This is a genomic window from Pontitalea aquivivens (genome assembly GCF_046507575.1).
Classification (GTDB): domain Bacteria; phylum Pseudomonadota; class Alphaproteobacteria; order Rhodobacterales; family Rhodobacteraceae; genus Pontitalea; species Pontitalea aquivivens.
Genome location: NZ_JBKFEY010000016.1, coordinates 1 through 56,348, shown reverse-complemented (window position 1 = coordinate 56,348; position 56,348 = coordinate 1). Strand labels below are relative to the sequence as shown.

The window sequence follows — 56,348 nt, the reverse complement described above, 5'->3', positions numbered from 1 at the left end:
AACGCAGCTATGCACCCGCGGCATTGGCGGTTCGGCAAGGGTTCGCGCGCTACGGGCAGCGATAGGCGTCGGCGCGCACCAGATAGACATCCTGGCCCGGCTCGACCCGTTCAAAGACGACATGGCTGGCGCCATCCTGACGGGCCTGATCCATGATCTTGTTGCGCGCATAGCGCAGCCCCTGGCCGGCCAGAAGCGGGCCATAGACCCCGGGCTCCATCGACAGGCGCGTGACCAGCGTGCAGCCGGCCACCTCGGCCGGATCCGCCGCGCGCACGCCGGCCGCCCCCGTGAAACCGGGATCGTTGCAGGCGGCAAGGACGAACAGGGACAGGATCAGGGCGGGAACGGGGCGCATGGCAACCTCTGGCAGGATGTGTGGCGCGATGCTGCCGCGCCCGCCCGCCGCCCGCAAGGCCCAAGGCGCGCACCGGGCCGGATTGCGCGCGATTCCGCCTCTGGATTCGCATCCGCGCCCGGTGTAGGGCAAGGACATGACCCAGATCACGCTTCGCCGCCCCGACGACTGGCACCTGCACCTGCGCGATGGCGCCATGCTGCAGGCTGTCCTGCCCGAAACCACGCGCCATTTCGCGCGCGCGATCATCATGCCCAATCTTGTGCCGCCGGTGGTGACCGGGGCGCAGGCGGCCGCCTATCGCGACCGGATCCTGACCGCCCTGCCCCAAGGCGCCGCGTTTGAACCGCTGATGACGCTTTACCTGACCGAGGATACCGACCCGGCCGATGTCGCGGCCGCCGCCACCTCGGGGCTGGTCAAGGCGGTCAAGCTCTATCCGGCAGGCGCCACGACCAATTCCCATTCCGGCGTGCGCGATTTCGACAAGGTGCGCGGCGTCCTGGACAAGATGGCCGAGATCGGCCTGCCGCTTTGCGTGCATGGCGAGGTGACCACCCCCGAGGTCGACATCTTCGACCGCGAGGCGGTCTTCATCGATACCGTGCTGGACCCGCTGCGCCGCGCCACGCCGGGGCTGCGCGTGGTGATGGAACATGTCACCACCCGCGACGGCGTGGACTATGCCCGCAGCCAGGGCGACGATCTGGGCGCGACGATCACCACGCATCACCTGATCATCAACCGCAACCACATCCTGGTGGGCGGGATCAAGCCGCATTATTACTGCCTGCCCGTCGCCAAGCGCGAGGAACACCGCCTTGCGCTGCGTGCCGCCGCCACCTCGGGCGAGGCGCGCTTTTTCCTGGGCACCGATTCCGCGCCCCACCCCGACCACCTGAAGGAACACCCCTGCGGCTGCGCCGGTTGCTTCACCGCGACCAACACGATGCAGCTTCTGGCGCATGTGTTCGAAGAGGAAGACGCGCTCGACCGGCTTGAGGCCTTCACCAGCCTGAACGGCCCCGCCTTCTACCGCATGCCCGTGAATGAAACCCGCCTGACGCTGGAAAAGACCGACCAGGCCGCGCACTGGCCCGAAAGGATCGACACCGGGGCGGGCCCCGTCACCGTCTTCAACCCGGGCTTCCCGGTCCACTGGCATGTGAAAGGATGAGGCTTCTTCTTGGCTGAAATACTCCCCGCGGAGCGGCCAACGGTTGGGCCGGGAGCCTCCGGCGGGAGTATTTGGACCAAGAAGAAGCGCAGTTCCGGCAAAGATAAAGGTATGACCATGATCCCCTCCGCCTACCCCGCCAAGGAAGAAATCGCCCGGCTGACCGCGCGCGCGCTGCTGGAAATCAAGGCGGTGCATTTCAACGCGGCCGAGCCCTTCACACTGGCATCCGGCCTGCCCTCGCCGACCTATATCGACTGCCGCAAGCTGATCAGCTATCCGCGCATCCGGTCCACCCTGATGGATTTCCTGGCCGTGACCGTGATGCGTGAGGCGGGGTTCGAAGCCTTCGACAACATCGCGGGCGGCGAAACCGCAGGCATTCCCTTCGCCGCGATGGTGGCCGAACGGCTGGCGCTGCCGATGACCTATGTGCGCAAGAAGCCGAAAGGCTATGGCCGCAACGCCCGCATCGAAGGCGCCATGACCGAGGGGCAGAGGGTGCTTCTGGTCGAGGATCTGACCACCGACGGCGGATCGAAACTGTCCTTCGTCGATGCGATCCGCGCGACCGGCGCCAGCTGCGGGCATACGGCGGTGATCTTCTACTACGGCATTTTCCCCGAAACCATCCCGACGCTGGAAAACCACGGGGTCAAGCTGCATCACCTGTGCACCTGGTGGGACGTGCTGGCCGAAGCCCGCGCGCAAGGCGCCTTCGATGCGGCCACGCTGGATGAGGTCGAGGCTTTCCTGACCGCCCCGCGCCCCTGGCAAGAGGCGCGCCGCGGGGCCTGAACCGCAGGCATTCGCCCCCGCCCGGCGCCGCTGGTCCGGGGGTGATTTTCCCGGGGACAGGTCTGTGGACAAACTGGGGATCGTTGCGCGCCCGAATCACGCGCGCCCCCCCGGATCGACAGGGCACCACGACATGTGGTAGGTTACGCGCAACAAACAGCTAAACGCCGGTCAACCGGGGGCGGCCTTGTGGCTTTGTCCCCCAAGTTATCCCGATAGGCAGCATCCACCGATTGGGCTATGGGATCGGCCAGGCGAGACAAGAGGCAGAGCATGAACGACATCGGCACGATCGGCACCGCCCCCACGCTTCCGGCCAATGCCGACACGCTTCCCCACAACATCGAGGCCGAACAGCAACTGCTGGGCGCGATCCTGACCAACAACGACATCTATGACCGCATCGCCGCGATCGTACGGGCGGAACATTTCTTCGAGCCCGTGCACCAGCGCATCTTCGAGGTGGCGGTGGCGCGTATCCAGAAGAACGCGCTGGCCTCGCCGGTGACGCTCAAGGCCTTTCTTGAGGATGATCCGGGGCTGAAGGAACTGGGCGGCCCGGCCTATCTGGCGCGTCTGGCGGGGGCGGCGATCGCGGCCTATGCGGCGCGCGATTATGCGCAGATGATCTATGAACTGGCCGTGCGGCGCGAACTGATCCGGCTGGGCGCCGACATTTCCGCACGCGCGGCACAGGTGGTGGTACAGGACGATCCGAAGGAACAGATCGTCGCCGCGGAACAGGCGCTCTACAAACTGGCTGAACAGGGGCAAAGCGAAAAGGGTTTTGTCAGCTTTCTCAAGGCCGTGACCGAGGCCGTGCAATCGGCCAATGCCGCCTATCAGCGCGAAGGCGGGTTGTCTGGCGTGTCCACCGGCCTGCGCGATCTGGACAAGAAGCTGGGCGGGCTGCACCCGTCGGACCTGCTGATCCTGGCCGGGCGCCCTTCGATGGGCAAGACCTCGCTGGCCACCAACATCGCCTTCAACATCGCCAAGGCCTACAAGCGCGGCCAACGCCATGACGGCGCCGAAGGCGCGGTCGAGGGCGGGGTCGTGGGCTTCTTCAGCCTGGAGATGAGCGCCGAACAGCTGGCCGCGCGGATCCTGTCCGAAGCATCCGAGGTGCCCTCTGAACAGATCCGCCGCGGCGACATGACCGAGGCGGAATTCCGCCGTTTCGTCGAGGCGGCCAAGGCGCTGGAAACCTGCCCGCTTTATATCGACGACACCCCCGCCCTGCCGATCAGCCAGGTCGCGGCGCGCTGCCGGCGGCTGAAGCGGACGCATGGGCTGGATGTGGTCTTCGTCGACTACCTGCAGCTCTTGCGCGGCACCGGCAAGGGCGAGAACCGGGTGCAGGAAATCGCGGAAATCTCGATGGGGCTCAAGGCGCTTGCCAAGGAACTCGGCATCCCGGTGGTGGCGCTGTCACAGCTGAGCCGGACCGTGGAAAGCCGCGAGGACAAGCGCCCACAGCTGTCGGACCTGCGCGAATCCGGCTCGATCGAACAGGATGCGGACGTGGTGATGTTCGTCTATCGCGACGAATATTATCACGAACGGATGAAACCATCCGAAGACGATCCGAAATTCGCCGAATGGATGCAAAAGGCCGAACGCGTGCATGGCAAGGCCGAAATCATCCTGGGCAAGCAACGCCACGGCCCGATCGGCACGGTCGAAGTGGCCTTCGAAAGCCGCTTCACCCGGTTCTCGGATCTTGCCAAGGCCTGGCAAGGCGACGGTGCGGACGGATTCTGAACGAAAGGGGGCTCTGCCCCCGCCCTTCGGGCCCCCCCGAGGTATTTTCGGCAAGATGAAGGCATCGTTTCATCTTGCCCGAAATACCTCGGGGGTGAATGGCCGCAGGCCAGAGGGGGCAGCGCCCCCTGCGCCACAATTGCCGCGCCGCGCGGCGGCCACGGATAATTACGCTTGACCTTGGCGGGCGGGCGCACAAGAAAGCGCCATGGCTACTGCATCGCTTCGCATCGATCTGGACGCAATCCTTGCCAACTGGCGGGCGCTGGATGCATTGTCCGCAGCCACGACCGAAACGGCGGCCGTGGTGAAGGCCGACAGCTATGGTCTGGGCGCGGCACGGGTGGCGCGGGTACTGGCACAGGCCGGGGTGCGCAAATTCTTTGTGGCTGCCGCCGAGGAGGGCGCGGCCCTGCGTCAGTCGCTGGGCGAGGGCCCCGAGATCCTTGTCTTTTCCGGGCACATGGCTGGCGATACAGAGATGATCGGCGCGCTTGGCCTGACCCCGATGCTGAATTCGCTGACACAGGTCACCCGCCATTTCGAAACCCTGCCCGGCGCGCCCTTTGGCATTCAGCTTGATACCGGGATGAACCGGCTTGGGATGGAGGCCGCGGAATGGGCGGCGGTGGCAGGCATTGTCACCGGCGCGGGTCCGTGCCTGATCATGAGCCATCTTGCCTGCGCCGATGAGCCCGACCACCCGATGAACGCCCGTCAGCTGGCGGAATTCCGCCGCATGACCGATGGCTTGTCGGTTCCGCGCTCACTCTCGGCGACGGGGGGGATCTTGCTGGGGCGCGACTATCACTTTGACGTCACCCGTCCCGGAATCGGCCTGTATGGCGGCCTGCCCCTTGCGGCCGCGCGCCCGGTCGTGCGGCTGTCGCTGCCCGTGGTGCAGGTGCGTGAGGTCGCGGCGGGCGAGACCGTGGGCTATTCCAACACCTGGCAGGCCGAAACCGATGCCCGGATCGCGACCGTTGCCGCCGGCTACGCCGATGGGCTGCTGCGCAGCCTGTCGGGCCGCGCGACGCTTTGGGCCGAGGGCACGCCCTGCCCCGTTGTCGGACGCGTGTCGATGGACCTGATCACCGTCGATGTCAGCCACCTGCCACAAGAGCCGCGCAGCCTGGACATCCTGTGCCCCGAACAGGGTGTGGATGATCTGGCCGACGTGGCGGGCACGATCGGCTATGAAATCCTGACCTCGCTGGGCAACCGCTATCGGCGCGATTACGCCGGGGGCGTGGCGTGATCGTCACCGCCCCGCTGGCGGCGCTGGGTCGGTTCGTACTGGGCGCGCTGGCCCTTGCCGGACGCATCGCGCTTTTCGCCGCCGAGTCGGTGTCGCATCTGTTGCGCCCCCCTTTCTACGCGCGGGAATTCCTGCATGCCTGCCTGCAGATCGGCTGGCTGTCGCTGCCGGTGGTGGGCCTGACCGCGGTCTTCACGGGCGGCGCGCTTGCGCTGCAGATCTATTCGGGAGGCGCACGCTTTTCGGCGGAATCGGTGGTGCCCTCAATCGTTGCCATCGGCATGACGCGCGAACTGGGTCCGGTTCTGGGCGGGCTGATGGTAGCGGCGCGCGTCGCCTCGTCCATCGCGGCGGAAATCGGCACGATGAAGGTGACCGAACAGATCGACGCGCTGGTGACCCTGTCCACCAACCCGATGAAATATCTGACCGTTCCGCGCGTCCTGGCAGCCACGCTGACGGTGCCGCTGCTGGTGGGCGTGGGCGATGTGATCGGTATCATGGGCGGCTGGATCGTCGGCGTCAGCCGGCTGGATTTCAACTCGGCCACCTATCTCAAGAACACCTGGGACTTCCTGGAATTCTGGGATGTGGGCTCGGGTCTGGTCAAGGGCGCGGCCTTTGGCTTCATCGTGGCGGTCATGGGCTGCTATCACGGCATGCAATCAGGCCGCGGCGCACAGGGCGTGGGGCGGGCCACGAAATCGGCGGTCGTGGGCGCCTCGATCCTGATCCTCGGGGCGAATTACCTGCTGACAGAGGCGTTCTTTTCGGCATGATTGACCTGCGCGATGTTCACAAGGCCTTTGGCGCCAACCAGGTGCTGCGCGGGATCGACCTGACCATCCCGACCGGCGAAAGCATGGTCATCATCGGCGGATCCGGCACCGGAAAATCCGTTCTTCTCAAATGCATCCTGGGTCTTGTTCATCCTGATCGCGGCACCATCACACTGGATGGCGAAGATGTGGCCACGGCCGCGCGCGATGCCTTTCTGGCGCGCTTCGGGATGCTGTTTCAGGGCGGCGCGCTGTTCGACAGCCTGCCCGTCTGGCAAAATGTGGCCTTCCGCCTGCTGCGCGGCGCGCGCAAGCTGCCCAAAGCCCAGGCGCGCGACATCGCCATCGAGAAATTGCGCCGCGTGGGCCTCAAGCCCGAGGTGGCCGACCTGTTCCCGGCGGAACTGTCGGGTGGCATGCAGAAACGCGTGGGCCTTGCCCGCGCCATCGCCGCCGAACCCGAGGTGATCTTTTTCGACGAACCGACCACCGGGCTTGATCCGATCATGTCCGGCGTCATCAACGAACTGATCCGTGAAATCGTGGTGGAAATGGGCGCCACCGCGATGACCATCACCCATGACATGACCTCGGTCCGCGCGATTGCCGACAAGGTGGCGATGATCCATGGCGGCAAGATCCGCTGGACCGGCCCGATTGCAGAAATGGACACGACGTCGGACCCTTACGTCCAGCAATTCATCCACGGCCGGGCCGAAGGGCCGATCGAATCGGTGCGCTGAATGCCGCTGCGCCTGGCCAATCTGGCGCTGCTGGTGCTGTTCCCCGTCGCCTGGGCTGCACCGCTGCTGCATGCGGGGCTGCTGCCGTTTTTCGACCTCGGTTCGATCTCGGTGTTCTCCGGCCTTCGGGCGCTGTGGGACAAGGACATCCCGCTTGCCCTTCTGGTGGCACTTCTGGCGCTGGTCGCACCGCTGGCCAAGACGCTTGGCCTTGCGCTGGTGCAATTCGGCCTGGCCCCGCCGCGCCTGCTGCCCGCGCTGCAGGCCCTGGGCCGGCTGGCCATGGCCGACATCTTCCTGATCGCGCTCTACATCGTTCTGGCCAAGGGCGTGGGCGTCGGCCGGATCGAAACCGGCTGGGGCCTCTACCTGCTGACCTTCTGCACCGGCACCAGCCTGATCCTGTCCCACCTGCCGGCCCCGCCGCACCGCTGACCCTTTCATCTTGCCGGAAATACCTCGGGGGTCCGGGGGCGGCGCCCCCGGCCTTGAACCGGGGCGATGGATCGGGCAGGAAGGGCCATGGCCAAGACGACCTCTTCCTTCACCTGCACCGCCTGCGGCGCCGCCCACAAGAAATGGGGCGGCAAATGCGACGCCTGCGGCGCCTGGAACACCATCCAGGAAGAGGCGCCCCTGTCCACCGGCCCCGCCAGCAAGACGTTGGGCGCCGCCAAGGGCCGGGTGATCCCGCTGACAACACTTGCCACCGCCGAGGCACCGCCGCCGCGCACAAGATCGGGGATGGATGAGCTGGACCGCGTCCTGGGCGGCGGCCTGGTACCGGCCTCGGCCATCCTTGTGGGCGGCGATCCGGGCATCGGCAAATCCACGCTGCTGTTGCAAGGCGCCGCAAGTTTCGCCCGCAACGGCCTGAAATGCCTTTACATTTCCGGCGAAGAGGCATCGGCCCAGGTGCGCATGCGCGCACAACGCCTGGGCCTGGCCGATGCGCCGGTGCAGCTGGGCGCGGAAACCAACCTGCGTGACATCCTGACCACGCTGGATGCCGAACGCCCCGACCTTGCGATCATCGATTCGATCCAGACCATGTGGGCCGACATGGTCGACAGCGCGCCGGGATCCGTCGCCCAGGTCCGCGCCGCCAGCCACGAACTGGTGACCTTCGCCAAGACGCGCGGCTGCGCGATCATCCTGGTAGGCCATGTCACCAAGGAAGGCCAGATCGCCGGCCCGCGCGTCGTGGAACACATGGTCGACACGGTTCTGTATTTCGAAGGGGAACGCGGCCATCAGTTCCGCATCCTGCGCGCGGTGAAAAACCGTTTCGGCCCCGCCGATGAAATCGGCGTGTTCGAGATGACCGGCGGGGGCCTGTCCGAGGTCGCCAACCCCTCGGCGCTGTTTCTGTCCGAACGCGGCCTGGCCGCCCCCGGCTCGGCCGTCTTCGCCGGGATCGAGGGCACGCGGCCCGTGCTGACCGAAATCCAGGCCCTTGTCGCGCCCTCGTCGCTGGCCTCGCCCCGGCGCACGGTGGTGGGGCTCGACTCGGGGCGGGTCTCGACGATCCTGGCGGTGCTGGAAAGCCGTTGCGGCATCCCGTTTGCGGGGCTGGATGTGTTCCTGAATGTCGCGGGCGGGATGAAGGTCCTGGAACCCGCCGCCGATCTGGCGCTGGCCGCGGCGCTTCTGTCCGCGCGTGAAGATGTGGCCCTGCCCCCCGACATGGTGATTTTCGGTGAAATCAGCCTGTCGGGCGCGCTGCGCCCCGTGGGTCAGGCGGAAAACAGGTTGAAAGAGGCCGAGAAACTTGGTTTCTCACAGGCCATTGCCCCGGAACGGACCAAGGCCGGGGGCGGCGGCGGGATGGCGCTTCGCAAGCTGCCCGATCTTGTGACATTCGTGGGTGAGATGTTCGGCGCGGGCTGACGCGCAGGCACGAAAGGGAACGCATGGAAGGCTTTACCATCATCGACGCCATCGTGGCGGCCATCATCGTCCTGTCGGCGATCCTCGCCTACAGTCGCGGCTTCGTGCGCGAGGGGCTGTCGATCGCGGGCTGGATCGCGGCCGCCGTCCTGGCCTATCTTTTCGCCAATATGGCCCGCCCGCTGGTGGCGCAGATCCCGGTGCTGGACAAGTTCCTGGGCGACAGCTGCGAACTGGGCATGATCGCGGGTTTCGCCACGGTCTTCGCGCTGGCGCTGGTGGTGTTTTCCATCGTCACGCCGCTGTTCGCATCGGTCGTGCAGCGATCGGCGCTGGGGGGTATCGATCAGGGGCTGGGCTTCCTGTTCGGCGTGCTGCGCGGCGTGGTTCTGGTGGCGGTGGCCTTCGTGGTCTATGACCGTGTCATGGTCAACGAGGCGCTTCCCGTGGTGGACAATTCGCGCTCGGCCTCGGTGTTCGAACGGGTGACCGGCTCGCTGGACGACTCGGTGCCCGATGATGCCCCCGGCTGGATCGTCGCGCGCTATGAACAGCTGGTCAGCGCCTGCACGGCGCCCGCGGGCAACTGACCGGCGCCCCACATGACGGCGAAGTGACGGTTTTGATGGCGGGGGGGCGTGACAGCCCCCCCGTTTCGCATTACATCACCCGCAAACACCCCCACACGTCGGAGCCCCCCATGACCCGCCCCGCCCGCACGTTCCTGTCTCACCCGTTCGATGACGACAAGCTGAAGGAGGAATGCGGCGTCTTTGGCGTGATCGGCGTGTCGGATGCGGCCAATTTCGTGGCGCTTGGCCTGCACGCGCTGCAGCACCGCGGGCAGGAAGCCGGCGGCATCGTCGCCCACGATCCCGACAAGGGCTTCAACTCGGCCCACAGGTTCGGCTATGTGCGCGACAATTTCACCAAGGCCTCGCTGATGGAAACCCTGCCCGGGGCGCTGGCCATCGGCCATGTGCGCTATTCCACCGCCGGGTCCAAGGCGGCCGTGATCCGCGATGTGCAACCCTTCTTCGGCGAATTCTCCATGGGCGGCTGCGCGATCGCGCATAACGGCAACCTGACCAATGCCGATGCCCTGCGCCGCGAACTGATCGAACGGGGCGCGATCTTCCAGTCCAGTTCGGACAGCGAATGCATCATCCACCTGATGGCGCGCTCGATCCAGAAATACCATGCCGACCGCATCGCCGATGCGCTGCGCCGCGTGGAAGGGGCGTTTTCGGTGGTGGGAATGACACGCACCAAGCTGATCGGCGTGCGCGATCCGCTGGGCGTGCGCCCGCTGGTGCTGGGCCGGCTGGGCGACAACGGCTATGTGCTCAGCTCGGAAACCTGCGCGCTGGATATCATCGGCGCGGATTTCGTGCGCGAAATCGACCCCGGCGAAATGGTGGTGATCCAGAACGGGCGGATCGAAAGCTCACGCCCCTTCGGCGCCTCGAAGGGACGGTTCTGCATCTTCGAACATGTCTATTTCTCGCGCCCCGACAGCATCATCGGCGGCCGGTCGGTCTATGAAACCCGCTTCCAGATCGGGGTGGAACTGGCCCGCGAAGCCCCGGTCGAGGCCGACCTGGTCTGCCCCGTCCCCGACAGCGGCACCCCCGCCGCGATCGGCTACAGCCATGAAAGCGGCATCCCCTTCGCGCTTGGCATCACGCGCAACCAGTACATGGGCCGCACCTTCATCGAGCCGACCGAACAGATCCGCAACATGGGCGTGCGACTGAAGCTGAACGTGAACAAGGGCCTGATCAAGGGCAAGCGCGTGGTGCTGGTCGACGATTCGGTCGTGCGCGGCACCACCAGCCGCAAGATCAAGGAAATGATCCTGGATGCCGGCGCCGCCGAGGTGCATTTCCGCATCGCCAGCCCGCCGACCGCCTGGCCCTGCTTTTACGGCGTCGACACGCCCGACCGCACGAAACTGCTGGCCGCGCGCATGACAGAAGATGAGATGCGCGACTGGATCGGGGTGAACAGCCTCAGGTTCATCTCGCTCGACGGGCTCTACCGCGCCGCGGGCGAGGCGCAGGGCCGCGATGCCGCCTGCCCGCAATATTGCGATGCCTGCTTCTCGGGCGAATATCCGGTCGCGCCCTCGGATCAGCTGGAAAAAGGTTTTCAGATGAAGGCGGCGGAATAGCCCGCCGCCTTCCGCCTGCCCGAAACCGCGGCTGCTTCTTCTTGGCAAAAATACTCACGATCCCACACGCCCACAGGCGCGGGCGCCGGTCAGGGCCGCGCCGCCAGACACGCCCCCCACACACGGCCCCCCCCGGTCATTGGCCCCCATTGGCCCCCTGATCTTTGCCTGCGCCTTACAGCACCTCTTCCGGCTTACAGCACCTCTTCGACGCGATCGGCCAGCGCCTCGGCGCGGGCTGCGATTTCGGCCAGCGACTCGGTGACTTCGGCGGGGATCACGGGCACCTCGGCGCGGATCGGGTTGGCGCGCGCTTCGGCCAGGGCGGCTTCGGCGGCGGCCAGGCGGGCTTCGGCCTCGCGCAGCTGGTCTTCCATCCCGGCGGTCTTGTCGGCCAGCATCAGGCCCGCCATCAGCAGCATCCGCGCCTCGGGCATGCGACCGATCTGGCCGATCAGCACCGAGGCTTCGGCATCCAGCATTCCGGCTGCGGTGCGCAGGAAATGTTCCTCGCCGTCCTGACAGGCAACCTCGAACTCGCGCCCGCCGATGGTGATCTTCAGTTCAGCCATGATCGGCACCTTCTTGTGCTGTTGCAGCCCCGGCTTCGGCGCTTGCCAGGATCGGCTCCAGCGTGCCCAGGATGTCGTTCAGTTCGGCCAGTTCCGCCGCGCGCGCGGCGCGCAGGCCTTCCAGTTCGGCCTGCAGCGCGCGGTTGACCAGATGCGGTTCAACCCGTTCCGCCGCGTCCAGAAGCGCGCGATTGGCCGCCGCCAGATCGGCATTGGCCTGTTTCAGCCGCGCCGCTTCGGCCTCGGCCACCTCCAGCGCGCGGCTGGCCTGCGCCAGCCGCCGTTCCAGCGCCGAAAGCGTGGTTTCCTGCTTGTCGCGGATCGCGCGGACGCGGTCGGACAGCCGGGCATTGGCGCTGCGTTCGGCCTCCAGCGCCGCGTGCAGGCGGACCAGTTCGGCGGCGCTGTCGGCATCGGGCTGCGGCAGGGCTGCGGGCCCGGTGACAGCTTCCGCGACAACCTCCGCGACGGGTTCGGCGACGGGTTCGGGCGCGGTCAGGGGACGCGCGGCCAGCGCATCCACCCCGCGCCCGATGCGTTCCAGCGCAAAGCTGATGCGGCGTTCGTATTCGGCGATATCGCTCATTCTGCCTGCCTCCGGTTTCTGGTGCGGGCCAAATGCGCGGCCCGGATCACGCGGGACGGGCGCGAATCGCGCCCCGTCCGTTCAACCGCGATCTTACCCAATCTGCGCCACCTAAGCCCACCCTTTTGCATCAAGTACTTGGGGGGTGCGCTTGATCTTGCGCGGCAGGCTGCTATCAGGGGACAACCCTGAATGATCAGCCGAAAGGTCACCGTCTTGGATATCGCCCAGCTTCGTGCCGCCCATCCCGACCACTGGACGCTTGCCGCCGCCATCCGCGCGCTGGCGATGGATGCGGTGCAGGCCGCCAATTCCGGCCATCCCGGCATGCCGATGGGCATGGCCGATGTGGCGACCGTTCTGTTTCGCAACCACCTGAAGTTCGACGCAAGCGCCCCGAACTGGGCCGACCGCGACCGCTTTGTGCTGTCTGCGGGGCATGGCTCGATGCTGCTTTATGCGCTCTTGCACCTGACCGGCTATCGCCAGACCACGCTGGATGAGGTCAGGAACTTCCGCCAATGGGGGGCGCGCACCGCGGGCCACCCGGAATATGGCCATCTTGAGGGGGTCGAAACCACCACCGGCCCGCTGGGTCAGGGCATTGCCACCGCCGTCGGCATGGCGATCGCGGAACAGTCGCTGCAGGCGCGCTTTGGCAAGAAGATCGTCGACCACCGCACCTGGGTGATCGCGGGCGACGGCTGCCTGATGGAGGGTATCAGCCAGGAGGCCATCGGCCTGGCCGGCATGCAGCAGCTGTCGAACCTGATCGTGCTGTGGGACAACAACGACATCACCATCGACGGGCGCGTGTCGATCGCCGACCGCACCGACCAGCGCGCGCGCTTTGCCGCCTCGGGCTGGACGGTGCTGTCCTGCGACGGCCATGACCCCGCCGACATCGACCGCGCCCTGACCGCGGCCAGGGCCGCCAGGGGCCCGGTTCTGGTCGATTGCAAGACGATCATCGGTTTCGGCGCGCCGACCAAGGCCGACAGCTATTCGGTCCACGGCTCACCGCTCGGCGATAGCGAACTGGCCGCGACCAAGGAAATCTACGGCTGGTCGCATGGCCCCTTCGTGATCCCGGCTGACATCAAGGCCGAATGGGAAAAGATCGGCGCCCGCGGTGCCGCCGCCCGCGCGGAATGGGAAACGCGCCTGGCCGCCCTGCCCGCCGGAAAACGCGCCGAGTTCGAACGCCAGATGGCCGGCGAGGCGCCGAAGAAGCTCGCCGGCGCGATCCGCGCCTTCAAGAAGGCCCAGTCCGAGGCCGCCCCCAAGGTCGCCACCCGCAAGGCCAGCGAAATGGTGCTGGCCGCGATCAACCCGGTGGTGCCGGAAACCGTGGGCGGGTCCGCCGACCTGACCGGGTCGAACCTGACCAAGACCGCCGATCTGGGCGTCTTTGGCCCCGACAACCGCAAGGGGCGCTACATTCATTACGGCATCCGCGAACACGGCATGGCGGCGGCGATGAACGGGCTTTGGCTGCATGGCGGCGCGCGGCCCTATGGCGGCACCTTCTTCTGCTTTACCGATTATGCGCGCGGCGCGATGCGGCTGTCGGCGCTGATGGGGGTGCCGGCGGTCTATGTGATGACGCATGACAGCATCGGCCTGGGCGAGGATGGCCCGACCCACCAGCCGGTGGAACATCTGGCGATCTGTCGCGCCACGCCCAACACCTGGACCTTCCGCCCCGCCGATGTGGTGGAAACCGCCGAGGCGTGGGAACTGGCGCTGACCACCGGGTCCACCCCTTCGGTGCTGGCGCTGTCGCGGCAAAACCTGCCGACCCTGCGCAAGACCCATTCCAACGCCAACCTGACCGCGCGCGGCGCCTATGTCATCGAGGAAGCGGCGGGCAAGCGCCAGGCGATCCTGATGGCCTCGGGCTCCGAGGTGGAAATCGCGCTGAAGGCGCGCGACATCCTGCAGGCGCAGGCCATTGGCACGCGCGTCGTCTCGGTCCCCTGCATGGAACTGTTCGCGGCGCAGGACGAAGCCTACCGGCGCAAGATCCTGCCCGCAGGTCCGGTGCGTGTGGCCGTTGAGGCCGCCGTGCGCCAGCCCTGGGACCGCTGGTTGCTGGGCGAACGGGGGCGTGAATCGAAGGCCGGCTTCGTCGGTATGGACAGCTTTGGCGCCTCGGCCCCGGCAGACCGGCTTTACGCGGAATTCGGCATCACGCCCGAGGCCATTGCCGAAAAGGTCAAGGCGCTGTTGTGAGACCGCGAAAACCGCCGCATGACAGGGGGGGGCTGGAACCAGCCCCCCCTTTCATGCAAGGCCGCCTGTCGGCGGTGGCGGCGGGCATCCTGTTCTGCCTTGCGGCGGTGCTGACCTTCACGCTGATGGATGCGCTGGCCAAGCATCTGTCGGCCAGCTATGCGCCGCTGCAGGTGGTCTGGGCACGCTATGCGGGCCAGGCCCTGCTGGTGTTCCTGATCCTGTTGCCCAAGGGCACGGCGCTGCTGCGCACGCGCTTCCCGCTGCTGCAGGCGGCACGGTCGGTGCTGCAATTCGGCGCGACCGCCTGTTTCTTCCTGTCGCTGCCCTTCATCGGCCTGGCCGAGGCGACCGCGATCACCGACATCAACCCGGTGCTGATCACACTGGGCGCGGCGCTGTTTCTGGGCGAACGGATCGGGCCCCGGCGGGCCTTTGGCGTGGCCGCCGCACTGATCGGCGCGCTGATCGTGATCCGCCCGGGGCTGGGGGTGTTTCAGCCCGCCGCCCTGCTGCCGCTGGCCACCGCCTTTTGCTATGCGGGCTTTGCGCTGCTGACGCGTGTGGTGGGCGACCGGGAAAGCCTGTGGACCTCGTTGTTCTATACCGCACTGTTCGGCACGGTAATCGGCACGGCGCTGCTGCCGTCGCTGTGGCGGCCGATCGCGATGGGCGATCTGTGGGGATTTGTGGCGGTGGGGCTGCTGGGCACCCTGGCGCAATTGTGCCTGATCCGGGCCTTTTCGTTGGCGCCCGCCTCGGTCATCGCGCCGTTCGGCTATGTCGGGCTGATCTTTGCAAGCCTTTGGGGCTGGATGTTCTTCGACCAGTTTCCCGATCGCTGGACGGTGCTGGGCGCCACGATCATCGTGGCCGCCGGGCTGTATGTCTGGGCGCGCGAAACCGCCGAAGCCCGGGCGCGGACCCGCGCGAATGGCGGGTCAGCCTGATCCTGGTTCCCGCGGGCGCTAGTTCAGGCGCCCGGCCGACAGGATGTGCCCCGGCACCGGGCCGGTCTTGCCCGGCCGCGCCGATTGCACGATCACGACGGCAGGTTCCTCACCCTCGATCGTCGCGGTCAGCTTCAGCGGCATCCGCCCGTCCCATTCGGCCACCGCATGCCAGGCGGTGACGACATTGGCGTAATCGACGATCTTGCCCGCGTTTTCGCCGCGCAGGATTTCAACCCGGGCCTGCGGCGCATAGCGCACGATCTGCACCACCGCGCCGGTGTCCAGCGGCGGATCGGCCCGCAGTTCGAGAATGTGGCGCCCGGATTCCAGGCGGTGGCGCATCTGCACACGCGGGGCGACGGCGCGATGCGCCTCGATCAGGGCCGTCAGTTCGGCGGGGCGCGCGCCCACCACCCGTTCGGCCCCGCCCACGATCATCTGCGGGGTATAGATCGACCGCTCGCCCGCGGCCCGGGCATAGGCCTTCTGGCGCGCGGTAAAGGCGGGCTGGGCAAAGGGGTCTTCCCAGCCCAGGTAATCCCAGTAATCGACATGCAGTGCCAGCGCGATCACATCGTCACGCGAGGCGATCTGGGCCAGCAGCGCATCGGCGGGCGGACAGGCCGAACAGCCCTGCGAGGTGAACAGTTCGATCACCACCGGCGCCAGGGCAAGCGGCGCGCTGTCGGCGGGCGCAACAGCCACCGGGGCGGCCACCTCGGGTTCCATCGCCCGCGCGGCGCCGGAAAGACCCGGATTGCCAGGGGGATCCGCTGCGGTCCCGCCCGTTGCTGCGGCGCCATCATCAACCGCGCGGGCGGCACTGTCCAGCGGCGCGGCTGGCGCCTGTTGTTCAAGCGGGGCCAGGCTTTCCAGCGTCACATCGGGGGCGACCTGCGCCCGGGCAGCCCCCCCTGCCACCGACAGGCCCGGGCCGAACGCCCCCCCCACCATGCCGGGCCCCATGCCGGGCCCCAGTCCGAGCCCTATCCAAACCCCGATCGCGGCGCTGATGATCGCGCGTTTCATGTCGCCTCTTTCTTCTGGTCGCCTTACTTCCTAAGCCGCGCCCCGGGGCTTTGCCAATCAAGGTTTTGCGATTTTATCCGCCCCGTGGCAGCCCTGCCGCCGGGACGGCCGCAGCAGTTCGGGGGCAGTTCAGCCGTGGTTCGGGGGCGGGGGCGGTTCGGGGCGGCAAAAACTGTGCACAATGGTATACAAAATCGCACCGCCCCCCTTGATCGACTCTGCCCGATCGGGCAAAAGCCCCGCAGCGAGACCCTATTTGCCCAAGGGAGGCCATCCTATGACCGTCGTCACCGGAAAAGACACCGCCAAGACGCGCCGCACGCTCAGCGCGGGCGGCAAGACCATCGCCTATTACTCGATCCCCGCCGCGCAGGCCGCGGGCCTGGGCGATTTCTCGAAACTGCCCGCCTCGCTGAAGGTGGTGCTGGAAAACCTGCTGCGCTTCGAGGATGACGGCTTCACGGTGTCGGTCGATGACATCAAGGCCTTTGGCGACTGGGCCAGCCAGGGCGGCAAGAACCCGCGTGAAATCGCCTATCGCCCGGCGCGCGTGCTGATGCAGGACTTCACCGGCGTTCCCGCCGTGGTCGACCTGGCCGCGATGCGCGACGGCATCAAGGCCCTTGGCGGCGACCCCAGGAAGATCAACCCGCTGGTGCCGGTCGATCTGGTCATCGACCATTCGGTCATGATCGACGAATTCGGCAACCCGCGCGCCTTCCAGAAGAACGTCGATCTGGAATATGAACGCAACATGGAACGCTACACCTTCCTGAAATGGGGGCAAAGCGCGTTCGACAATTTCCGCGTGGTGCCGCCGGGCACCGGCATCTGCCACCAGGTGAACCTGGAATACCTGGCCCAGACCGTCTGGACCGACAAGGACCAGAACGGCGAGGAAGTGGCCTACCCCGACACGCTGGTGGGCACCGACAGCCACACCACCATGGTCAACGGCATGGCCGTTCTGGGCTGGGGCGTGGGCGGTATCGAGGCCGAGGCCGCGATGCTGGGCCAGCCGGTGTCGATGCTGATCCCCGAGGTCGTGGGCTTCAAGCTGACCGGCCGCATGGTCGAGGGCACCACCGCCACCGACCTGGTGCTGAAGGTCGTGGAAATGCTGCGCAAGCATGGCGTGGTCAACAAGTTCGTCGAATTCTACGGCGAAGGCCTGGACCATCTGCCGCTGGCCGACCGCGCCACGATCGCCAACATGGCCCCCGAGTATGGCGCGACCTGCGGCTTCTTCCCGATCGACAACGAAACCCTGCGCTATCTGCGCAACACCGGCCGCGATGAAGACCGCATCGCCCTGGTCGAGGCCTATGCCAAGGAAAACGGCATGTGGCGCGGTGCGGATTACGCGCCGGTCTACACCTCGACGCTGGAACTGGACATGGGCACGATCGTCCCGGCCGTGTCGGGCCCCAAGCGCCCGCAGGACTATACCCCGCTGACCCAGTCGGCCCAGTCCTTTGCCAGGGTCGTGGCCGATTACCGCGGCATCGATGTCTCGGCGGCGGCCAAGGACATGGCCGACGAAGGCCCCGTGGCGACCAAGGCCGTCAATACCCACAAGACCGCCAAGGTCGAGGGTGAAAGCTATACGCTGAACGACGGTTCGGTGGTGATCGCGGCGATCACGTCGTGCACCAACACCTCGAACCCCTATGTGCTGATCGGCGCGGGTCTGGTGGCGCGCAAGGCGCGGGCGCTGGGTCTGAAGGCCAAGCCCTGGGTCAAGACCTCGCTGGCGCCCGGATCGCAGGTCGTGCAGGAATATCTGGCGGCTGCCAACCTGCAGGAAGACCTGGACGCGCTGGGTTTCAACATCGTGGGCTTTGGCTGCACCACCTGCATCGGCAACTCGGGTCCGCTGCAGCCCGAAATCTCGAAGGCGATCAACGAAAACGACCTGATCGCCACCGCCGTCCTGTCGGGCAACCGCAACTTTGAAGGCCGGATCAGCCCCGACGTGCGCGCCAACTACCTGGCCTCGCCGCCGCTGGTGGTGGCCTATGCGATCGCGGGCGACATGAACATCGACCTGACCACCGATCCGATCGGTCAGGACAAGGATGGCAACGACGTCTATCTGAAGGACATCTGGCCGACCAACCAGGAAATCGCCGAACTGGTCGAAAAGACCGTGACGCGCGAAGCCTTCCAGACGAAATATGCCGACGTGTTCAAGGGCGATGCCAAGTGGCAGAGCGTCGAGACGACGGACAGCGAAACCTATGACTGGCCGCCGACCTCGACCTATATCCAGAACCCGCCCTATTTCCGCGGCATGTCCAGGGATGCGGGCTCGATTTCCAACATCCGCGACGCGCGGGTGCTGGCGGTGCTGGGCGACATGATCACCACCGACCACATCAGCCCGGCCGGTTCGTTCAAGCCAGCCACCCCTGCCGGCAAATACCTGACCGAACGTCAGGTCGCGCCCAAGGACTTCAACAGCTACGGTTCGCGCCGCGGCAACCACGAGATCATGATGCGCGGCACCTTCGCCAACATCCGCATCAAGAACGAGATCCTCGATGGCGTTGAAGGCGGATACAGCAAAGGTCCGGACGGGCAGCAGACCTCGATCTTCGACGCCTCGATGGCCTATCAGGACGCCGGCACGCCGCTGGTGATCTTTGCCGGGGTCGAATATGGCGCGGGTTCCAGCCGTGACTGGGCGGCCAAGGGCACGGCGCTGCTGGGCGTCAAGGGGGTGATCGCGGAAAGCTTCGAACGCATCCACCGGTCCAACCTGATCGGCATGGGCGTGGTGCCGTTCGAATTCACCGAAGGCCAGACCCGCAAGTCGCTGGGCATCACCGGCGATGAGGTGGTCACCATCGAAGGCCTGGAAGGCGAAATCAAGCCGCTCAGCCTGGTGCCCTGCCACATCACCTACAAGGACGGCACGACCAGGACGATCCAGCTGAAGGCGCGGATCGATACCGAGGTCGAGATCGAGTACCTCGAAAACGGCGGCGTTCTGCACTATGTGCTGCGCAACCTCGCCAAGGCCTGACCGGCCCGCACGAACCGAAAGGCCCCGCCACGGCGGGGCCTTTTCTTGTCATGCCGGGCGGCAAGACAGCCGGTTGCGCGTGACCCCGAAACGACATTCCGTCGCTGCGGGACAGGGCCACCTGACCGGATAGGCCGCATGCCCGCGCGGGTGCCCGGCCTGGTCCTCGGTCAGCTGCGGCAACTTGGTCTTTTGGCTGCGGGTGAGTTCCAGCACGTCGTCTTCGCGCGCTGCGACCAGATCGTCCGGTGCGACGCTCGCCACAGCTGTCCTTGCCCGCCTCCTGGCGGGTGTCCTGGGCGCGGTCCGCGTATTAGCGAGATCGCGTCGTCGAGCCATTCCGCGACCGACCTCGCCTGCGTCAGCGGCTCGTCCGCCGCGCCTTTCAGCAGCGCGAGCTGATCAGCGGGCAGCGCCGCGATCTGGCCCACCGGCATACGGTGAATATCAGCCAGGGTGATGTGGTTGGAAATCGTCATGTTCCGCCCCCTCACGCCGACATCGGACGATGGGGTTCGTGAAGATCGGCAATCGGACCCTGCGGCTGCGGCATGCAGGTCCAAGTGTGATGGCATGGGCGGGTAAAACCTCTGCGCCCGTCGCGCAGCCACTGCGGTGGCTTGGACCAATAGCAGCGTTGGACACACGGGTTGCGACCACGCGGAAGCGCAAGCTGCCAGATGCCGTGAAAAAGGATCTCGTTCGTAACAGCGGCAGCCTGCCGATCTGGGCAGCGCCCATCGTGCAAAGCATTACGGAGCCGCATTAGACGAAGACTGTCGTTTTCGCGGCAGATCTAGAATAGCGCAACGTTTTCAGTGCGCGCTGTTCCAGAGCGCCGTGCACTATCCCGCGTGGCACCGCTGTTCGACCAGGTCACGGAACATGCGCCGTTTCACCGACAGCGCAATCAACCGGCGTTAGGACTTTCGGCCTCCAGAAGCTCCCTGATGCGAAGCCGACAGGATCCCCCCGTCGTCTCGATCAGATCGCGCCAATCGGGGTGGCCCTTGAATATGTCCCGCATGCGGCTAGAGACATCGTATTCGAGATCGGCAAACATGACTTCGGTGCTGACGCTCTTCTCGCCACCGTCCCATGCGTTGAAGAGGTACTCGACAATTTGCCGCCTCTTGTCGCCACCAAACTTGAACTCCCGTGCGCCCACCCACAGATGACGGAACCCGGCGGCGTGGCGCACGGGATCGCCTGCATGGGTCGCCGTGCCGGCCTTCAGCTGGGCGGCCAGATAGGTTGGCTCGATGACCAGTGCCGCACCGCCAGCTTCCAGATCCCCCAGCGCGATGAACTGATACCGGGACAGGTCCGCCTCAGCGAGATCACGGGTCGCCGAGGTGGTCACCACCACCCTGAAATCTGCGGGCGGACGCCCCCCGAGGTAGTTGGCGACCTGCTGCCAGGTATCGCGATCCGTCAGCCGTCTCGCATACCAGATTGGGACACGGGCACCGCGCCCGGGCAGTCTGACGTCGCCCAAATCCGATAGAAGGCCCGGAATACGTTCTGCCGGGCGGGCGAAGCGCGGCAGGTCAAGGCGAGATGTCAGCCGACCGAGGAACGCGTTGGCATCGAAGCGGAAAACCTGCAGGCGTTCGTTGTCGACGGTTACCCATCCCGCTGCCGGGCTGAAATATCCGCAGGCGCGCTGCTCTGGCGACCATTCCGGATTTACCGGCTCGTCCTCATGGCCAACCAGAGAGGTGGCAACCGGGACCGGCGCGTCCGGCACCAGACCAGCGCCGATCAAAGGGGTGGCGCTGGCCACGTGATAGTCGTGAAGGACGGCCCCGGCGATACGCGCGCCTTTCGTCTCGACGATGCTGACGAAAAGCCGGGCAGACCGCCCATCAATCGTCGATGAGGATCGGGTCATCGACCACAACTCCCCACCGGCGCAGATACTTCTCGCCGATCAGCTGCTTTTCTTCCGTCTGCTCCTTCAGATTGCAGCCATGTGGCATGGTGATGGTCAGGGGCAGCGTGCGACCACGCCGAGCCCTGGCAGAAAGGCACGGTGGAAAACACCAACCGGCGCGTCAGCAGATGGCTGCCCCGCAAGCGCGACATCAACAAGATGACGGATCACGAACGCAAGAAGCTCTGCGATCAGCTCAACAATACGCCCCGGAAGTGTCTGGGCTGGAAGACCCCAACAGAGGTCTTCCAAGAGAAAATGATGGAGGAGATCGGCCGCCGCCCTACCCTCGCAGGCAATAGGAGCCGCAGTTCAGGTATCGCTCACACCCAGGCCCCTGCGGCAGCCGCCCGGCGCACTGCGAAGGCCTTGGCAATCCCTGCCCCGCCGCGTGGTCCCCGGCCCCCGCCGCGCGCGGATCCCGGACCTGCCCCTTGCACCGGGGGGGATGAAATGATTGACAGGGGGCTGGAAAGTCGGGGACGGGAACCATGGCCGGGGATGGCGCAAACAGACACAGCCTGCTGGACGACGCCCAGGGCATTGCCTACGGCGCCGCAATGGCCGCCTTCGGCATCGTGATCCTGACGCATCTGGGGCTGGTGACCGGCCAGACGGCGGGGCTGGCGGTGCTGATTTCCTACACCACCGGCTGGAGCTTTGGCGCGGTTTTCTTCGTGATCAACCTGCCCTTCTACTGGCTTGGCTACCGGCGCATGGGCGGGGCCTTCGTGGCCAAGACCTTTGCGGCGGTGGCGCTGATGTCGGCGGGCACGATGATCCTGCCGCGCCTTGTCAGCTTTGATCTGCTGCATCCGGGCGCGGGCGCGGTGCTGTTCGGGTTTGTCTCGGGGGCGGCGCTGCTGGCGCTGTTTCGCCACGGGGCAAGCCTGGGCGGTGTGGGGATCGTGGCGCTGTACCTGCAGGACAAAACCGGCTTTCGCGCCGGCTGGACCCAGCTGCTGTTCGATGTGGCGGTGTTTTTGCTGGCCCTTGGCCTGCGCGACGTGCAGACCGTGGCCTGGTCCTTTCTGGGGGCGCTGGTGCTGAACATGGTGATCGCCATCAATCACCGGCGCGACCGCTACATCGCGACGTGACATGGCCAAGACCTATCTGTTTTTGCTGATCGCCGTCCTGTTCGAGACCTTCGGCTCGACCTGCCTGCAGGCCAGTCAGCAATTCACACGGTTCTGGCCCTCGGTCGGGGTATTCGTGGGGTTCGGCGCGGCCTTCTGGTTCTTCGCGCTGGTGTTGCGCGATCTGCCGCTGGGCGTTACCTATGCGCTGTGGTCGGGGATCGGGATCATCCTGATCGCGGGCGCGGGGCGGCTGTTCTTTGGCCAGGTTCTGGATGGCGCCGCACTGCTGGGCATCACGCTGATCATCGCCGGCATCGTCGTCATCAACGTCTTTTCCGGTTCGGCCACGCATTAGTCTGGTCTTTGCGACCGTTTTCGACTATGCGCGGCGGCGCAGCATAAAACGGCGGATACGAATGGACCTTCGCAACATTGCGATCATCGCACACGTTGACCACGGCAAGACCACGCTGGTCGACCAGCTTCTGAAACAATCCGGGGCCTTCCGGGAAAACCAGGCCGTCGCCGAACGCGTGATGGACAGCAACGACATCGAACGCGAACGCGGCATCACCATCCTGGCCAAGGCGACCTCGGTGGAATGGAAGGGCACGCGGATCAACATCGTCGACACCCCCGGCCACGCCGATTTCGGCGGCGAGGTGGAACGCATCCTGTCCATGGTGGACGGCGTCTGCCTGCTGGTGGATGCAGCCGAAGGGCCGATGCCGCAGACGAAATTCGTCACCTCGAAGGCGCTGGCGCTGGGGCTGCGGCCCATCGTCGTGCTGAACAAGGTCGACAAGCCCGCGGCCGAGCCTGACCGCGCGCTGAACGAGGTCTTCGACCTCTTCGCCAACCTTGGCGCCAGCGATGAACAGCTGGACTTCCCGCATGTCTATGCCAGCGGCATCGGCGGCTGGGCGGATGAGGCGCTGGATGGCCCGCGCAAGGATTTCACCGCGCTGTTCGACCTGATCGTGCGCCATGTGCAGCCCCCCAGACAGATCGCGCGCGAGGCCGAGCCCTTCTCGATGCTGGCCACGACGCTGGGCGCGGACCCCTTCATCGGCCGCATCCTGACGGGGCGCGTGGAATCGGGCCGGCTCAAGGTGGGCGACACGCTCAAGGCGCTGTCGCGCACCGGCGAGCGGATCGAACAGTTCCGCTGCACCAAGATCCTGGCCTTCCGCGGCCTGTCGCAGCAACCGATCGACGAGGCCGTGGCCGGCGACATCGTGTCGATCGCGGGGATGAGCAAGGCCACCGTGGCCGATACCCTTTGCGCGCTGGATGTCGAGACCGCCATCCCTTCGCAGCCCATCGATCCGCCGACGATCTCGGTCACCTTCGGCATCAATGACAGCCCGCTGGCAGGGCGGGACGGCAACAAGGTGCAGTCGCGCGTGATCCGGGAACGCCTGCTGAAAGAGGCCGAATCGAACGTGGCGATCCGGGTCGAGGATACACCCTCGGGCGATGCCTTCGTGGTCTCGGGACGCGGCGAATTGCAAATGGGCGTCCTGATCGAGAACATGCGCCGCGAGGGGTTCGAGCTGTCGATCTCGCGCCCGCGCGTGATCTTCCGCGAGGAAGGCGGCGAGCGTCTGGAGCCGATCGAGGAAGTCATCGTCGATGTGGATGACGAATATTCCGGCGCCGTGATCGAGAAACTGACCGGCCCGCGCAAGGGCGACCTGGTGGAAATGCGCCCCGCAGGCCACGGCAAGACCCGGATCGTGGCCCATGTGCCGTCACGCGGGCTGATCGGCTATCAGGGCGAATTCATGACCGACACGCGCGGCAATGGCGTTCTGAACCGCATCTTCCACGACTGGGCGCCCTACAAGGGACCGATCCAGGGCCGCCGTCAGGGCGTGCTGATCTCGATGGAAAATGGCGTCTCGGTGGCCTATGCGCTGTGGAACCTGGAAGAGCGCGGCAAACTGTTCATCGGCGCGCAGGAACAGGTCTATACCGGCATGATCATCGGCGAGCATTCGCGCGACAACGACCTTGAGGTGAACCCGCTGAAGGGCAAGAAGCTGACCAACGTCCGCGCTTCGGGCACGGATGAGGCCGTGCGCCTGACCCCCCCGGTCCGGATGAGCCTGGAAGAAGCCATCGCCTATATCGACGATGACGAACTGGTCGAGGTCACGCCCAAGATCGTCCGGCTGCGCAAACGCTACCTGGACCCGCACGAACGCAAGCGCATGTCCAAGGCCGAGTGAGCGCGGCCATGCCGGGGGGCGCTGCCCCCCGGTCCCCCCGGAGTATTTTTGCCAAGAAGAAGGAAAAGTCGTTCTGCTTCTTCTTGGTCGAAATACTCCGGGGGGTGAGAGCCGGAGGCTCGAGGGGGGCAGAGCCCCCCTTTTACTTTACCGGAACAGCACCAGCGCGCCGGGGGACCAGGCAACGCGGGTGCGGGTGCCGACGTCCAGCACCGGGCGGCCGAACACATTGCGCATCGAAATCCGCACCGGCCGGTCGACGCCGTCCAGTTTCACGTCGTAATAGGTCATGTCGCCGTAATAGACGACCTCGTCGATCGTGCCGGGGGTTTCGCGGTCGGTCGCGGTCTGGCCTTCATACAGGAGCGTCAGCGTTTCCGGGCGGAAGCCCACCGAGGCCTCGCCCCCCGCCGGCGCGGCCGAGGCCTGGGCCGCCTCGATCTGCACCTGGCCGAGGCCGGGCACCTCGACCTGCAAATGGCTGCCCGTTTCGCCCAGCACGCGGGCGGGCAGGAAGTTCATCACGCCGATGAAATCGGCCACCTGGCGGGAATTCGGGCGGCGGTAGAGCGTTTCGGGATCGGCCAGCTGGGCGATCTGGCCCTCGAACATCACGGCGATGCGGTCGGACATGACCAGCGCCTCTTCCTGGTCGTGGGTGACCAGGACGAAGGTGATGCCCACCTCGCGCTGCAGCTTGATCAGCTCGACCTGCATCTGCTCGCGGATTTTCTTGTCGAGCGCGGACAGCGGCTCATCCAGCAACAGCACCTTGGGCTTCAGGATCAGCGCGCGGGCCAGCGCCACCCGCTGGCGTTGCCCGCCCGACAGCGCATGGGCCGCGCGATTGCCGTAGCCTTTCAGCCCCACCATTTCCAGCGCATGGGCCACGGCGCGGTCTTTCTCGGCCTGGCTGCGCGGGTCGCGGCGCAGGCCGAAGCCCACGTTCTGTTCCACCGACAGATGCGGGAAGATCGCGTAGGACTGAAACACCATGTTGGTGGGCCGCTTGTTCGCCGCCACCCCGGCCATGTCCTTGCCGTCGATCAGCACCACGCCCGAGGAGATATCCTCAAACCCCGCGATGGTGCGCAACAGCGTGGTCTTGCCGCAGCCCGAGGGCCCCAGCAGCGAAAAGAACTCGCCCGCGCGGATGGTGGCATTGATGCCGCGCAGCGCGTGGTAATCGCCGTAATATTTATGGACGTCGCGAAACTCGATCATGGGGGCGCGGTCGTTCACAGGAAGCCTCCGGTATCCTTGCCGCCGGTGCGCGCGATGCCGCGGCGGCGGAAATATTCTGCAATGGCGAGAAGCACGATCGAGGCCAGCACCAGCACGGTGCCCAGCGCCATGATCATCGGGATCTGCTTGGGGAAGCGCAGCTGCGAGAAGATATAGGTGGGCAGCGTCGGTTCATTCCCCGCAAGGAAGAAGGCGATGATGAATTCATCAAGGCTGATCGTGAAGGAAATCAGGAAGGACGAGATGATCCCCGGCATCACCAGCGGCAGGGTGATCAGCCGGAAGGTGGCCCATTTCGTCTCGCCCAGGTCATAGGCGGCCTCTTCCAGGCTGCGGTCGAGCGAGGAAAACGCCGTGTTCAGGATCGCGATCGCATAAGGCGTGGCGATCAGCACATGGCCCAGCATCACCGTAAAGACCGACAGCGGCACGCCCAGCCCCAGAAAAACCACCAGAAGCGACACCGCCACGATGATTTCGGGCAGCACCAGCGGCAGCATGATCAGCCCCATGATCCCGCCCTTGCCCGGAAAGGCAAACCGCGTGCCCGCGCGCGCGGCGAAAATGCCCAGCGTGGTCGACAGCACCGCCGTGCCCAGCGCGATGATCAGCGAATTCTTCAGCGCATTGCCCAGCGTGGGGTTGGCGAACATCTGCGCGAACCATTCGGTCGTGAAGCCCTTGAGCGGAAAGGCGATGATCGTGCCGTCGTTGAAGGCAAAGATCGGCAACAACAGGATCGGCGCATACAGGAACAGCAGATAGGCCAGCGCATAAAGGCGCAGGGGCGGAAGCTTCATTTCTGCACCCTCAGGAAGCGACGGTTGAGGAACAGGAACAGGACCGAGATCACCGCCACCACAGACATGGCCGACACCGCGATGGCCGATCCCATCGGCTTGTTGTCCAGCGGCAGCATCTGCGCCTGGATCATGTTGGCCACCATCGGCAGCTTGCCCCCGCCGATCAGTTCCGGGGTCACATAGTCGCCGATCGTCGGGATGAAGACGATAAGCACCGCCGCCACCACGCCCGGCATCGCCAAGGGCAGCGTCACCCGCCAGAAGGTCATCAGCTTGCTTTCGCCCAGATCCTGCCCCGCTTCCAGCAGCGAGCGGTCAATCTTTTCCAGGCTGACAAAGATCGGCAGGATCGCGAAGGGCGCATAGGCATGGGCCAGCGTCACCGCGATCGCACCCACGGTGTTCAGCATCTGCAGCGGCTGATCGATGATCCCCAGCAGGTCCAGCCCCGAATTGACCACGCCGTTATAGCCCAGGATCACCTTCCACAGGAACACCCGGATCAGATAGCTGGTCCAGAACGGGATCGTGATCAGAAACAGCCAGCGCGCCTTGTTCGAGGCGCGGACATGGAAGGACACATAATAGGCGATCGGGAAGGCCAGAACCACCGTGACCAGCGTCACCAGCCCCGACACCAGAAGCGAACGCAACAGGATCGCGCGAAAGATCGGGTCGGTCCAGGTGGCGATGTAGTTTTCAAAGGTGACTTCGCGGATGATCGTCAGATAGCCGTCTTTGAAGAAGGAAAACGCCAGGATCGTCGCCAGCGGCGCAGCCAGCATCAGCACCGCATAAAGTGCGGTGGGCGCGACCAGCGCATAGCCGTTGAAGGCTTCGGACCGGGTGAACCGGCTCAATCGCGAACCCGTTGCCATTGGATCACATACTCCCTCGGGCGCGCTCGTTTTCCCCGGCGCGTTGGGGTCACGTTCGCACAAGCCACGGCCAAGGGAAAGGGGGCGCGTTGCGGCAAGCGGGGCGCAGCGACCGGGGCGCGATCAGGGCCGGGCGTTCAGCCCCCCGTCGCAAGCCTTGCCCCCAGCGCCGCCGCCACTGCGGATGCATCGGTTGCGGCCAGCAGGGCAAAGACACCCGAAGGCGGCGCGCGATCATGCAACCCGGCCTCATGCAGGGCCTGGGCCAGGCGATAGGCCGGCATCGGATTGTCAGGCGCGGGCAGCACAACGGCCAGATCGCCCGCGACCAGCAACCGGACCAGCGCCAGCACGGTGAAGGTATCATCCCAGGGCAGCAGCCACAGCTGCCCCCCCTTCGATCCGGCCGATCCCGCCCCGGCCAGATCGGCCCAGTCGCCAGGCAGGACCGCGCGGCGCGCCGCGGGCCCAAGCCCCGCCCAGATCGGCGCAGCGGCCTGCGCCGCCGCCCGCACCCGCGCGAAATCGTCCGGCCCGGCCGCCACCAGCGGATGGAAGGGATCGGCGCTTTCGATCAGAACCGTGCCAAAGGGCGCGCGCCAGACCCCGCCCACATAATGCGTCAGGAAAAGTTCCGATCCGTCCTCGGCCATCCGCCCCGCCCCCTTTACCGTCCCGTCAGACCGGCAGATCGCCGGGCGGATTGTCCAGCAGCCGCGCCAGCCGCGCCATCGCACCGGCAAAGACCTGTTCCTGCACCCCACCCGCCATGGCGATCCGCACCGCATTGGGCGCATGCCCATCCACCAGGACATATTCGTCCGAGGACCGCAACAGGACGCCTTCCGCCTCGGCCATGCGCGCGAAGGTTGACGCGCGCCAGCCCAGCGGCAGGCGCAGCCACAGGAACGACAGCCCCGGCAACCAGGACACATCATGCCCCGAAAGCGCCGCCAGCGCGATATCCAGCCGCCGCGCCATCACCTCTTGCGCGGTCTGGCGCAGCGCCATCGCCTCGCCCGAGGTCAGCAGCCGGGTGATGATGTCGGTCACCGGACGCGCCAGGCCGAAATAGCTGTGCTGCGCGGCCAGCCGCCCGGCCTCGCCCATGCCCGCGGGACAGACGACGACGCCAAAGCGCATCCCGGCCGAAATCGTCTTGGACAGGCTGGACACATGCCAGACCCGTTCGGGTGCCAGTTCGCGCAGCAGCGGCAAACCGGAACTGGGCGCGGTGTAGCAGTCATCTTCAAGGATCTGCAAGTCGTGGATGCGCGCCAGATCGACGATGGCGCGCCGGCGTGCCTCACCCATGCGCACGGCGGTGGGGTTCTGCGCCTCGGTCGTGACGCAGACCAGCTGCGCGGGGTGGCGCCGGCAGGCCGCGTCCAGCGCGGCGGGCACCAGACCTTCGTGATCCAGCGCGATCGGCACCATCTCGGCCCGGTTCAGGCGGGCGGCATGGCGAAAGCCGGGATAGGCCAGTTCCTCGGCCAGAACCACCGGCCGGTCGCCGCGCAGACAGCATTGCAGCACGATGTTGATGCCGTTCTGCCCGCCATGGGTCAGCACCAGATCATCGGCAGTGACCGGGCCCAGACGACAACAGGAAAACCATTCCAAAGCGGCCTGCCGACAATAATGATCGCGCCGCAGGCCCGGATATTCCAGATATTGCCAGCCGATGTCCTGCGCCGCCGCGGCCATGGCACGCGCCAGCGCCGCCGCCTGCCCCACATCGGGCAGCTGGGGCGAGCGCAGATCGACCACGCCGGTCGCCTCGGGGTCGGTGCGCGACAGGGAATAAAGCGGCTCGGTCGGGCCAAGGCGGCGGCGCTGCGCGGCGACAAAGGTGCCCCGGCCCACGGCGGCCTCCAGCAGGCCTTCCTGGGTGGCGATCTGATAGGCGCGCGCCACCGTGCCCGGCGTCACCCCCAGCCGCCAGGCCAGATCGCGCACCGTGGGCAGCTGCGCCCCCACCGCCAGTTCGCCCGCGCGCACCGCATCGCGCAAGGCCCGCACCAGCGCCAGATATTTCGGACCCGACCGCGCCGACAGATCGGGAAGCCATGTTGTATCAGTCACAATGTTTCTCTGGACCCGATTGGCTGCACTTTGTATCGACAGGCTAACCACCCTTCGGGGATTGTAGCAACACAAAAGGCCCGCCATGTCCAGCCTGACCCTTCCGCATCGCCGCCCTGCCCGCCCCGGCCTGCGCGCCTTTCTGCAGGTCATCCGGGATTGGTCGGACCGCAAACGCAGCCGTGCGGCGCTGGCCCGGCTGGATGCGCATCTGCTGCGTGATATCGGGATCGATGCCGGCCGCGCCGCGCATGAGGTCGCACGCCCCTTCTGGACCGCCTAGACATTCAGACAGGTTCCGGCAGTCCCCTGACGGTACCTCTTCCTCGGCCGGGGCTTCCCCGGCCGTTTTTTATTGGATTTCAGCCTGCTACCGCGTCGATCGTGATCGCGCGCTTGCGCAGTTCGGTGTAAAGCGCGGGGACCACGCGGGTCTGGTTGACCGCGCGCGCCAGCGCATCGCCCAGCTGGCGTTCATTCGCGGCCCCGCAGACGCGCCAGACCAGCCGCCGCGCCACGCCATCGTCATAGACGATTTCCATCGCGCCGGTGCGCCCCTTGCGCAGGCCCAGGAAATCGCACCCGCCCGCGGCGCTGTGATAGACCGATTGTGCCATCGTACTGCTCGTTTCTTGTTTTGTACCGATGGTCAACGCATGCCGGACGGGGACCCGTCCGGTCAATCAAAAGCCGAACAGGCCCCTGATTTCGCGCCGGCGCTGAGTCCGCCGCGCCACAGCAGGCCGGGCCGCCGCGCCCCGCAATCAATCAGTCGCGCGATCAGTCAGTCGCGCAATCAGGCAGTCGGACGGTCAGGCGGCGAACAGCGCGCGGGCCTCATGCGCCTTCAGCGCCAGACGCGCGCCATCCCACAGCTTTTCCGCCAGGCCATCGCGCAATTCGGGGAAAATCTCGAACAGCTCGTCTCGCTGCGCGCTGTCCAGCCCCCCGATCGAGGCCGCGCCGGGCTGATAGCTTTCGGTCCAGGCGCCATCGGCCAGGATGATCTCATGCGCGTCACACAGCAGATGGATATAGCTGACCGCCGGCACCGCCAGCCGCGTGATCCCGGGTCGGCCGACCAGATGGATCGCGGCCACCAGAACCTCGGCCTCGCCGAACAGCAGTTCGGCCCGGCGCCCGGTGATCAGCATGCGGTGCTGGGGCGAGACGACCAGATCTGCTTCGGGCAGGCCATCGCCCAGTGCACCGCGCGCGATGTGCACCGGCTGCAGCCGCGGATTGGCGGCCAGATCCGCGGCGGCCAGATCGCGTTGGCCGATCCAGCGGATCGTCTGATAGCCGTTGTCGCGCGTCAGCACCCGGTCGCCCACGCGCAGATCCTGCACCGCGATCCGGCCCGCGACGGTTTCAATCATCGTGCCGGGGGTAAAGCAGGGCACGATGGTGACCTTTTCAATATTGGCGAAGGTGGTGGTGGTACTGTTGCCATGCCAGTGGATCGTGCCGTTTTCGGAATCCTGCGGGTCATAGACGATCCTGGCGCCGCCATAGACGATCAGCTCGTCGATATCCGAGCCATCGGCATCTTCGCCCCCCTCGATGAATTCGCCCGCCGCCTCGCCTGCGGTGACGGTGATCAGGTCGGACCCGGTGCCGCCATCGACCAGGTCCAGGCCCGCGCCGCCGTCGATGATGTCATTGCCCGCGCCGCCCAGGATGGTGTCGTCGCCATCCCCGCCAAACAGCGAATCGCCACCGCCGCGGCCATCAAGGTAATCGTTGCCCGCACCGCCATGGAAAACGTTGGTGAAGGTATCCGACCCGCTGGTCGATTCCCCGTCATAGCCCAGAAGCACATCATCGAAGGCCGAGCCATAGATCCCGTCCACGCCATAAAGCCGGTCGCCTTCGGCATCGCCACCCGTGCCGGTGCCGGCGGCCAGGTCGACCGTCACACCCGCCGCCGATTCGCTATAATCGGCGAAATCCATACCGGTGCCGCCATCCAGCGAATCCGCGCCCGCCCCGCCGGCCAGCGTGTCATTGCCCAACCCGCCGGTCAGCGTGTCATTGCCCGCGCCGCCGGCCAGGACATCATCGCCATCATCGCCAGACAGCAGGTCATTGCCCGCCCCGCCAAGGATCGTGTCATTGCCCGCACCGCCCGACACGGTGTCATTGTCGGTGGGAATCGCATCGAAACGGATATTGGAAATGCCGATCCGCTGCGTACTGCCCGAAGATCCGACATTGTCATACAGGATCTCGACCCGCGTGACCGGCCCGGGGATTGAGACCAGAACCGACCCCTGGGCATCGGAATAGTTGTTCTGACCGCTTGCCGCGGTCACCGTATTGCCCGACACGACATCCGACCCCGACGCCGTCAGCGTGACCTGCACCGCCGTGCTGCCGTTCCACGCGGAAATCGTCACCTTGTCGCGCCAATCGTCCCGGTCCACGTCCTGCAGACGGAACAGCACGTTTTCCACCGCCCCGCCAAAGCCGCTGCCCGCGACGGCCGAAAAATCCAGCCTGACGCTGGAGGTATTGCCGCTACCGGTACCGGTGCCCGACAGGATCGCCATCGAGCTTGCGGGGATGCCTTCGCCCGCCTGAACATAGCCTGTATCGCGCGTGTTGACGGTAAAGCCCGTTCCGGGGCCAAGGTCGGTATAATCGACCTTCACATTCACGCCGCCCGTGTTTTGCGTGAAATCCCCCGCGATCGAGGTGCCGTTGCTGCCCTGCTTCGACCATTCGAGCATGCGCAGCACCGACAGAAGACTGTCGGGTCCGGCAGCAATCAGATCATCCCCGGCCGCGCCGCGAATGCTGTCATTGCCCGTCAAGCCTATGATCGTATCCGCGCCGGTCGTGCCGGTCAGCGTGTCGTTACCGCTTGTTCCCGTCGTCAAGGTCATACTCGCATCCAAACCGCCCGCAAAACATCGCGCGGCGCACCTGTCACCAATTCCCGCCTATCTGTTTAAGCCCTATAGCGCGATCAAGGCTTTTTCAAGGCGTTTGCCAATCCGGCCCGGAATCCTGCCCCCCTGCTGTTGCGTAACGCATGAAAATCCCGCCGGGCGGTTTGGCCCTGACGGCAGATTTTTCGGGAGACTAGGGATTCGCTGGTACCCGAGGTCGGACTCGAACCGACAAGCCTTGCGGCGGGGGATTTTGAATCCCTGTTCCTATACCCCTAACTGATTTGAGTAAGCACTAAAAACCTTGATTTCACATGCGCTTATGTTCTAAGTATCCCCTGCATATACTACGCATTTTGAGCCGATTTGCTTACTTTTTGCTTACTTTTTGCTTACTTTTTTCGACCGCAACACATGCAGGGGACTAAAAGCGATGGCCGACAAGCGGGTGAAGCTGACGAAAACCACGGTGGCAAAGGCCGAGCCTGACGCCGACAAACCGCGCCTGATCTGGGATAGTGAACTGCGCGGTTTTGGCCTGCGCGTGTCCCCAGGCGGCGCGAAAAGCTACGTCATGCAGCGCCGCGCCGGCAACAAGGAGCGCCGTGTGACGATCGGCAGGGCCGACGACATGACGCCAGAGAGCGCGCGCAAGAAGGCTATGAAGCTGGCAACAGAATTTGCCGAGGGGCTGGACCCCGTGAAGGAAAAGGCCAAGCGCAAGGCGCGCGAAATGACGCTGGAAGAAGCCTTCGAGGCTTACAAGGCCGCGCCCACCAAGAAGGGCCGTGGCAAGGGCGCCCCCAAGAAGGCGCTGACCATCCGCGACATTGAAAAGGCTATGACCCGGTTCAAGGATTGGCTTGATCTGCCGATCACCAACATCAGCGGATCAATGGTCAAGGAACATCACGCCAAGATGGCCGCAGTATCCCCGGCGCAGGCCAATCTTGCGCACCGCTACCTTCGGGCCGCGCTGAACCATATCATCGCCGACACAGACGACGACGACGAACCTGTGCTAAAACGGAACCCGGTGCAGCGCCTGAACCGCCTGAACCAATGGGCACCTGTGGATCGGGCAAAAGGGCACATCCCCGAGGGCCAGATCGCCGCATGGCTGGAGGCCGTGCGCAATGGGCTGATCGGGTTGAAGCAGGACAACGAAAAGCGCGATGCGCTGCTGTTCCTGCTGTTGACCGGCGCGCGTCTGTCCGAGGCGTTGGGCGATCCGCTGGTCAACTACCCTGCCCTTCGGTGGGCCGATGTGGACCTGAAAAAGAAGATCGTCACATTCCGCAACACCAAGAACCGCAATGACCACGAATTGCCGCTAGGCCGGGAACTGGCCGCGATGCTGGAGGCGCGCCGCAAGATCAGCGGGCCGGAATTTGTATTCAGTGACCCTGACGGGGACGTGCCCGCCAATTTGCGCAGCGCCTATGCCCGGATCGAAAAGCAGACCGGCATCAGCGTGACCGCCCACGACCTGCGCCGCACCTTCGCCACCGCCGCCAGCAAGTTGGATATTTCCGCCTACAAGCTGAAACGCCTGACCAACCATGTGAGCGGCGGCGACGTGACCGCGGGCTATGTGCAGGTGACAACCGAGGATCTGCGCGGCGCCATGCAGCGGATCGAGGATTACCTTCTGTCGCCCGCCCGCAGCGACGCCGACAACGTGGTGCAGATGCTGGAGGCGCGCGGGTGACAAAGAAAGTGACGCATGTTTGGCGCGACGCCATGCACGCCGTTGAGCGCAAGACGGTGAAAGACGCGACCTTTGAAGATATCAAGGGAGCGATGGATGAGATCAACGCATCCTGGCCAACCCCGCAAAAAATTCTCCCCAAGATCAAGGCGGGCGCGGCTGACGTTGTGGTCAAGGAAGGCTTCCCCGATCCAGGCATAAGCGTAAATCACAAGGGCCGGTTCTGGTGCGAACACGTTGGCAAAACACTTCCGCGCGGCTGTACGTTTGCGCCAGGGTGGGCCTACATCCAGAAGCACACCGACCCGCTGACCCCGTGCCATGAAGCTGCGCAGCTTTATTTCAATGCGCTAGAGGTCGAGTGGGCAATCGAATCCGGCGATGTGGAAAAGGTCTTTGCGCAGACCCTGCGCTTAGGGTGGGCGGTCAATCGTTTCAGAGAACGGACCCTTCATCTGAAAACCGTGACGCGGGGCGCGAAGGTCGCGGGCGGGCAAATGAACGCAGCACATGCAACGAATGTCCGGCACAAACCTTTGCGCGATGCTAGATTTGAACGGATGGCGGAACTAGTCCCCATGATGGGCGTGGACAGCGCGGCAGCACAATGCGAGGTCGAGGGCCTAGGCGGATGGACTGCGATCAAAAGACAGTGGAACCGTCACCAGAAAAAGCGGGACAGCTAGGCCACTGTCCCGACAGCTTTTCCCCAATCTGCCCTTACCGATTTTAGGAAAGGGCAACCGATGAACAATAGCACCGCAACGATTGCCGAGACGGTGGCAACTGTCCCGGTTCTGTGGACCCAGCGACAAGCCGCCGAATATCTTGGCAAGTCTGAAAAGTGGTTTGAGCGCGACCGCTGGGCCGGGGCTACTATCCCCTATGTGAAGGTGGGCCGCGCCGTGCGCTATCGCGCTGCTGATGTGGTGGCCTACGTCCAGGCAAACATGATCGAGGGGGCCGCGTGATGAAAAATCCCGCCTTCCCCGATCATTGCCGCGAGAACTTCGAGCGCACCGACGACGCGCTGACCGAAATCAAGGGCCTGATTGTCGCGCTTGAGCTGCTGCACGACGAGCACCGCTTTGCGCCGCCCCTGTCGAAAGAGGCGCTGGCCAAGGACGTGCTGATGAAGCTGGTGACCGATAAACTGGACGCGATCGAGAAGCTTCGGCAGATCGAATGGACCGGTCAGGGCGGATCGTCCAACACGCTGACCCCCGAGGAAACCGCCGCCGCGCGCGGCCTGAAATAAGAAACCCGCGCCGAAGGTTACGGCACGGGCTTAAAGTTATGGATCAGCTTGGACGCTGACACTTTAGCACCGCCGTGCCTTCGGTTCAATCACCGAGGTATCGAGCAAATGAGAACCCCACAGAACCGCGCCGCGCGCCGCCAGATGCGCGCATGTGTCAGGACCGCCGCCGCCGTGCTGGCGCGGTGCTGCATTGACCGCAACCCCCGCACGGGCCGTCATGTGACGGTATCGGCGCCCAGGGCTGTGCAGGCGCTGGAGCGCGCCTTTGCGCTGCTGCTGACCGAGGGCGGCAAGCCCCAGGTGCTGCGCCTGACCGATGAGGCCGCCGCCGCGTTCCCTGCCCATGATCCGGCGATCATCCCGCCCGGCGCGCGTCCGTTTATCGCGGTGGGGCTGGACGTGGATGGCCGCGCGACCTTCACCCTGCGCCACATCGTCGTGGGCAACGCAGCCGACGCCACGACCGAGCGCCGCGCCGCCGAGGCCCTGATGCGCGCTGAACTTGCACCCAGCCTTGCCCGATCGGGCTGGGGCGATAAGGAGGCCCGCGCATGAAAAAACCGATCTTGCAGATCCCCGCTGATGTGGGCGCGCATTGCCGCCAAGCCGCATCGGTTCTGACACAGGCCAACGCGCGTCTGGCCCGATTGCTGGAAATCTGGGCCGACGACGACCCCGACCCGGAAAACGGCGACTTTTGGCACGTCCAGATCGCGCACCCCGAGGTCGCCCGCCTGCGCGAAAATCTGCGCCGCGTAACGGACACCCTCAACTTTCTGGCCGATCACGGCGACCACGGCCTGGAGATCGAACGCCAGCCCGACACGACTAAGGAGACCCGCGCATGACCGCCGCTGATCTTCTGCGCATCATGCGCTTGCGTGTCCGTTTCGGGCTGACCGTTCATCAAGCCGCCGTGATGGCTGGCCTTGCCTTTGGGGAGGTGGCCGAGTGAACGCGCAACCCGAATCCTTCAACACCGCCCGCCCGATCAGCCCGGCCTTTGTTTCCGGCTATGGGCAGAGCGACACGCACGCTGCGATCCTGAACGATGGCCGCCCGAACCCGCACAGATCGGCGGGCGCGGCCTACAGCGCCATCCTCGCGCGCGAGATCGTCGCAATGGTGCAGACCCCGCCCAGCGTGCCGAAAGAGCGCGCCCGGTGGTTTATCCCGTCCGCCTATCACGGCAGCGACGCCCGCACCCAAGAGGTGCAGCGCGAGCGGGGGCTGTTCCATTGGCTCACGCTGGACGTTGACGACAACGACCTGTCGCTGGCCGAAGTCAGTGAAACTGTGGAGGCCGTGACCGGACCCGCCGCGCGGCTGATCTATTCCAGCCGGTCGGCCAAGGCCGACCGCAGGAAATGGCGGGCGCTGGTGCCGCTTCTGGCACCCTTGGGCGGGGCAGACTTCACCGACGCGCAACACGCCTTCTATGATCTGCTGGAGCGCGAGAGCGCGGGCGTGCTGGTGCCAGACCGGCGCCTGGCGCTACCGGCGCAGCTTGTCTATCTGCCCAACCGTGGCGAGTTTTACGAGCACCAGATCGTCAAGGCCGACCGGCTGGACCTGACCGAAGATCACCCGATCATGCGCCGCATGGCCGAGAACCGGGCGGCACGGGCGCAGGCCGAGGCCGAGGCGCAAGTGCGGCGGCAATACCGCATCGCCACCCGCCCGGCACCTTCGGGCGGTGACACGCGCCCGGTGGATCACTTCAACGCGGCGCATTCGGTGGGCGATCTGCTGGCGCGGTATGGATACCGGCAGCTTGGGCATTCATCCGACTGGCGCAGCCCCATGCAGACGAGCGGCAGCTACGCGACCCGCGATTGCGGCGACTATTGGGTGAGCCTGTCCGCCAGCGACGCGGCGGCGGGCATCGGGGCCGCCAGCGCGAACGGCAACCGGCACGGCGACGCCTTCGACCTGTATGTGTACTTCGAGCACGGCGGCGACTTCAACGCGGCGGTGGCCGCCTATGCACAAGAGGCCGGATTGAACCGCAGACCCGACACCCGATCGACCGCAGGCAATGCACAGACCGAAGCGGCAGGGCACGGCGGCGCGCCCGATCTGGGCGACGATCCGGTTGACCTGTGGGGCACGTTCCCCGCGCCGGATCTTCCCGCCGGGCTGTTGCCGGTTGAAATCGAAACCTTCGCCCGCGTGCAGGGCGAGATGATGGGGGCCGATCCTGCCGGGCTGGCCGTCGCTGCGCTGGTGACGTGCGCGGCGGCGATCAACGACAACATCAAACTTCAGGTGAAGCGCCACGATCCGACATGGACGGAAAGCGCGCGGATCTGGGCCGCGCTGGTGGGCAGCCCGTCCACCAAGAAAAGCCCGATCCTGTCCGCCGCGACCGCGCCCCTGTGCCGCATCGACCGGCAAATGTTCCGGGACTGGCAAGCCGCGATGAAGGAGTTTCAGGCACTGCCCAAAGAAGAAAAATACGGGAAGAACCCACCGCCGCAAACGCGCCTGCGCATCGAGGATGCGACGGTTGAGGCGGCGCAGCTGGTGCTGGAGGGCAGCCCGTGGGGCGTGCTGCTGTTGCAGGATGAACTGTCCGGGTTCTTTGGCGCGATGGACCGATACAACGGCGGCAAGGGCGCGGGTGCTGACCGGGCCTTTTGGCTGCGCGCCTTCAACGGCGGCGAATTTGCCTTGAACCGCGTGGGCCGTGGATCAGCCCTAATCCCGAACCTGTCGCTGTGCCTGCTGGGCGGCATCCAGCCCGAGCCGATCCGCAAGGTAGTGGCAGACGCGCACGACGATGGCCTGTTGCAACGCCTGTTCCCTGTGGTGCTGAAGCCAGCGACGATGGGCCAGGACGCGCCCGCGCCGCCCGTGGTGGCGATCTATGGGGATCTGGTGAACAAGCTGCACAAAACGCGCCCGCCGGGTTTTGCAGGGCTGGGCGTGCTGGCCTTCGATGATGGCGCGCAAGATGTGCGCCGGCATCTGGAGGCGCAACACCTGACCCTTCAGGCATCCGAGGCCGTCAACCGCAAGCTAGCCTCGCACATCGGCAAATATGACGGCTTGTTCGCGCGCCTGTGCATCATCTGGCACTGCATCGAGAACCGCGAGCGGGAATTGCCCCACACAGTCACGGAGGACACCGCACGGCGCGCCGGGGACTTTCTGCACAAATTCCTCTTGCCGCACGCTGTGGCCTTCTACGGTGGCATTCTGGGCCTGTCCGACGATCACGACCGCCTTCAGGCAATCGCGGGCTACATCTTGGCGCACAAGCTGGAGCGGATCACGAACCGCGACGTGCAGCGCGGTGACCGAACCATGCGCGCGATCAGGGAGGCCGATATTCGCCCGCTGCTGGAGCAACTTGCCGCGCTAGGCTGGTTGGATCGGATCGACGGGCCGCGCCCCTCATCGCAGCCACACTGGATCGTCAACCCGGCTGTGCATCGGCGCTTCACCGATCGGGCCGAACAAGAAGCCGCACGCCGCGCCGAAGCCCGGCAGGCCATCGCGGGGGTGCTGCGCGGGGGTGAAGAATGACTTTTGTCCGCAAAGTCCCTTGCGCGCACGTCAGGGAGTCTGAAATTCAGCCCCCTTTTCTATATATAGGCGCATTTCATCCTCGCACACGCGCAAGGGACAATGTGGACAATCCCCCCCCGCGTTGGCCGACACACCGGGGGGGGGGCGTGTCAAAGTCCACAGCCCCCCGATCTGGGACCGGAGCCCTTCCCTCACTTTCAACGCAAACACAGTTTTTCCAACTGGTCAAAAATCAAACTCATGCGCGCGCGTGCGCATTGCGCGCGTGAGAACCACACCCACCACATCGCAAAGGAGCCGATGAGATGCTGAACGATAAGCAACGAATGATGATCGAGGCGAACGCCGCCCGCCTGGCCTTTGACGCGGCGCTGGCCGACCTGTCCGAACGCGGCGGCGATCTGCGCATGTTCGCGGCGGCAATGCTGGCCGCATCCGTCCGCTTGCATGTGGAGATTGAGGGCACCGAGGGCCTGCACCGTGCCGTCGCGCGCCTGGCATCGGTGGAAATCGTCGGTAGTGGGCAGGCGGGCCGGTGCTGATGGTTGCATCGTAAAGCGTTATGTGATTACATATCAAAACGCTAAGCCGATGCTGAAAGATCGCTCGGCCGCCGCGCACGACAGCGCGGAACCTTCGCCAGCGGCGAGGAGAGCGGCACCCCAATTTTGGGCGGCTGTTCTTCACCGCCCCGCAGGCAAAGGACGATGAAATGAATATCGAGCAACTCAAAGAAGCCCACCGCGCCAAGATGGCCGAGGCGCGCGCCCTTCACCAAAAGATCAAGTCCGACACCCCCGACGCCGAAGCGCGGGCGATCGAACGCGAATTTGGCCTGCTGATGGCCGAGGTGGATGACCTGCGCGACAAGATCGACGCCGCCAAATCGGAACGTGCTGGTGACCCCCGCGCCCCGCGTGGCGGTGACGCATCGCAGCCGGGCGTTGACGATGGGCTGGGTGACGGCTTCACCGAAGCGCGCACCGCGCCGATCGCGCCGGATCAGCGGTGCGTGACCTGGGCCGAGGCGCGCGGGCATGACGCTTACAACCGCTTGCCGCTGGGCCGCTACCTGCGCAGCATGGTGACCGGGGCCGAAACGGATCTGGAGAAACGCGCACTTTCCGAGGGCAGTGACAGCGCCGGGGGCTACACGGTGCCGACGCATCTTAGCGCCCGCCTGATCGACGCCCTGCGCGCCGCTTCGGTGGTGACGCAGGCCGGGGCGCAAACCGTGATGCTGGAGGGCATGACCAACAACATCGCCCGCCTGGCGTCCGACCCGACCCCCGCCTGGCGCGAAGAAGCTGGCGCGGTGGCTGTGAGCGACCCGACCTTTGACAACGTGCAACTGGTGCCCCGTTCGCTGGCCGTGATGACCAAGGTTAGCGTTGAACTGCTGCAAGACAGCATCAACCTTGGCAGCGAACTGCCCCGCATTTTGGCCGCCTCTCTGGCGTCCGAACTGGACCGCGTGGCGCTGCTGGGCACCGGCACCGCCCCCGAACCGCGCGGCATCGCCAACACGCTGGGCATCGGCACGGATGCAGTCGCGGCAGGGATCGAATACTCCCATCTTTCCAAGGCGCGCACGGCGATCCTGACCGCCAACGCGGGGCCGGTCAGTGCCTTCATCATGCACCCCCGCGACGAGGGCGTCTTGACCGGCGCGACGGACAGCACCGGGCAGCCGCTGAACCCGCCCGCCGTTCTGTCGCGCATTCCGATGCTGACGACGACCGCGATTCCCACGGACGGCGGCGTAGGCACGAATGAGAGCACGATCTTTGCGGGCAACTTCGGGCACCTGCTGATCGGCATTCGCTCCGATATCCGTATCGAGGTGCTGCGCGAGGTGTTTATGGGCAATCTGCAATATGCCTTTATCGCCCACATGCGGGCCGATGTGGCGGTGCAGCACCCCGGCGCGTTCTATACGCTGACCGGCGTGACCGCTGCCTGATGAGACAAGCCGGGGCTGACCGATCGGCCCTGGCACCAACACGGCAGGATGCGCCGGGCCGAGCGATGGCCGAATCATCCCCGTTAGTCGGACCGTGGGCAAACACCGACATGACGCGGCTTGCGTTCTCCAATGTGCAGGCGCAGCGTTTTGACAGGCCGGGGCAGATTGTCCCGGCCTTTTCTATGTGCTGACGATCCGCACACGCGCCGACCCCAGCGTCATCAAGCGCGGCAGATTCGGCACTTCGGCCTTCACGATCCCGCGATCAGACCCCGCGCCGATCTGCTTACTTTTTGCTTACTTTTCCCCGGCACCAATGAAAAAAGCCGATCTTTGCGACCGGCCTTTTTTCATTTTATCCTGTGTTTTCAAGCTGGTACCCGAGGTCGGACTCGAACCGACAAGCCTTGCGGCGGGGGATTTTGAATCCCCTGCGTCTACCATTCCGCCACTCGGGCCAGCGGATGTGGCTTAGCGCGGCGCGCGGGCGGTGGCAAGATGCTGCTTGCAGATCATGCTGCAGATCGCGCGCGGCAAAGCTGTCGCAGGCCGCGACATCGCCCGCCTGAAAGCCGCGACCGAACCGGGACCGGCGCTGGCCGGATGTGCCGTGGGTGAAGCCGTCGGGCATCGGCACGCGCCCGGCATTGCCCGATCCCGCAACCACGAATACCCCGCGCCCCGGTTCCCCGGGACAGATCAAATCCGCGCGCGCGGCCCCTGCCCCTGGCGTGCGTGCCTTGACGCGGCGCCCCGCACGGGCGAGGAACAGGCGGCACAAGAATGGGGCGCAGATGATCCGGCGGCTGTATGACTGGACGATGGGGCTGGCGGGTCACCGCAACGCGATCCGGGCGCTGGCGGTGGTGTCCTTCGTCGAAAGTTCGGTCTTTCCGATCCCGCCCGATGTGCTGATGATCCCGATGATCCTGGCGATGCCCTGGCGCGCGTTTCACATCGCGATGGTCTGCACGGTGGCCTCGGTTCTGGGCGGGCTGCTGGGTTATGCGATCGGGCACGGCTTCATGGAAACGATCGGCCAGCCGGTGCTGGATTTCTACGGCAAGGCCGAAAGCTTTGATGATCTGGCCGCGCGGTTCAACGCCTATGGCGGCTGGGCGGTTCTGGTGGCCGGGGTCACGCCCTTTCCCTACAAGGTCATCACCATCTTTTCGGGCGCGACGGGGCTGTCGCTGCCGCTGTTCGTGGGGGTGTCGGTGCTGGCGCGCGCGCTGCGGTTCTTTCTGGTGGCGGGACTTTTGTGGAAGTTCGGCGCGCCGGTCCGCGATTTCATCGAACGTCGGCTGGGCCTGCTGTTCACCCTTTTCGTCGTCCTGCTGATCGGAGGTTTCTATGCCGCGCGCCATCTTTGACCGCCTGACCGCCCTGACCGCCCCGCTGCTGGCGGGGCTGGCAGGCGCGGGATCGGCCGCCGTGCTGATCGCGGCGCTGGTGTTTCAGTATTTCGGTGTCGCGCCTTGCGATCTGTGCATCACCCAACGCTGGCCACATCTGTTAGCGGCGCTGCTGGGGGCGGCGCTGATGGCGCTGCGGCTGCCGGCGGCGGTGTTTCGCGCGGGCGCGCTGGCGGGGGCCGGGGCCGCGGCGCTGACCGGCGCGATCGGGGTTTATCATTCGGGGGTGGAACGGGGCCTGTTCGAGGGGCCCGACAGCTGCACCTCGGGGCCGGTCGGCACCCTTTCGGCGCAGGACCTGCTGGCGCAGATCCAGGCCGCGCCGCTGATCCGCTGCGATGAAATCGCCTGGCAGATGTGGGGCGTGACGATGCCCAACCTGAACGCCATCGCCTCTTTCGCCTTTGCCGCGCTGTGGATCGCGGCCTTTGTCCGCGCACGCAGCCGGGCCTGAGCCCCGGGCAAAGCCACGGGGTGGCGTTCGCGCATTGCACCCCAAGGCATGGATCGGCTATACATCGGGCCAACAATATCTAGAAGGGCGAGCAAGCCGTGACCGATACGCCAGATACGCCGGACCTGATGGAAGACGGGCCGCAGCGCCCGCATCACGAAGGGCCGACCGTTTCCATCGCGCAAGAGATGAAGACCGCCTATCTCGATTACGCCATGAGCGTGATCGTCAGCCGCGCGATCCCCGATCTGCGCGACGGTCTGAAGCCGGTGCACCGGCGCATCCTGTATGCGATGCACGAAACCGGCAACACCCATGACAAACCCTATCGCAAGTCGGCGCGGCCCGTGGGCGATGTGATGGGCAAGTATCACCCGCATGGCGATGCCGCGATCTATGACGCGCTGGTGCGGATGGCGCAGAACTTTTCCATGAGCCTGCCGCTGCTGGACGGTCAGGGCAACTTCGGGTCCATGGATGGCGACAGCGCGGCTGCGATGCGCTACACCGAGGTGCGGATGGACAAGCCCGCCTCGGCGCTGCTGGCCGACATCGAAAAGGACACCGTCGATTTCCAGGACAATTACGACGGCAAGGACCGCGAACCCACGGTTCTGCCCGCGCGCTTCCCCAACATGCTGGTCAATGGCGCGGGCGGCATCGCGGTGGGCATGGCCACCAACATCCCGCCGCACAACCTGGGCGAGGTGATCGACGCGACGCTGGCGCTGATCGAGACCCCCGATCTGACATCGGAAGGGCTGATGGACCATATCCCCGGCCCCGACTTCCCGACCGGCGCGCAGATCATGGGCCGGGGCGGCGCGCGCAAGGCCTATCTGGAAGGGCGCGGCAGCGTCATCATCCGCGCGAAAACCCGGGTCGAGGAAATCCGCAAGGACCGCTATGCCATCATCGTGGACGAAATCCCCTATCAGGTGAACAAGGCCACGATGATCGAGAAAATCGCGGAACTGGTCCGCGACAAGAAGCTTGAGGGCATTTCCAACATCGCCGACGAATCCGACCGGGTCGGCGTGCGGGTGGTGATCGAGCTGAAGCGCGACGCGACGCCCGATGTGGTGCTGAACCAGCTGTATCGCTTCACGCCGCTGCAGACCTCGTTCGGCTGCAACATGCTGGCGCTGAACGGCGGCCGGCCCGAACAGTTGACGCTGCGCGATTTCCTGGCGCATTTCATCACCTTCCGCGAAGAAGTCGTGGCGCGCCGCACGGCCTATGAACTGCGCAAGGCGCGCGAACGCAGCCATATCCTGTGCGGTCTGGCGGTGGCGGTGTCGAACGTGGATGAGGTCGTGGCGACGATCCGGTCCTCAAAGGACCCGGCCGAGGCGCGCGACCGGCTGATGACGCGGCGCTGGCCCGCCCATGAGATTGCCGATTACATCCGCCTGATCGATGACCCGCTGCACCCGATCAACGCGGATGGCACCTACAACCTGTCGGAAATTCAGGCCCGCGCGATCCTGGACCTGCGGCTGCAGCGCCTGACCGCGATGGGGGTGCAGGAGGTTACCGACGAACTGCAGGAACTGGCCGCGAAGATCCGCGAATATCTGGCGATCCTGGCATCGCGGGAACGGATCATGGCGATCATCGCGGATGAGTTGCGCGAGGTGAAGGCAGCCTATGCCGTGCCGCGCCGGACGGAAATCGTGGACTGGGCGGGCGATCTGGACGACGAAGACCTGATCGAACGCGAGGACATGGTCGTCACCATCACCTCGGGCGGCTATATCAAGCGCACGCCGCTGGCCGAATTCCGCGCGCAGCGCCGCGGCGGCAAGGGCCTGTCGTCGATGGCGACCAAGGAAGACGACGTGGTCACCACGCTGTTCGTGGCCAATACCCATACGCAATTGCTGTTCTTCACCACCGACGGCATGGTCTATAGCCTGAAGTGCTGGCGCCTGCCGCTGGGGTCGCGCACGGCCAAGGGCAAGGCGATCGTGAACATCCTGCCGATCCCGACCGGCGTATCGATCGCGGCGCTGATGCCGGTGGATGCGCCCGAAAGCGAATGGGACAACTACCAGGTGTTCTTCGCCACCTCGGATGGCGATGTACGCCGCAACGCGCTGTCGGATTTCGCCAATGTCAAGCGCAACGGCAAGATCGCGATGAAGCTGCCCGAGGGCGTGACGCTGGTGAACACCCGCATGTGCACCGAGGATGACGATGTGATGCTGGTCACCGCCAATGGCCGCGCGATCCGCTTCCCCGTGACCGAGGTGCGCATCTTCAAGGGCCGCGATTCGACCGGCGTGCGCGGCATCAGGCTGGCGGCGGGCGATGCGGTCGTGTCGATGTCGGTGATCCGCCATTTCGAAGCGACGCCCGAGGAACGCGTGGCCTTCATCCGCATGAAACGCGCGGTGATGGGCGCGACCGAGGATGAGGCGGTCGAAACGGATGACGAGGATACCGTGGCCGAGGCCGGCGCGCTGTCCACCGAACGCTATGCCGAGATGTCGGCGGCCGAGGACCTGATCCTGACGATCACCGTCAAGGGCCAGGGCAAGATTTCGTCCAGCCACGATTATCCGGTGCGCGGGCGCGGTGGCCAGGGTGTGACCGCCTTTGAAAAGTCGATGCGTGGCGGGGCGTTGATCGCCTCGTTCCCGGTGGAACTGTCGGATCAGGTGATGCTGGCCACCTCGACCGGCCAGTCGATCCGCTGCCCCGTAGAGCAGATTTCCTTCCGTTCGCGGTCGGCGGGCGGGGTAAAGGTGTTCGATACCGGTGCGGGCGAAGAGGTGGTTTCGGTCGCCCGGATCGCCGATCAGGGCGAGGAAGACGCCTGAGGACGCGACATCCGAAAAGCCGCGAAGGGGGGCGCTGCCCCCCTCGGGCTGCGCCCTCACCCCCCGGGATATTTGGGCAAATCCGAAGGGATTAAGGCTTTTTCAATACGGGCATGGTCTGCTGCCGGGCGGAGGTGACCATGAACCTGTATCACTGCATGATCGAGCTGAAATCGGACGCCAGGGCGCTGGCTTTTTCCGCGGCGGTGGAGGCCTGGATGGGCCTGCTGCAGGATCGCGGGCTGATCCGCGGCTGGCGGCTGTTGCGGCGCAAGCTGGGGCTGGCGGCGGATGGCCAGGCCGACTTCCTGCTGGAACTGGAGGTGGACAGCATGGCGGCGCTGGATGCGGCCTTTACCGCGATCGGACGGGTGGATGATGTGGCCGCCCATCGATACGACCAGATGCACGGCATGATCGCACGCGCCGAGGTGGGGCTTTACCGCCCCTTCCCCGACCCGGAACGGCGCGAAAGGATCGCGCTGATCTGATTGCGCAGACCGGGCCGGGGCGCTATCTAACCGGCATGGAAACGCTTCATATCATCGGCGGCGGCATGGCCGGATCCGAAGCTGCCTGGCAGGCGGCCGAGGCGGGCGTGCGCGTCGTTCTGCACGAGATGCGCCCGAAGGTGGAAACCTTTGCGCATCGCACGGGAAATTACGCGGAAATGGTCTGCTCGAATTCGTTCCGGTCGGACGATGATGAGCGCAATGCCGTAGGTCTTTTGCATTGGGAAATGCGCGCGGCGGATGGCTTGCTGATGCGCATGGCGCAGGCGCATCGGCTGCCGGCGGGCGGTGCGCTGGCGGTGGACCGCGATGCCTTTTCCGATGCGGTGACGGCGGCCCTGCGCGCCCATCCCGGGATTTCCTTTTCGCATGAAGAGGTTACAGAGCTTCCCGCCGATGGCCACTGGATCATTGCGACCGGGCCGCTGACCTCGGGGGCGCTGGCCGAAAGCATCCGGGCCGAAACCGGGGCGGAAAGCCTGGCCTTTTTCGATGCGATCGCGCCGATCGTCTATGCCGAGACGATCGACATGACCATCGCCTGGCGCCAGAGCCGCTATGACAAGGGCGAGACCGAGGAAGAACAGCGCGCCTATATCAATTGTCCCATGACGCGCGATCAGTATGAGGCATTCATCGATGCGCTTCTGGCCGCCGAAAAAACCGAGTTCCATGAGGGGGAAACAGCGGGCTATTTCGATGGCTGCCTGCCGATCGAGGTGATGGCCGAACGCGGGCGTGAAACCCTGCGCCATGGGCCGATGAAACCGGTGGGGCTGACCAATGCGCATGATCCGGCCACCAAGCCCTATGCCGTGGTGCAGCTGCGCCGCGACAATGCGCTGGGCACGCTGTATAATATCGTCGGTTTCCAGACCAAGATGAAATATGGCGCGCAAACCCATGTTTTCCGGATGATTCCGGGGCTTGAAAATGCGTCCTTCGCGCGCCTGGGCGGGATTCATCGCAATACGTTCATCAACTCGCCCAGGCTTCTGGATGACCGGATGCGGTTGAAATCACGGCCCAACATTCGCTTTGCCGGTCAGATCACCGGGGTGGAAGGCTATGTCGAAAGCGCCGCGATGGGCCTGCTGGCGGGCCGCATGGCCGCCGCCGCGATCCAGGGGCGCGATCTGCCGCCACCGCCGCCCGAAACCGCGATGGGCAGCCTGGTCCACCACATCACCGGCGGGGCCGAGGCCAAGACCTTCCAGCCGATGAACGTGAATTTCGGCCTGTTCCCGCCGATCGATGCCAAGGGCGGGCGCAGGGGCCGGAAGGATCGCTACAAAGCCTATACAGACCGCGCGAAAGATATTTTTTCCCAATGGCTTGCGGATCAATGACAAGGTGATCACGCGGTTCGCGCCTTCGCCCACGGGGCCGCTGCATCTGGGCCATGCCTATAGTGCGATGCTGGCCCATGACATGGCCCGGTCGGCGGGTGGCCGGTTTCTGCTGCGGATCGAGGATATCGATCAGAGCCGCGCCCGCGCGCAATGGGAAGCGCAGATCCTTGATGATCTGCACTGGCTGGGGTTGCGCTGGGAATACCCCGTGATGCGCCAATCCGATCGCCTGAACATCTATCGTCAAGCCCTTGATGATCTTTGGAAACGCGATCTGGTCTATGCCTGTTCCTGCAGCCGGCGCGATATTGAGGCGGCCGCCACCGCCCCGCAGGAAGGTGTCACACTTGGCCCCGATGGCATCGTCTATCCCGGCACCTGCCGCAAAACGGGCCGCCGCCGGTCGGGGCAGCCGCTGCCCGATGCGCCGCTGCGGCTGGACATGGCCCAGGCGACCACAGAGCCGGTCGAATTCCTGGAAACCGGCCCGGATCACGCGGGGCTTGTCCGGGTAACGGCACAGACGCTGATCACCCGCGTCGGCGATGTCGTGCTGGCGCGGCGTGACATGGGAACATCCTACCATCTGTCGGTGGTGCTGGATGACGCCGCGCAGGGGGTGACGCATGTGGTACGCGGCGCCGATCTGTTCGAGGCGACGCAGATCCATGTCGTACTTCAGAAATTGCTTCAGCTTCCAACGCCAATCTACCACCACCACAAGCTTATTCGTGATGAACACGGAAGGCGCCTGGCCAAGCGTGACGATGCGCGGGCCATTGCCGCCTATCGCGCCGAAGGGGCCACGCCGCAGGATATCCGGCGTATGGTCGGCCTGCCGGTCACCGGCAACTGATCATGGGGCCTTACAGCGGTTTCAGGATCTCGACCTCATCGCCCGCGCGCAGGGCGGTGTAAAAGCAGGATCTGCGGTTGGTGTGGCAGGCCGGGCCTTCCTGATCCACCAGCAACAACAGGCAGTCGCGGTCGCAGTCGATGCGCATCTCGCGCAGCGTCTGCACATGACCCGAGCTTTCGCCCTTGGCCCAGAACGCCTGGCGCGAGCGCGACCAATAGGTGACGCGACCCGTGGCCAGGGTGCGCGCGATGCTTTCGGCATTCATCCAGGCCATCATCAGCACCTCGCCCGAAACGGCATCCTGCGCGATCGCCGGGATCAGGCCCTGGGCATCGAATGTCAGCGTGGCGGGATCAAAGGTCATCACGTCTTTCCTTGTGCGGTCATCAGGATTATCTAACGCGGGCATGCACCGGGGAAAAGACATGAGCGACGCCGACCTCATCAAGCTTTATTCGCAGCGCATCCTGGCGCTGGCGGCGGATGTTCCGCATCTGGGCCGCCTGCCCGCGCCCACGCACAGCGCCACCAAGCGCGCGCCGCTGTGCGGGTCGGTGGTGACCGTCGATCTGGTGCTGGACGGGGGGGGGCGCATCGCCGATTACGCCCAAGAGGTGCGGGCCTGCGCGCTGGGTCAGGCCTCGGCCGCGATCTTTGGCGCGGCGGTCGTGGGCTGCACGCCCGACCAGGTGGCCCGGCTGCGCGATGAACTTGCCGCGATGCTGAAAGAGGCTGGCCCCACCCCCCAGCCGCCCTTTGACGGGTATGAGGCACTGCGCCCCGCACGCGACTATGCCAACCGTCACGCTTCAATCCTGCTGGCGCCCGACGCCACGCTTGCGGCACTGGCCACGCAGCCCTGACCAGGCCAGCGGCCCCCAGGAAACAGGACCCCGCGAAAAGAACCGCCGCGCATCGCAAGGATGGCGGCGGACAGTCTGCGCTTTCCAGGGGACAGGCGGCCACAGGCATGGCCGAAAGCGCAAGGCAGAACGGGTCAGAAAAAGCTGGGCAGGTGCAGGCCCACGACCAGCATCACAATCAGCGACAGCGCGCCAAGCGCATCCATCACCAGGGTATCGGCACTGCGCGACAGGGCGGAACGGATTTCGGTGGCCATCATGGTCTCCTCTGATCTGTTGTTGCTATTTTGTTCTCATTTTTTCCGCCCGCTGTAAAGAACTTTTTAAGAACAAGTGAGAACAAAGCATTAACCGACGGTGATAAGGCGAATCGCGCGGTCCTGCTCCATCAACCACAGCAGACAGCGCACGGCGGCCCCGCGCGGCCCCTGCAGGCCGGGATCCGCGGTCAAAAGCGCCCGCGCATCGCTTTGCGCCACCGCCATCAGCCCCGCCTGACGTTCCAGATCGGCGATGCGGAACCGCGGCAGCCCGGATTGCGCCGTTCCGATCAGATCGCCCGCCCCGCGCATCGCCAGATCCTCTTCGGCAATGCGAAACCCGTCCTCGGTGTCGCGCAGGATCTGCAACCGACGCTCGCCCGTATCGCTTAACGGGGGCTTGTACATCAGCAGACAGGTCGAATCCGCCGCCCCGCGCCCCACCCGGCCGCGCAACTGATGCAACTGCGCCAGACCAAAGGTTTCCGCCCGTTCAATCACCATGATCGAGGCATTGGGCACGTTCACCCCCACCTCGATCACCGTCGTCGCCACCAGAACCCGGGTCCGGCCCGCGACGAAATCGGCCATTGCGGCATCCTTGTCGGCCGGCGGCATCTGGCCATGCACCAGCCCCACGATCCCCTCGCCCAGGGCCGCGCGCAGGCTGCGAAAGCGGTCCTCGGCCGAGATCAGATCGACCAGTTCGCTTTCCTCGACCAGCGGGCAGACCCAATAGGCCTGCCGCCCCTCGGCCACGGCGCGGCGCAGATGGTCCACAACCTCCTCCAGCCGCGTGTCGGATACCAGCGCGGTACGCACCGGCTTGCGCCCCGGGGGCTTTTCATCCAGCAGGCTGACATCCATGTCGCCATATTGCGCCAGGCTGAGCGAACGCGGGATCGGCGTGGCCGTCATCACCAGCACATCCGCCGCCTGCCCCTTGGCGCCCAGTTCCATCCGCTGCGCCACGCCAAAACGGTGCTGTTCATCCACCACCGCAAGGCGCAGGTCATGAAATTGCACGTCCTTCTGAAACACCGCATGGGTGCCGACCAGAACCTGAATCCCCCCCGCGGCCAGATCGGCCAGCTTCGCCACCCGTTCCGCCCCCTTGTCGCGCCCGGTCAAAAGCGCCAGCCGCACGCCCGCCGCCGCGGCCAGAGGCGCCAGACTGTCCAGATGCTGGCGCGCCAGGATCTCGGTCGGGGCCATCATCACGCCCTGACCGCCCGCCTCAACCGCGACCAGCAGCGCCAGAAAGGCCACCAGCGTCTTGCCCGCGCCCACGTCGCCCTGCAACAGCCGGTTCATCCGGCGGTCTGTTGCCATGTCGTCCGCGATTTCGGCAATCGCGCGGCGCTGTGCGCCCGTTGGCTCATATGGAAGGGATTTCAATACCTTGCCAGACAATAGTCCAGTGGCCTTGCTGGGCCGGCCCTTGCCCCGGCGCAGCGTCTGGCGGGCCAGGGCCAGGGTCAGCTGATGCGCGAACAGCTCATCATAGGCCAGCCGCGCCCGCGCCGGTGCCGTGGGCGCCAGATCGGCAGGGCCTTCGGGGGCATGGGCCGCGCGCACCGCCGCATCCCAATCGGGCCAGTTCTCGCGCGCCTTCAGGCTGGGGTCGATCCATTCGGGCAGATCGGGCAGCCGCGTCAGCGCGCCCGCCACCGCCTTGGCCACCAACCGCTGCGTCAGCCCCGCGCTAAGTGGATAGACCGGTTCGAACCGCGGCAGGCTGGCCGCATCTTCGGGGCGCAGGATGTGATCGGGATGCACGATCTGGGCAAGGCCATCAAAGATTTCCAGCTTGCCCGACACGATCCGCCGTTCGCCCGTGGGCAGCTGTTTTTGCAGCGCCTCGCCACGGGCGTGGAAAAACACCAACTGGAAATCGCTGGCCGCATCACGCACCATCACCCGGGTTGGCCCGCCCTTGCGTCGGGCGGGCAGATGCGGCCCGACGGTCACCTCGACCGTCACCACCGCGCCGGGCAGCGCCTCGCGGATCGAGGCGACGGGCTGCCGGTCGATCACCGAATGTGGTAGCAAAAACAACAGGTCACGCGGACGTTCGGCGCCCAGCTGGGCAAAGGCGCGCGCGCTTTTCTCGCCCACGCCCGACAGCGTTTCCAGCCCCGCGAACAGCGGAAACAGAACCGGCGGACGGCCCGCCGGCGCCACGGGGACGCCGCTCATGCGCCCCCCGCGATCTGCATCCATTCGTCCTCATCGATGACGCGCACGCCCAGATCCGCGGCCTTCTTCGCCTTGGACCCGGCCCCGGGCCCCGCGATCAGCAGATCGGTGCGCGCGGAAACCGTGCCCGCAACCCTGGCCCCCAGCGCCTCGGCCCGGGCCTTGGCCTCGGCCCGGGTCATCCGTTCCAGCGTGCCGGTAAACACCACCGTCAGCCCGGCCACCGGGCTGTCGGCCGCCACGCGCCGCTGGGCATCCAGGACCTCCAGCGCCGCCACAAGCCGGTCGATCGAGGCGCGTTCGGCCCCCTGATGGAATGTGCTGACAACCGATGTCGCCAGCGTCGCGCCGACGCCGTCGATCGCCATCAACTCTTCCCATTCCGGGCCCGCGCCGATGGTTGCCTGGGTCATGGCCTGTTCGAAGGCCGCCCAGCTGGTGTAATGGTTGGCCAAAAGCGCCGCGCCGGTTTCGCCAACATGACGGATACCAAGCGCGAAGATCAGCCGTGATAACGGTATTTTCCGTTTTTGATCAATCGCTTCAAAAAGGTTCTGGGCAGATTTTTCACCCCAGCCCTCGCGGTTCTTCAGCTGTTGCAGGCCCTGTCCATACCGCGCGCGCAGCGTGAATATGTCAGCCGGTTCCCGGATCCAGCCATCGCGGTAAAACGCCTCGACCTGCCGGGCGCCCAGGCCTTCGATGTCAAAGGCCGCGCGTGACACGAAATGTTTCAGTTTTTCAACAGCTTGTGCGGGACAGATCAGACCGCCTGTACAGCGGCGCACGGCATCGCCCTCCTCCCGGATGGCGTCGGACCCGCATTCAGGGCATTTCGTTGGAAAAACATATTGTTGCGAGTCGTTGTTGCGGCGTGAAAGATCGACATCCGCGACCTTTGGAATGACATCGCCCGCACGATAGACCTGCACCCAGTCGCCTTCGCGGATGTCCTTGCCGTCGCGGATCGCCTGGCCGCGCGAATCACACCCGGCGATGTAATCTTCATTGTGCAGCGTCGCGTTCGACACCACCACACCGCCGACGGTGACCGGGGCCAGACGCGCCACCGGGCTAAGCGCGCCGGTGCGACCCACCTGGATCTCGATCCGTTCCAGCCGCGTCCAGGCCAGTTCGGCGGGGAATTTATGCGCGATCGCCCAACGCGGCGTGGTCGAGCGGAACCCAAGCCTGCGCTGCAGCGCCAGATCGTTCACCTTGCAGACCACGCCGTCAATGTCATAGCCAAGCGCGGCCCGCTGCGCCTCGATCCGCCGATAGTGATCCAGCACCGCGCCCGGCCCCGCGCAGGCGATGGTCAGCGGGTTGGTCTGAAACCCAAGCGCCGCAAGCCGTTCGATCGCGCCGAGCTGGCTGTCAGCAAGCGGCTGGGACAGCGCCCCCCAGCCATAGGCAAAGAACCGCAGCGGCCGCCCGGCGGTCACGCGCGCATCCAGCTGGCGCAAGGACCCGGCGGCGGCATTGCGCGGATTGGCAAAGGGTTTTTCACCCCGCGCAGCCTGGCGCGCGTTCAGCGCCGCAAAATCGGCATGGCTCATGTAAACCTCGCCACGGACCTCCAGCAGGGCGGGCGCCCCGGCAAGGGTCTGCGGAATGTCGGCGATGGTGCGCGCATTGTCGGTGACATTTTCACCCACCTCACCATCCCCGCGCGTCGCCGCCTGCACCAGCCGCCCGCCTTCGTACCGCAACGACAGGGACAGACCGTCGATCTTGGGTTCGGCGGTATAGTCCACGACGATCCCGGCCCCAAGGCCAAGATAGGATTTCACGCGCTGGTCGAAATCCAGAAGATCGTCATCGGAAAAGGCGTTCTCAAGGCTTAACATGCGCACGTCATGCGTTACCTTGCCAAAACCTTCGGCCACTGCCGCGCCGACCTTGCGGCTTGGGCTGTCGGCGCGCGCAAGCGCCGGAAAGCGCGTCTCGATCCCGATCAGCCGACGTTTCAGCGCATCATAATCGGCATCCGAAATCTCGGGTGCGTCCAGCGTGTGATAGGCCGCATTCGCCGCCTCGATCGCGGCAATCAGCCCCGGCAATTCCGCCGCGGCCGCACCTTCATCCAGATCTTCCACCGGGCGCATCTGATCCATCACGTCCCCCTTCCGCTGCCCCGAAGTGATAGGGGCAGGCGCGGGGTCCGTCCAGAGCCTCAGGCACCGATGGCGAGACGCCGCTCCATCTGCTCGGGGTTCGGATCACGCAGCACATAGCCCCGGCCCCAGACGGTTTCGATGTAATTCTCGCCGCCCGTCACCTCGGCCAGCTTCTTGCGCAGCTTGCAGATGAAGACGTCGATAATCTTCAATTCCGGCTCATCCATCCCGCCATACAGGTGATTAAGGAACATTTCCTTGGTCAGCGTCGTGCCCTTGCGCAGGCTGAGCAGTTCCAGCATCTGATATTCCTTGCCGGTCAGATGCACCGGACGGCCATCCACCTCGACCGTTTTGGCGTCAAGGTTGACCGAGACCTTCCCGGTCCGGATCACCGATTGCGCATGGCCCTTGGACCGGCGGATGATCGCATGGATCCGCGCCACCAGTTCCTCGCGGTGGAAGGGCTTGGTCATGTAATCATCGGCGCCAAAGCCGAAACCCTTGATCTTGTTGTCGGTATCATCCGCCCCCGACAGGATCAGGATCGGCGTGTCCACCTTGGCCAGACGCAGCTGGCGCAACACCTCATGTCCGTTCATGTCAGGCAGGTTCAGGTCCAGCAGGATCAGATCGTAATCATAGAGCTTGGCCAGATCGATGCCTTCCTCCCCAAGATCGGTGCAATAGACATTCAGATTGGCATGCGTCAGCATCAATTCGATGCTGCGCGAGGTCGTGGGATCGTCCTCCACCAACAAAATACGCATCTCGGGTTCTCCGCATTAATCTTCTGGTCGGCGCCAGATTTGCATCAACTGGTTAATTACCCGTTACTGTCGCATATTGATCATGTTTTTCAATCTAAAGTTGTCTATATTTCTGAATTGCCGTCACTTTCAGCCCCGCCACGCCGTGCTTTTCGACCGCTTCGGACCAGATCGTGAATTCCTCTTCCGAAAGCTGATAGCGTTCCAGCACTTCGCTTAGGGGAATCAGCCCGAAATTGACCGCACGCACCACAACCGCCTTGCGGCTGGCCACCCAGCGCCGCGTTTCGGCGGGCGGCAGATCGGCGCGGGTCAGGATCGTACCATCAGGCAGCGTTACGGCGCGCGGGCCATCAACTTTTTTCAGATACATGGGCACACCCCCTCAGCTGGATGGGGGCAAGAATGCGCGCGTCACCTTAACGCGCGGTGAAACGCGGGGTTGAGACTGTCTCGCATTTTCCTATATTCCTGCGGGTCTGGTTAAAGGACCGTTAGCAAATGCCCAAGGACTTGCCGCTCAACTCGCTGGGCCTGCCCAAGCGCCCGCAGGATACGCGCGTCGTCGTCGCCATGTCGGGCGGTGTCGACAGTTCGGTCGTGGCCGCCATGCTGGCCGAGGAAGGCTATGACGTGGTCGGCGTCACGCTGCAGCTTTACGATCACGGCGCGGCACTGGCGAAAAAAGGCGCCTGCTGCGCGGGCCAGGACATCCACGATGCCCGCCGCGTCGCCGATGCGATGGGCTTCCCGCATTATGTGCTGGATTACGAAAACACCTTCCGCGAGGCGGTGATCGACGAATTCGCCGATGCCTATCTGGCCGGTGCCACGCCCGTGCCCTGCATCCGCTGCAACGAACGGGTCAAGTTCAAGGACCTGCTGGAAACCGCCAAGGATCTTGAGGCCGACTGCATGGCGACGGGCCATTACATCCAGCGCAAGATGGGCGCAAAGGGCCCCGAGCTGCATTGCGCCGCCGATGCCAACCGTGACCAAAGCTATTTTCTGTTCTCGACCACGCCCGAACAGCTGGCCTTCCTGCGCTTCCCGCTGGGGCATCTGGCGTCAAAGGCCGAAACCCGGGCGCTGGCGGCGAAATACGGGCTGGCTGTGGCCGACAAGCCCGACAGCCAGGACATCTGCTTCGTCCCCAACGGCAATTACGCCGCGGTGATCGAGAAACTGCGCCCCGGCGCGGCCGACCCGGGTGAAATCGTCGACCTTGAGGGCAACGTGCTGGGCAGCCACCGCGGCGTGATCCATTACACCATCGGCCAGCGCCGCGGCCTTGGCATCGGGGGTCTGGGCGATCCGCTCTACGTCGTGAAACTCGACCCCGAGACGCGCCGCGTGATCGTCGGCCCGAAAGAGGCGCTGTCAACCCGCATCATCCCGGTGCGCGAGATCAACTGGCTGGGCGATGCACCCTTCGGCAGCCAGCCCGAATGGCATGTCAGCGTCAAGGTCCGCTCGACCCGCCCCCCGCGCGACGCGATTATCCGCCCGATCTCGGCGACCGAGGCCGAAGTGGAACTGCTAAGCCCCGAAGAAGGCGTCAGCCCAGGCCAGGCCTGCGTGTTCTATGAAACCGGTGGCACCCGCATCCTGGGCGGCGGCTGGATCTGGAAGGGCCGCTGATCCTTCTTCTTCGGTGAAATACTCCGGGGGTGGGGGGGGGGGGCCCCCCCCCCCGCCCCCCCGGGCCGCGGGGGGGGGGGGGGGGGGCGCCCCCCCCCCCGCGGGG

At 65.4% G+C, this 56,348-nt stretch carries 53 protein-coding genes, 2 tRNA genes and 2 pseudogenes; 35 read left to right on the top strand and 22 right to left on the bottom strand.

Annotation, left to right across the window (positions count from 1 at the left end; translation table 11 throughout):
- Positions 1–49 precede the first annotated feature (49 nt).
- A complete protein-coding gene (locus ACK8OU_RS14800; protein ID WP_410304191.1) occupies positions 50–358 on the bottom strand; it encodes a hypothetical protein in 309 nt (102 codons plus the stop codon).
- Positions 359–494: 136 nt separating this feature from the next.
- Here ACK8OU_RS14800 and pyrC point away from each other — a divergent pair, with 136 nt between their 5' ends.
- From pyrC to purF, 10 genes are all read left to right on the top strand, one after another.
- On the top strand, positions 495–1,535 hold the full coding sequence (pyrC, locus tag ACK8OU_RS14795; RefSeq protein WP_410304190.1) for a dihydroorotase: 1,041 nt from the start codon (positions 495–497) through the stop codon (positions 1,533–1,535).
- Between the two features lie 117 nt (positions 1,536–1,652).
- A complete protein-coding gene (locus ACK8OU_RS14790) occupies positions 1,653–2,333 on the top strand; it encodes an orotate phosphoribosyltransferase (RefSeq protein ID WP_410304207.1) in 681 nt (226 codons plus the stop codon).
- A gap of 273 nt (positions 2,334–2,606) precedes the next feature.
- Positions 2,607–4,097 (top strand): replicative DNA helicase, encoded by a 1,491-nt coding sequence (locus ACK8OU_RS14785; RefSeq protein ID WP_410304189.1) that lies wholly within the window; start codon positions 2,607–2,609, stop codon positions 4,095–4,097.
- Between the two features lie 208 nt (positions 4,098–4,305).
- Positions 4,306–5,355 carry an alanine racemase gene (gene alr / locus ACK8OU_RS14780; protein ID WP_410304188.1) on the top strand — a complete coding sequence of 350 codons (1,050 nt, stop codon included), beginning with the start codon at positions 4,306–4,308 and terminating at the stop codon, positions 5,353–5,355.
- The gene (locus ACK8OU_RS14775; protein ID WP_410304187.1) at positions 5,352–6,134 is read left to right on the top strand and encodes an MlaE family ABC transporter permease; all 783 of its coding nucleotides are present in this window, start codon (positions 5,352–5,354) and stop codon (positions 6,132–6,134) included. The genes alr and ACK8OU_RS14775 overlap by 4 nt, the downstream gene beginning before the upstream one ends.
- A complete protein-coding gene (locus ACK8OU_RS14770) occupies positions 6,131–6,877 on the top strand; it encodes an ABC transporter ATP-binding protein (protein WP_410304186.1) in 747 nt (248 codons plus the stop codon). The genes ACK8OU_RS14775 and ACK8OU_RS14770 overlap by 4 nt, the downstream gene beginning before the upstream one ends.
- Positions 6,878–7,312: a paraquat-inducible protein A gene (locus ACK8OU_RS14765; RefSeq protein ID WP_410304185.1), complete on the top strand. Its 435-nt coding sequence runs from the start codon at positions 6,878–6,880 to the stop codon at positions 7,310–7,312.
- Positions 7,313–7,399: 87 nt separating this feature from the next.
- Positions 7,400–8,767 (top strand): DNA repair protein RadA, encoded by a 1,368-nt coding sequence (gene radA / locus ACK8OU_RS14760; protein ID WP_410304184.1) that lies wholly within the window; start codon positions 7,400–7,402, stop codon positions 8,765–8,767.
- A gap of 23 nt (positions 8,768–8,790) precedes the next feature.
- Positions 8,791–9,357 (top strand): CvpA family protein, encoded by a 567-nt coding sequence (locus ACK8OU_RS14755; RefSeq protein WP_410304183.1) that lies wholly within the window; start codon positions 8,791–8,793, stop codon positions 9,355–9,357.
- Positions 9,358–9,467: 110 nt separating this feature from the next.
- A complete protein-coding gene (gene purF / locus ACK8OU_RS14750) occupies positions 9,468–10,940 on the top strand; it encodes an amidophosphoribosyltransferase (RefSeq protein ID WP_410304182.1) in 1,473 nt (490 codons plus the stop codon).
- 194 nt (positions 10,941–11,134) lie between these two features.
- Here the strand turns inward: purF and ACK8OU_RS14745 are convergent, their stop codons facing one another.
- Together ACK8OU_RS14745 and ACK8OU_RS14740 are read right to left on the bottom strand one after the other, a co-directional pair.
- Positions 11,135–11,512 carry a cell division protein ZapA gene (locus ACK8OU_RS14745; protein ID WP_410304181.1) on the bottom strand — a complete coding sequence of 126 codons (378 nt, stop codon included), beginning with the start codon at positions 11,510–11,512 and terminating at the stop codon, positions 11,135–11,137.
- Entirely contained in the window at positions 11,505–12,098 is a 594-nt protein-coding gene (locus ACK8OU_RS14740; RefSeq protein WP_410304180.1) for a hypothetical protein, read from the bottom strand. Before ACK8OU_RS14740 ends, ACK8OU_RS14745 begins: the two co-directional genes overlap by 8 nt.
- 216 nt (positions 12,099–12,314) lie before the next feature.
- On the opposite strand from ACK8OU_RS14740, the gene tkt reads away from it, so the two are divergent.
- Both tkt and ACK8OU_RS14730 read left to right on the top strand, forming a co-directional pair.
- Positions 12,315–14,333, top strand: a complete 2,019-nt coding sequence (gene tkt / locus ACK8OU_RS14735) for a transketolase (protein ID WP_410304206.1) — start codon at positions 12,315–12,317, stop codon at positions 14,331–14,333.
- Between the two features lie 53 nt (positions 14,334–14,386).
- Positions 14,387–15,283 carry a DMT family transporter gene (locus ACK8OU_RS14730; protein ID WP_410304179.1) on the top strand — a complete coding sequence of 299 codons (897 nt, stop codon included), beginning with the start codon at positions 14,387–14,389 and terminating at the stop codon, positions 15,281–15,283.
- Positions 15,284–15,301: 18 nt separating this feature from the next.
- Here the strand turns inward: ACK8OU_RS14730 and ACK8OU_RS14725 are convergent, their stop codons facing one another.
- Entirely contained in the window at positions 15,302–16,315 is a 1,014-nt protein-coding gene (locus ACK8OU_RS14725; RefSeq protein ID WP_410304178.1) for a DUF1223 domain-containing protein, read from the bottom strand.
- Between the two features lie 277 nt (positions 16,316–16,592).
- Between ACK8OU_RS14725 and acnA the strand changes: the two genes are divergently transcribed.
- Positions 16,593–19,343, top strand: a complete 2,751-nt coding sequence (gene acnA / locus ACK8OU_RS14720; RefSeq protein WP_410304177.1) for an aconitate hydratase AcnA — start codon at positions 16,593–16,595, stop codon at positions 19,341–19,343.
- Between the two features lie 170 nt (positions 19,344–19,513).
- Here acnA and ACK8OU_RS14715 read toward each other — a convergent pair whose 3' ends face one another.
- Together ACK8OU_RS14715 and ACK8OU_RS14710 are read right to left on the bottom strand one after the other, a co-directional pair.
- Positions 19,514–19,822, bottom strand: a complete 309-nt coding sequence (locus ACK8OU_RS14715) for a hypothetical protein (protein WP_410304176.1) — start codon at positions 19,820–19,822, stop codon at positions 19,514–19,516.
- 431 nt (positions 19,823–20,253) lie between these two features.
- The gene (locus ACK8OU_RS14710) at positions 20,254–21,237 is read right to left on the bottom strand and encodes a hypothetical protein (RefSeq protein WP_410304175.1); all 984 of its coding nucleotides are present in this window, start codon (positions 21,235–21,237) and stop codon (positions 20,254–20,256) included.
- 108 nt (positions 21,238–21,345) lie between these two features.
- Between ACK8OU_RS14710 and ACK8OU_RS20635 the strand changes: the two are divergent.
- The 4 genes and pseudogenes from ACK8OU_RS20635 to typA form a co-directional block, all read left to right on the top strand.
- A pseudogene (locus tag ACK8OU_RS20635) lies at positions 21,346–21,552 on the top strand (transposase); the annotation flags it as partial.
- 218 nt (positions 21,553–21,770) lie between these two features.
- Positions 21,771–22,379: a YitT family protein gene (locus tag ACK8OU_RS14705; protein WP_410304174.1), complete on the top strand. Its 609-nt coding sequence runs from the start codon at positions 21,771–21,773 to the stop codon at positions 22,377–22,379.
- 1 nt (position 22,380) lies between these two features.
- Complete coding sequence (locus tag ACK8OU_RS14700; protein WP_410304173.1) at positions 22,381–22,716, top strand: DMT family transporter; 336 nt, start codon at positions 22,381–22,383, stop codon at positions 22,714–22,716.
- Between the two features lie 61 nt (positions 22,717–22,777).
- Positions 22,778–24,595 carry a translational GTPase TypA gene (gene typA / locus ACK8OU_RS14695; protein WP_410304172.1) on the top strand — a complete coding sequence of 606 codons (1,818 nt, stop codon included), beginning with the start codon at positions 22,778–22,780 and terminating at the stop codon, positions 24,593–24,595.
- A gap of 147 nt (positions 24,596–24,742) precedes the next feature.
- On the opposite strand, the gene ACK8OU_RS14690 is transcribed toward typA, so the two are convergent.
- The 5 genes from ACK8OU_RS14690 to ACK8OU_RS14670 form a co-directional block, all read right to left on the bottom strand.
- The gene (locus tag ACK8OU_RS14690) at positions 24,743–25,819 is read right to left on the bottom strand and encodes an ABC transporter ATP-binding protein (RefSeq protein ID WP_410304205.1); all 1,077 of its coding nucleotides are present in this window, start codon (positions 25,817–25,819) and stop codon (positions 24,743–24,745) included.
- A 14-nt stretch (positions 25,820–25,833) separates the two neighbouring features.
- On the bottom strand, positions 25,834–26,640 hold the full coding sequence (locus ACK8OU_RS14685) for an ABC transporter permease (RefSeq protein ID WP_410304171.1): 807 nt from the start codon (positions 26,638–26,640) through the stop codon (positions 25,834–25,836).
- Entirely contained in the window at positions 26,637–27,521 is an 885-nt protein-coding gene (locus ACK8OU_RS14680) for an ABC transporter permease (RefSeq protein WP_250040717.1), read from the bottom strand. Before ACK8OU_RS14680 ends, ACK8OU_RS14685 begins: the two co-directional genes overlap by 4 nt.
- 137 nt (positions 27,522–27,658) lie before the next feature.
- Positions 27,659–28,174, bottom strand: coding sequence for a hypothetical protein (locus ACK8OU_RS14675; protein ID WP_410304170.1), 516 nt, complete (start codon positions 28,172–28,174; stop codon positions 27,659–27,661).
- A 25-nt stretch (positions 28,175–28,199) separates the two neighbouring features.
- Positions 28,200–29,606: an aminotransferase-like domain-containing protein gene (locus ACK8OU_RS14670; protein WP_410304169.1), complete on the bottom strand. Its 1,407-nt coding sequence runs from the start codon at positions 29,604–29,606 to the stop codon at positions 28,200–28,202.
- A gap of 85 nt (positions 29,607–29,691) precedes the next feature.
- Here ACK8OU_RS14670 and ACK8OU_RS14665 point away from each other — a divergent pair, with 85 nt between their 5' ends.
- Positions 29,692–29,889 (top strand): DUF1127 domain-containing protein, encoded by a 198-nt coding sequence (locus ACK8OU_RS14665; protein ID WP_410304168.1) that lies wholly within the window; start codon positions 29,692–29,694, stop codon positions 29,887–29,889.
- A gap of 79 nt (positions 29,890–29,968) precedes the next feature.
- Here ACK8OU_RS14665 and ACK8OU_RS14660 read toward each other — a convergent pair whose 3' ends face one another.
- The 3 genes from ACK8OU_RS14660 to ACK8OU_RS14650 form a co-directional block, all read right to left on the bottom strand.
- Positions 29,969–30,223, bottom strand: coding sequence for a hypothetical protein (locus ACK8OU_RS14660; RefSeq protein ID WP_410304167.1), 255 nt, complete (start codon positions 30,221–30,223; stop codon positions 29,969–29,971).
- Between the two features lie 195 nt (positions 30,224–30,418).
- Positions 30,419–32,494 carry a Hint domain-containing protein gene (locus tag ACK8OU_RS14655; protein WP_410304166.1) on the bottom strand — a complete coding sequence of 692 codons (2,076 nt, stop codon included), beginning with the start codon at positions 32,492–32,494 and terminating at the stop codon, positions 30,419–30,421.
- 211 nt (positions 32,495–32,705) lie between these two features.
- Positions 32,706–32,790 (bottom strand) — tRNA-OTHER (locus ACK8OU_RS14650).
- A gap of 143 nt (positions 32,791–32,933) precedes the next feature.
- Here ACK8OU_RS14650 and ACK8OU_RS14645 point away from each other — a divergent pair.
- From ACK8OU_RS14645 to ACK8OU_RS14605, 9 genes are all read left to right on the top strand, one after another.
- Positions 32,934–34,211 carry a tyrosine-type recombinase/integrase gene (locus ACK8OU_RS14645; protein WP_410304165.1) on the top strand — a complete coding sequence of 426 codons (1,278 nt, stop codon included), beginning with the start codon at positions 32,934–32,936 and terminating at the stop codon, positions 34,209–34,211.
- Positions 34,208–34,897, top strand: coding sequence for a hypothetical protein (locus ACK8OU_RS14640; RefSeq protein WP_410304164.1), 690 nt, complete (start codon positions 34,208–34,210; stop codon positions 34,895–34,897). Before ACK8OU_RS14645 ends, ACK8OU_RS14640 begins: the two co-directional genes overlap by 4 nt.
- 60 nt (positions 34,898–34,957) lie before the next feature.
- Positions 34,958–35,182, top strand: coding sequence for a helix-turn-helix domain-containing protein (locus ACK8OU_RS14635; RefSeq protein WP_410304163.1), 225 nt, complete (start codon positions 34,958–34,960; stop codon positions 35,180–35,182).
- Positions 35,182–35,469, top strand: coding sequence for a hypothetical protein (locus tag ACK8OU_RS14630; RefSeq protein WP_410304162.1), 288 nt, complete (start codon positions 35,182–35,184; stop codon positions 35,467–35,469). The genes ACK8OU_RS14635 and ACK8OU_RS14630 overlap by 1 nt, the downstream gene beginning before the upstream one ends.
- Before the next feature lie 144 nt (positions 35,470–35,613).
- On the top strand, positions 35,614–36,027 hold the full coding sequence (locus tag ACK8OU_RS14625; protein WP_410304161.1) for a hypothetical protein: 414 nt from the start codon (positions 35,614–35,616) through the stop codon (positions 36,025–36,027).
- On the top strand, positions 36,024–36,320 hold the full coding sequence (locus tag ACK8OU_RS14620; protein WP_410304160.1) for a hypothetical protein: 297 nt from the start codon (positions 36,024–36,026) through the stop codon (positions 36,318–36,320). The genes ACK8OU_RS14625 and ACK8OU_RS14620 overlap by 4 nt, the downstream gene beginning before the upstream one ends.
- Before the next feature lie 103 nt (positions 36,321–36,423).
- Positions 36,424–39,003 (top strand): DUF3987 domain-containing protein, encoded by a 2,580-nt coding sequence (locus ACK8OU_RS14615; protein WP_410304159.1) that lies wholly within the window; start codon positions 36,424–36,426, stop codon positions 39,001–39,003.
- A 308-nt stretch (positions 39,004–39,311) separates the two neighbouring features.
- Positions 39,312–39,548 carry a hypothetical protein gene (locus tag ACK8OU_RS14610; RefSeq protein ID WP_410304158.1) on the top strand — a complete coding sequence of 79 codons (237 nt, stop codon included), beginning with the start codon at positions 39,312–39,314 and terminating at the stop codon, positions 39,546–39,548.
- Between the two features lie 170 nt (positions 39,549–39,718).
- Positions 39,719–40,969, top strand: coding sequence for a phage major capsid protein (locus ACK8OU_RS14605; RefSeq protein WP_410304157.1), 1,251 nt, complete (start codon positions 39,719–39,721; stop codon positions 40,967–40,969).
- Positions 40,970–41,346: 377 nt separating this feature from the next.
- Here the strand turns inward: ACK8OU_RS14605 and ACK8OU_RS14600 are convergent.
- A tRNA-Leu gene (locus ACK8OU_RS14600) sits at positions 41,347–41,430 on the bottom strand.
- 89 nt (positions 41,431–41,519) lie between these two features.
- Positions 41,520–41,609, bottom strand: a pseudogene (locus ACK8OU_RS14595) (neutral zinc metallopeptidase); the annotation flags it as partial.
- Between the two features lie 157 nt (positions 41,610–41,766).
- On the opposite strand from ACK8OU_RS14595, the gene ACK8OU_RS14590 reads away from it, so the two are divergent.
- The 6 genes from ACK8OU_RS14590 (at position 41,767) to gluQRS (ending at position 48,386) form a co-directional block, all read left to right on the top strand.
- Positions 41,767–42,345 carry a YqaA family protein gene (locus tag ACK8OU_RS14590; RefSeq protein ID WP_410304156.1) on the top strand — a complete coding sequence of 193 codons (579 nt, stop codon included), beginning with the start codon at positions 41,767–41,769 and terminating at the stop codon, positions 42,343–42,345.
- Positions 42,326–42,841 (top strand): disulfide bond formation protein B, encoded by a 516-nt coding sequence (locus tag ACK8OU_RS14585; RefSeq protein ID WP_410304155.1) that lies wholly within the window; start codon positions 42,326–42,328, stop codon positions 42,839–42,841. The genes ACK8OU_RS14590 and ACK8OU_RS14585 overlap by 20 nt, the downstream gene beginning before the upstream one ends.
- Before the next feature lie 98 nt (positions 42,842–42,939).
- Complete coding sequence (gyrA, locus tag ACK8OU_RS14580) at positions 42,940–45,666, top strand: DNA gyrase subunit A (protein WP_410304154.1); 2,727 nt, start codon at positions 42,940–42,942, stop codon at positions 45,664–45,666.
- Positions 45,667–45,806: 140 nt separating this feature from the next.
- Positions 45,807–46,157, top strand: coding sequence for a DUF6614 family protein (locus ACK8OU_RS14575; protein ID WP_410304153.1), 351 nt, complete (start codon positions 45,807–45,809; stop codon positions 46,155–46,157).
- 35 nt (positions 46,158–46,192) lie between these two features.
- Complete coding sequence (trmFO, locus tag ACK8OU_RS14570) at positions 46,193–47,527, top strand: methylenetetrahydrofolate--tRNA-(uracil(54)-C(5))-methyltransferase (FADH(2)-oxidizing) TrmFO (RefSeq protein WP_410304152.1); 1,335 nt, start codon at positions 46,193–46,195, stop codon at positions 47,525–47,527.
- A 4-nt stretch (positions 47,528–47,531) separates the two neighbouring features.
- Positions 47,532–48,386 carry a tRNA glutamyl-Q(34) synthetase GluQRS gene (gluQRS, locus tag ACK8OU_RS14565; protein ID WP_410304151.1) on the top strand — a complete coding sequence of 285 codons (855 nt, stop codon included), beginning with the start codon at positions 47,532–47,534 and terminating at the stop codon, positions 48,384–48,386.
- A 10-nt stretch (positions 48,387–48,396) separates the two neighbouring features.
- Here gluQRS and hisI read toward each other — a convergent pair whose 3' ends face one another.
- Positions 48,397–48,753 (bottom strand): phosphoribosyl-AMP cyclohydrolase, encoded by a 357-nt coding sequence (gene hisI / locus ACK8OU_RS14560; protein WP_410304150.1) that lies wholly within the window; start codon positions 48,751–48,753, stop codon positions 48,397–48,399.
- A gap of 61 nt (positions 48,754–48,814) precedes the next feature.
- On the opposite strand from hisI, the gene ACK8OU_RS14555 reads away from it, so the two are divergent.
- The gene (locus tag ACK8OU_RS14555; protein ID WP_410304149.1) at positions 48,815–49,252 is read left to right on the top strand and encodes an iron-sulfur cluster assembly scaffold protein; all 438 of its coding nucleotides are present in this window, start codon (positions 48,815–48,817) and stop codon (positions 49,250–49,252) included.
- A 134-nt stretch (positions 49,253–49,386) separates the two neighbouring features.
- Here ACK8OU_RS14555 and ACK8OU_RS14550 read toward each other — a convergent pair whose 3' ends face one another.
- The 5 genes from ACK8OU_RS14550 to sciP all read right to left on the bottom strand — a co-directional run bounded on the left by ACK8OU_RS14550 (position 49,387) and on the right by sciP (position 54,974).
- Complete coding sequence (locus ACK8OU_RS14550; RefSeq protein WP_410304148.1) at positions 49,387–49,509, bottom strand: hypothetical protein; 123 nt, start codon at positions 49,507–49,509, stop codon at positions 49,387–49,389.
- Positions 49,510–49,599: 90 nt separating this feature from the next.
- Entirely contained in the window at positions 49,600–51,711 is a 2,112-nt protein-coding gene (gene recG, locus ACK8OU_RS14545) for an ATP-dependent DNA helicase RecG (protein WP_410304147.1), read from the bottom strand.
- Positions 51,708–53,828, bottom strand: coding sequence for an NAD-dependent DNA ligase LigA (gene ligA, locus ACK8OU_RS14540; protein ID WP_410304146.1), 2,121 nt, complete (start codon positions 53,826–53,828; stop codon positions 51,708–51,710). The genes recG and ligA overlap by 4 nt, the downstream gene beginning before the upstream one ends.
- Positions 53,829–53,887: 59 nt before the next feature.
- Positions 53,888–54,601: a response regulator transcription factor CtrA gene (gene ctrA / locus ACK8OU_RS14535; protein ID WP_410304145.1), complete on the bottom strand. Its 714-nt coding sequence runs from the start codon at positions 54,599–54,601 to the stop codon at positions 53,888–53,890.
- 94 nt (positions 54,602–54,695) lie between these two features.
- Positions 54,696–54,974, bottom strand: coding sequence for a CtrA inhibitor SciP (gene sciP, locus ACK8OU_RS14530; protein ID WP_410304144.1), 279 nt, complete (start codon positions 54,972–54,974; stop codon positions 54,696–54,698).
- A gap of 128 nt (positions 54,975–55,102) precedes the next feature.
- On the opposite strand from sciP, the gene mnmA reads away from it, so the two are divergent.
- On the top strand, positions 55,103–56,242 hold the full coding sequence (gene mnmA, locus ACK8OU_RS14525) for a tRNA 2-thiouridine(34) synthase MnmA (protein WP_410304143.1): 1,140 nt from the start codon (positions 55,103–55,105) through the stop codon (positions 56,240–56,242).
- The last annotated feature ends 106 nt before the right edge of the window (positions 56,243–56,348 follow it).

Coding starts and splice junctions, on each gene's coding strand:
- ACK8OU_RS14790 (WP_410304207.1), top strand. CDS start 1,653: ATGATCCCCTCCGCCTACCCCGCCAAGGAAGAAATCGCCCGGCTGACC.
- ACK8OU_RS14610 (WP_410304158.1), top strand. CDS start 39,312: ATGCTGAACGATAAGCAACGAATGATGATCGAGGCGAACGCCGCCCGC.
- acnA (WP_410304177.1), top strand. CDS start 16,593: ATGACCGTCGTCACCGGAAAAGACACCGCCAAGACGCGCCGCACGCTC.
- sciP (WP_410304144.1), bottom strand. CDS start 54,974: ATGTATCTGAAAAAAGTTGATGGCCCGCGCGCCGTAACGCTGCCTGAT.
- ACK8OU_RS14705 (WP_410304174.1), top strand. CDS start 21,771: ATGGCCGGGGATGGCGCAAACAGACACAGCCTGCTGGACGACGCCCAG.
- ACK8OU_RS14655 (WP_410304166.1), bottom strand. CDS start 32,494: ATGACCTTGACGACGGGAACAAGCGGTAACGACACGCTGACCGGCACG.
- ACK8OU_RS14765 (WP_410304185.1), top strand. CDS start 6,878: ATGCCGCTGCGCCTGGCCAATCTGGCGCTGCTGGTGCTGTTCCCCGTC.
- ACK8OU_RS14755 (WP_410304183.1), top strand. CDS start 8,791: ATGGAAGGCTTTACCATCATCGACGCCATCGTGGCGGCCATCATCGTC.
- ACK8OU_RS14645 (WP_410304165.1), top strand. CDS start 32,934: ATGGCCGACAAGCGGGTGAAGCTGACGAAAACCACGGTGGCAAAGGCC.
- ACK8OU_RS14575 (WP_410304153.1), top strand. CDS start 45,807: ATGAACCTGTATCACTGCATGATCGAGCTGAAATCGGACGCCAGGGCG.
- ACK8OU_RS14625 (WP_410304161.1), top strand. CDS start 35,614: ATGCGCGCATGTGTCAGGACCGCCGCCGCCGTGCTGGCGCGGTGCTGC.
- pyrC (WP_410304190.1), top strand. CDS start 495: ATGACCCAGATCACGCTTCGCCGCCCCGACGACTGGCACCTGCACCTG.
- ACK8OU_RS14605 (WP_410304157.1), top strand. CDS start 39,719: ATGAATATCGAGCAACTCAAAGAAGCCCACCGCGCCAAGATGGCCGAG.
- ACK8OU_RS14620 (WP_410304160.1), top strand. CDS start 36,024: ATGAAAAAACCGATCTTGCAGATCCCCGCTGATGTGGGCGCGCATTGC.
- ACK8OU_RS14555 (WP_410304149.1), top strand. CDS start 48,815: ATGAGCGACGCCGACCTCATCAAGCTTTATTCGCAGCGCATCCTGGCG.
- purF (WP_410304182.1), top strand. CDS start 9,468: ATGACCCGCCCCGCCCGCACGTTCCTGTCTCACCCGTTCGATGACGAC.
- alr (WP_410304188.1), top strand. CDS start 4,306: ATGGCTACTGCATCGCTTCGCATCGATCTGGACGCAATCCTTGCCAAC.
- ACK8OU_RS14710 (WP_410304175.1), bottom strand. CDS start 21,237: ATGACCCGATCCTCATCGACGATTGATGGGCGGTCTGCCCGGCTTTTC.
- ctrA (WP_410304145.1), bottom strand. CDS start 54,601: ATGCGTATTTTGTTGGTGGAGGACGATCCCACGACCTCGCGCAGCATC.
- recG (WP_410304147.1), bottom strand. CDS start 51,711: ATGAGCGGCGTCCCCGTGGCGCCGGCGGGCCGTCCGCCGGTTCTGTTT.
- radA (WP_410304184.1), top strand. CDS start 7,400: ATGGCCAAGACGACCTCTTCCTTCACCTGCACCGCCTGCGGCGCCGCC.
- hisI (WP_410304150.1), bottom strand. CDS start 48,753: ATGACCTTTGATCCCGCCACGCTGACATTCGATGCCCAGGGCCTGATC.
- ACK8OU_RS14785 (WP_410304189.1), top strand. CDS start 2,607: ATGAACGACATCGGCACGATCGGCACCGCCCCCACGCTTCCGGCCAAT.
- trmFO (WP_410304152.1), top strand. CDS start 46,193: ATGGAAACGCTTCATATCATCGGCGGCGGCATGGCCGGATCCGAAGCT.
- ACK8OU_RS14665 (WP_410304168.1), top strand. CDS start 29,692: ATGTCCAGCCTGACCCTTCCGCATCGCCGCCCTGCCCGCCCCGGCCTG.
- ACK8OU_RS14700 (WP_410304173.1), top strand. CDS start 22,381: ATGGCCAAGACCTATCTGTTTTTGCTGATCGCCGTCCTGTTCGAGACC.
- ACK8OU_RS14680 (WP_250040717.1), bottom strand. CDS start 27,521: ATGGCAACGGGTTCGCGATTGAGCCGGTTCACCCGGTCCGAAGCCTTC.
- mnmA (WP_410304143.1), top strand. CDS start 55,103: ATGCCCAAGGACTTGCCGCTCAACTCGCTGGGCCTGCCCAAGCGCCCG.
- ACK8OU_RS14770 (WP_410304186.1), top strand. CDS start 6,131: ATGATTGACCTGCGCGATGTTCACAAGGCCTTTGGCGCCAACCAGGTG.
- ACK8OU_RS14630 (WP_410304162.1), top strand. CDS start 35,182: ATGAAAAATCCCGCCTTCCCCGATCATTGCCGCGAGAACTTCGAGCGC.
- ACK8OU_RS14675 (WP_410304170.1), bottom strand. CDS start 28,174: ATGGCCGAGGACGGATCGGAACTTTTCCTGACGCATTATGTGGGCGGG.
- ACK8OU_RS14550 (WP_410304148.1), bottom strand. CDS start 49,509: ATGGCCACCGAAATCCGTTCCGCCCTGTCGCGCAGTGCCGATACCCTG.
- ACK8OU_RS14590 (WP_410304156.1), top strand. CDS start 41,767: ATGATCCGGCGGCTGTATGACTGGACGATGGGGCTGGCGGGTCACCGC.
- ACK8OU_RS14660 (WP_410304167.1), bottom strand. CDS start 30,223: ATGGCACAATCGGTCTATCACAGCGCCGCGGGCGGGTGCGATTTCCTG.
- ACK8OU_RS14585 (WP_410304155.1), top strand. CDS start 42,326: ATGCCGCGCGCCATCTTTGACCGCCTGACCGCCCTGACCGCCCCGCTG.
- ACK8OU_RS14730 (WP_410304179.1), top strand. CDS start 14,387: ATGCAAGGCCGCCTGTCGGCGGTGGCGGCGGGCATCCTGTTCTGCCTT.
- ACK8OU_RS14745 (WP_410304181.1), bottom strand. CDS start 11,512: ATGGCTGAACTGAAGATCACCATCGGCGGGCGCGAGTTCGAGGTTGCC.
- ACK8OU_RS14715 (WP_410304176.1), bottom strand. CDS start 19,822: ATGACGATTTCCAACCACATCACCCTGGCTGATATTCACCGTATGCCG.
- ACK8OU_RS14635 (WP_410304163.1), top strand. CDS start 34,958: ATGAACAATAGCACCGCAACGATTGCCGAGACGGTGGCAACTGTCCCG.
- ACK8OU_RS14800 (WP_410304191.1), bottom strand. CDS start 358: ATGCGCCCCGTTCCCGCCCTGATCCTGTCCCTGTTCGTCCTTGCCGCC.
- ligA (WP_410304146.1), bottom strand. CDS start 53,828: ATGGATCAGATGCGCCCGGTGGAAGATCTGGATGAAGGTGCGGCCGCG.
- ACK8OU_RS14685 (WP_410304171.1), bottom strand. CDS start 26,640: ATGAAGCTTCCGCCCCTGCGCCTTTATGCGCTGGCCTATCTGCTGTTC.
- typA (WP_410304172.1), top strand. CDS start 22,778: ATGGACCTTCGCAACATTGCGATCATCGCACACGTTGACCACGGCAAG.
- ACK8OU_RS14740 (WP_410304180.1), bottom strand. CDS start 12,098: ATGAGCGATATCGCCGAATACGAACGCCGCATCAGCTTTGCGCTGGAA.
- ACK8OU_RS14690 (WP_410304205.1), bottom strand. CDS start 25,819: ATGATCGAGTTTCGCGACGTCCATAAATATTACGGCGATTACCACGCG.
- ACK8OU_RS14725 (WP_410304178.1), bottom strand. CDS start 16,315: ATGAAACGCGCGATCATCAGCGCCGCGATCGGGGTTTGGATAGGGCTC.